At 44.6% G+C, this 48,766-nt stretch carries 37 protein-coding genes; 11 read left to right on the plus strand and 26 right to left on the minus strand.

Annotated elements, in window-relative coordinates; all coding sequences use genetic code 11:
• Positions 1 to 205: 205 nt before the first annotated feature.
• From IX95_RS19235 to IX95_RS19255, 5 genes are all read right to left on the minus strand, one after another.
• Complete coding sequence (locus IX95_RS19235) at positions 206 to 721, minus strand: adenylate kinase (RefSeq protein WP_038163235.1); 516 nt, start codon at positions 719 to 721, stop codon at positions 206 to 208.
• A gap of 256 nt (positions 722 to 977) precedes the next feature.
• A complete protein-coding gene (locus tag IX95_RS26895; RefSeq protein ID WP_235202653.1) occupies positions 978 to 2,906 on the minus strand; it encodes a hypothetical protein in 1,929 nt (642 codons plus the stop codon).
• Between the two features lie 86 nt (positions 2,907 to 2,992).
• Entirely contained in the window at positions 2,993 to 3,280 is a 288-nt protein-coding gene (locus tag IX95_RS19245) for a hypothetical protein (RefSeq protein WP_038163236.1), read from the minus strand.
• Positions 3,281 to 3,469: 189 nt separating this feature from the next.
• Positions 3,470 to 4,687, minus strand: coding sequence for an alanine racemase (alr, locus tag IX95_RS19250; protein ID WP_038163237.1), 1,218 nt, complete (start codon positions 4,685 to 4,687; stop codon positions 3,470 to 3,472).
• A 37-nt stretch (positions 4,688 to 4,724) separates the two neighbouring features.
• On the minus strand, positions 4,725 to 6,356 hold the full coding sequence (locus IX95_RS19255) for a methyl-accepting chemotaxis protein (protein ID WP_006962199.1): 1,632 nt from the start codon (positions 6,354 to 6,356) through the stop codon (positions 4,725 to 4,727).
• A gap of 428 nt (positions 6,357 to 6,784) precedes the next feature.
• Here IX95_RS19255 and IX95_RS19260 point away from each other — a divergent pair, with 428 nt between their 5' ends.
• From IX95_RS19260 to IX95_RS19290, 7 genes are all read left to right on the plus strand, one after another.
• A complete protein-coding gene (locus IX95_RS19260) occupies positions 6,785 to 8,626 on the plus strand; it encodes a carotenoid oxygenase family protein (RefSeq protein WP_038163238.1) in 1,842 nt (613 codons plus the stop codon).
• Between the two features lie 65 nt (positions 8,627 to 8,691).
• Positions 8,692 to 10,302, plus strand: coding sequence for a D-arabinono-1,4-lactone oxidase (locus IX95_RS19265; protein WP_038163239.1), 1,611 nt, complete (start codon positions 8,692 to 8,694; stop codon positions 10,300 to 10,302).
• Positions 10,303 to 10,403: 101 nt separating this feature from the next.
• Positions 10,404 to 11,459, plus strand: a complete 1,056-nt coding sequence (locus tag IX95_RS19270; protein ID WP_038163242.1) for a hypothetical protein — start codon at positions 10,404 to 10,406, stop codon at positions 11,457 to 11,459.
• Positions 11,460 to 12,353: 894 nt separating this feature from the next.
• On the plus strand, positions 12,354 to 12,860 hold the full coding sequence (locus tag IX95_RS19275) for a hypothetical protein (protein WP_006962203.1): 507 nt from the start codon (positions 12,354 to 12,356) through the stop codon (positions 12,858 to 12,860).
• 1 nt (position 12,861) lies between these two features.
• A complete protein-coding gene (locus IX95_RS19280) occupies positions 12,862 to 14,277 on the plus strand; it encodes a leukocidin family pore-forming toxin (RefSeq protein ID WP_038163247.1) in 1,416 nt (471 codons plus the stop codon).
• 197 nt (positions 14,278 to 14,474) lie between these two features.
• A complete protein-coding gene (locus tag IX95_RS19285) occupies positions 14,475 to 14,924 on the plus strand; it encodes a hypothetical protein (RefSeq protein WP_038163250.1) in 450 nt (149 codons plus the stop codon).
• 3 nt (positions 14,925 to 14,927) lie between these two features.
• A complete protein-coding gene (locus IX95_RS19290) occupies positions 14,928 to 16,283 on the plus strand; it encodes a hypothetical protein (protein WP_152562055.1) in 1,356 nt (451 codons plus the stop codon).
• Between the two features lie 92 nt (positions 16,284 to 16,375).
• Here the strand turns inward: IX95_RS19290 and IX95_RS19295 are convergent, their stop codons facing one another.
• The 18 genes from IX95_RS19295 to IX95_RS19380 form a co-directional block, all read right to left on the minus strand.
• Positions 16,376 to 17,614 (minus strand): hypothetical protein, encoded by a 1,239-nt coding sequence (locus tag IX95_RS19295; RefSeq protein ID WP_038163252.1) that lies wholly within the window; start codon positions 17,612 to 17,614, stop codon positions 16,376 to 16,378.
• Positions 17,615 to 17,817: 203 nt separating this feature from the next.
• On the minus strand, positions 17,818 to 18,663 hold the full coding sequence (locus IX95_RS19300; RefSeq protein ID WP_038163254.1) for a hypothetical protein: 846 nt from the start codon (positions 18,661 to 18,663) through the stop codon (positions 17,818 to 17,820).
• Positions 18,647 to 19,102, minus strand: coding sequence for a hypothetical protein (locus IX95_RS19305; protein ID WP_038163256.1), 456 nt, complete (start codon positions 19,100 to 19,102; stop codon positions 18,647 to 18,649). The genes IX95_RS19300 and IX95_RS19305 overlap by 17 nt, the downstream gene beginning before the upstream one ends.
• Positions 19,095 to 19,487 (minus strand): hypothetical protein, encoded by a 393-nt coding sequence (locus IX95_RS19310; RefSeq protein WP_006962210.1) that lies wholly within the window; start codon positions 19,485 to 19,487, stop codon positions 19,095 to 19,097. Before IX95_RS19310 ends, IX95_RS19305 begins: the two co-directional genes overlap by 8 nt.
• 4 nt (positions 19,488 to 19,491) lie before the next feature.
• Positions 19,492 to 20,811: an EscN/YscN/HrcN family type III secretion system ATPase gene (locus IX95_RS19315; RefSeq protein WP_038163259.1), complete on the minus strand. Its 1,320-nt coding sequence runs from the start codon at positions 20,809 to 20,811 to the stop codon at positions 19,492 to 19,494.
• Positions 20,795 to 22,840 carry an EscV/YscV/HrcV family type III secretion system export apparatus protein gene (locus IX95_RS19320; RefSeq protein WP_038163266.1) on the minus strand — a complete coding sequence of 682 codons (2,046 nt, stop codon included), beginning with the start codon at positions 22,838 to 22,840 and terminating at the stop codon, positions 20,795 to 20,797. Before IX95_RS19320 ends, IX95_RS19315 begins: the two co-directional genes overlap by 17 nt.
• 2 nt (positions 22,841 to 22,842) lie before the next feature.
• Positions 22,843 to 23,199: a hypothetical protein gene (locus tag IX95_RS19325; protein WP_038163268.1), complete on the minus strand. Its 357-nt coding sequence runs from the start codon at positions 23,197 to 23,199 to the stop codon at positions 22,843 to 22,845.
• A 108-nt stretch (positions 23,200 to 23,307) separates the two neighbouring features.
• A complete protein-coding gene (locus IX95_RS19330) occupies positions 23,308 to 27,033 on the minus strand; it encodes a type III secretion system effector BopA family protein (protein ID WP_038163270.1) in 3,726 nt (1,241 codons plus the stop codon).
• Complete coding sequence (sicP, locus tag IX95_RS19335) at positions 27,023 to 27,454, minus strand: chaperone SicP (protein ID WP_038163271.1); 432 nt, start codon at positions 27,452 to 27,454, stop codon at positions 27,023 to 27,025. Before sicP ends, IX95_RS19330 begins: the two co-directional genes overlap by 11 nt.
• A gap of 25 nt (positions 27,455 to 27,479) precedes the next feature.
• Positions 27,480 to 28,493: an HrpJ domain-containing protein gene (locus tag IX95_RS19340; RefSeq protein WP_038163273.1), complete on the minus strand. Its 1,014-nt coding sequence runs from the start codon at positions 28,491 to 28,493 to the stop codon at positions 27,480 to 27,482.
• Between the two features lie 16 nt (positions 28,494 to 28,509).
• Positions 28,510 to 29,160: a type III secretion protein gene (locus tag IX95_RS19345; RefSeq protein ID WP_038163277.1), complete on the minus strand. Its 651-nt coding sequence runs from the start codon at positions 29,158 to 29,160 to the stop codon at positions 28,510 to 28,512.
• On the minus strand, positions 29,157 to 29,735 hold the full coding sequence (locus IX95_RS19350; protein WP_038163278.1) for a type III secretion system domain-containing protein: 579 nt from the start codon (positions 29,733 to 29,735) through the stop codon (positions 29,157 to 29,159). The genes IX95_RS19345 and IX95_RS19350 overlap by 4 nt, the downstream gene beginning before the upstream one ends.
• A 2-nt stretch (positions 29,736 to 29,737) precedes the next feature.
• The gene (gene sctJ / locus IX95_RS19355) at positions 29,738 to 30,466 is read right to left on the minus strand and encodes a type III secretion system inner membrane ring lipoprotein SctJ (protein ID WP_038163279.1); all 729 of its coding nucleotides are present in this window, start codon (positions 30,464 to 30,466) and stop codon (positions 29,738 to 29,740) included.
• A complete protein-coding gene (gene sctI, locus IX95_RS19360; protein ID WP_019274657.1) occupies positions 30,463 to 30,768 on the minus strand; it encodes a type III secretion system inner rod subunit SctI in 306 nt (101 codons plus the stop codon). Before sctI ends, sctJ begins: the two co-directional genes overlap by 4 nt.
• Positions 30,746 to 31,063: an EscG/YscG/SsaH family type III secretion system needle protein co-chaperone gene (locus tag IX95_RS19365; protein WP_038163281.1), complete on the minus strand. Its 318-nt coding sequence runs from the start codon at positions 31,061 to 31,063 to the stop codon at positions 30,746 to 30,748. Before IX95_RS19365 ends, sctI begins: the two co-directional genes overlap by 23 nt.
• A complete protein-coding gene (sctF, locus tag IX95_RS19370) occupies positions 31,060 to 31,275 on the minus strand; it encodes a type III secretion system needle filament subunit SctF (RefSeq protein WP_006962223.1) in 216 nt (71 codons plus the stop codon). Before sctF ends, IX95_RS19365 begins: the two co-directional genes overlap by 4 nt.
• A gap of 9 nt (positions 31,276 to 31,284) precedes the next feature.
• Complete coding sequence (locus IX95_RS19375) at positions 31,285 to 31,989, minus strand: helix-turn-helix transcriptional regulator (RefSeq protein ID WP_006962224.1); 705 nt, start codon at positions 31,987 to 31,989, stop codon at positions 31,285 to 31,287.
• A 242-nt stretch (positions 31,990 to 32,231) separates the two neighbouring features.
• Positions 32,232 to 32,642 carry a YybH family protein gene (locus IX95_RS19380; protein ID WP_038163283.1) on the minus strand — a complete coding sequence of 137 codons (411 nt, stop codon included), beginning with the start codon at positions 32,640 to 32,642 and terminating at the stop codon, positions 32,232 to 32,234.
• Positions 32,643 to 32,839: 197 nt separating this feature from the next.
• Here IX95_RS19380 and IX95_RS19385 point away from each other — a divergent pair, with 197 nt between their 5' ends.
• Both IX95_RS19385 and IX95_RS19390 read left to right on the plus strand, forming a co-directional pair.
• Positions 32,840 to 33,187, plus strand: coding sequence for a winged helix-turn-helix transcriptional regulator (locus IX95_RS19385; protein WP_436411209.1), 348 nt, complete (start codon positions 32,840 to 32,842; stop codon positions 33,185 to 33,187).
• Between the two features lie 203 nt (positions 33,188 to 33,390).
• A complete protein-coding gene (locus tag IX95_RS19390) occupies positions 33,391 to 34,434 on the plus strand; it encodes a type III polyketide synthase (RefSeq protein WP_038163285.1) in 1,044 nt (347 codons plus the stop codon).
• Between the two features lie 320 nt (positions 34,435 to 34,754).
• Here IX95_RS19390 and rhlP read toward each other — a convergent pair whose 3' ends face one another.
• The 3 genes from rhlP to IX95_RS19405 form a co-directional block, all read right to left on the minus strand.
• Positions 34,755 to 35,618 carry a rhombotarget lipoprotein gene (gene rhlP / locus IX95_RS19395; RefSeq protein ID WP_038163287.1) on the minus strand — a complete coding sequence of 288 codons (864 nt, stop codon included), beginning with the start codon at positions 35,616 to 35,618 and terminating at the stop codon, positions 34,755 to 34,757.
• A 244-nt stretch (positions 35,619 to 35,862) separates the two neighbouring features.
• Complete coding sequence (locus tag IX95_RS19400) at positions 35,863 to 36,864, minus strand: metal-dependent hydrolase (protein WP_038163289.1); 1,002 nt, start codon at positions 36,862 to 36,864, stop codon at positions 35,863 to 35,865.
• Positions 36,865 to 36,934: 70 nt separating this feature from the next.
• Positions 36,935 to 37,786, minus strand: coding sequence for an MBL fold metallo-hydrolase (locus IX95_RS19405; RefSeq protein WP_038163291.1), 852 nt, complete (start codon positions 37,784 to 37,786; stop codon positions 36,935 to 36,937).
• A gap of 532 nt (positions 37,787 to 38,318) precedes the next feature.
• On the opposite strand from IX95_RS19405, the gene IX95_RS19410 reads away from it, so the two are divergent.
• Together IX95_RS19410 and IX95_RS19415 are read left to right on the plus strand one after the other, a co-directional pair.
• Positions 38,319 to 39,461: a gamma-glutamyl-gamma-aminobutyrate hydrolase family protein gene (locus IX95_RS19410; protein ID WP_038163294.1), complete on the plus strand. Its 1,143-nt coding sequence runs from the start codon at positions 38,319 to 38,321 to the stop codon at positions 39,459 to 39,461.
• 395 nt (positions 39,462 to 39,856) lie between these two features.
• Positions 39,857 to 48,718 carry a VCBS domain-containing protein gene (locus tag IX95_RS19415; protein WP_038163297.1) on the plus strand — a complete coding sequence of 2,954 codons (8,862 nt, stop codon included), beginning with the start codon at positions 39,857 to 39,859 and terminating at the stop codon, positions 48,716 to 48,718.
• Positions 48,719 to 48,766: the final 48 nt, after the last annotated feature.

A 48,766-nucleotide genomic window follows, 5' to 3' on the forward strand; every position in this document is an offset into this window, starting at 1 on the left:
AAATTGCACCTACACCCTTAGTACGCATTATGTATATTATGTAAAATAAGGTATTCATCTACGTGAAATCTGACTCGTTTATTGTCATTACTCCTCTCTTTTTTGAAATCCATTAAACATAATTGTATTTACCATAAAATACCTAATATACAACTTAACCATCTATCGATGATTAAGCTGTATATTACGAGTCTTCTTAAACTCATTACTTGATGCGGTCACGTGAAAAATTGTTTAACTCTGAAATGGATCGGATGACGTGTAGCGATTTGTTTTCTGAAATGGATTCTAATCTTTGTATGAACTTGTCATTCCAAAACTTTGGACTGAGTTTTAAGAATCGATAGCTTTGGATTGTGCCATTCCAGATTGAGCTTCCATCTGGCCAACCTTCAGGTTTAACTATTAACCCTTTTAAAAGCCGCTTGGTGACCAGCCAGTAACTCGTGATGTACGGAAGATCGATGTAAACCAAAGTGTCGGCTTCATCTAATCTCTGATTGAACGACTCTATTGACCCAAGCCCGTCGATTATCCAACTTTCGGTTTCGAGGATATTGTTATGGGCTTCTTTGAACGTTGCTGCATCGACGTGCTCACCATTTTTCTTGTAGACGATCGAATCAAGTTGATGCAATTCAATGCCTGTCTCGCGTGCCAATTGTTTGCTCAGCGTTGATTTACCGCTTCCTGGCTTGCCGAAAACTGCGACTTTCTTCATGTTACCTCCTTATTGTAGGACTGATCCCACGAGGCAGATACAGAAAACCCACCTCGATTCGGTGGGTTTTAAAAATCTAACGCGTATTGACTCCCACCATTCCTATGGAATGATGATAATTCGGTTTGCGTGGCGTTTAAGATCTCTATTCATACTTTCATCCTTATATACACATATCGCGATGTCAATTTATAAATAAGCTTTTACCTGAGCTGTTCTGCTCGGGTAAAGATCTAAGTCATTCTTCAGTATGAAATTATCGAGAATCTGACTCCTCAGTAATATGTTCTAAATCAATGAGATAAGGTGGAATGGTATAAGCTGAGCTGTTAGGAGTATCACCGAGCAACTTCCGATTTGCCACCATGCCACTTGATAGGTCTCCACTCCTAACATAAGTCCTAAGGGTCTCTATACCTTCAACAATATTAGGGTTCTGTGCACTGGTAGCGATAATGCCATTTAGCATACCTGACATCATCATCGCCTGTTCTGCTACCTGCACAACAGAATCACGGTAGCTTTGATCGGAAAGATCCTGCGGTTTACTAGGATGAACAACCTGCAGGTGCTCGTTGATTCTGTCTCTGCTTACAGAAGTGGTTGCCCCCATTAACGGAACAGTGCCTCCTTCATCATTGTGATAGTAACTTTGCTCGAAGTTCATGTTTCCTAAGCCAAAGTCCACATCAAAATGATGGCCGCCTTTTTCTTTTAAGTAAATCAAACGAGAGATGTCGGAAAAATGTTTAATGCCATCCCACTTGTCACTTCCACCTTTTTGCAAATGGTCACACGCTGCTTTAACCATTTTGAGCAATTCAGATTTAGTCAGTACACCGGGTTTAGGCTTAGGCAACGGTTTCTTTCTTAAGCGATCAAAAGTGCTTTGTATTGGGTCCGGCTCAAATAGCTCATCGATATCGCAAGTATCATAGCCGTAATCTTGAAGTACGACCCTTTGTGTCTCGCGCGTATCAATCACTTCCACTTGGATCAGCTCGCGTTTCTTAAGTTCCTCTTCTAGTGAAGATGAATGCCAAATGCAGTGTTTAAACTGGCTTCCCTCAGACTTATCGATGGAATCGGTGAGTACATGTAGCGCTTCCTGGCTCATTGCACCACCAGACCAGAAACGATGAATAGTTTGTGGAATAGATTTACTCTTACTCTTACCAATGCCAACTCCAGCGACCTTAGAAAAGATATCTAAGACAGTCTCTGTTAGCTGTTCCTCTTTCGTGACTGGGAGGATCAAGACTGGAACTTTGTCAGGAATCGAATGACTCTGCATGACATTAACCATGGTTTCACTGAGCTTATGTTGTTTGAATTGTCCCCATATATCGCCAAATGGGTGAACGGCTTTAAACTGCTTTAAAGGGGGCCATACTTCAGCGCCCTGCTCTGCTTCAGGTCGTTTCTCTAATGCTGACGCTCTTGCGGCAACAATGTCGTCCATTTCCAGTTTAAGTGCGCGTTCGTCGAGCCATTGAGTGGTCACCGCATTAAGCTGATCTTGGCTAAGTTTTTCCAAGCGATATAGAAAGTGTTGATCTGGTGCTGGTGCATCTTCTCGTTTATACGGCAGCAAGACACTTGTTAACTGGTTTGGCGATAACAGATCGTCATTCAGTTTCGAGGCTTCAGACAAGGTTGCCTGAAACGTTGAACGCCCTTCTCCCGCTATACGATATTCACGGCTTAGCTTTCCACTATTGAAGTGATAAAAATAGCCCTCTGTCGGAAACGCCAGTTTACTCTCGTTTGCTTTTATCGCTAACTTTACCGGTATAAATTCGGCGTTAATGTGTTTGGTACCTTTGGGTTTAGGTATAACGTCGAAGCAAGTCGTATGATGTTTGGCGAAGAGTTCATGGTGAAGCACCTTTTCTTCATTTTGAAAGCAATGAGCTGTCAGAACACTTTCTTTCTCTGGTGTTTCCTCCTTTCCCCATTGTGACACTGGCGCTTCAAGCTCAGTGCGCCCCAAAGACCATTGTCCAGTCTGGAGAGAGTTTAGCTCCTCGTTCGTGCAATGGATTTTTACGTTGATTTCATATTCTGGTTCAGGATCAGGCGTTTCTTGTACTGGTTGTTGAGGTTGAACGTTGGTGCCATTTTGCTCTTCTTCAATTGGGGCGTACCCTGCTCTCACGACTTTTCTATTATTCTCGTACTGCATGCTAATTAGCCTATGATGTTGTGGTTATTTATTGTTGTAATATTTCTTTTATCAGGCGGTTAACGGCCTTGCTTGATTAAATCGGGTTAAATGCCTGTACTTCTGATTTCTCGTAGTTCGTCTCTTAGCCTTAACTGATTATTGCACTTGGCAAGTTCTTTCAGGTGAGTGATCTTCGCTTGATAAACTGGCATGCGCTCAGCAGTGATCTTAGAGCAGAGTGCCCCAAGTTCTGAATTAGCCAACTTCATGAGTTCAGATCGCATTGGACCTTTGCAGAACTTCTTGATGGTGTTTTTAAGGACAACCAACTCGCCGGTCGCGATTTGTTGAGGTGAGCTTTTAGCAATAATTGCAGCTGCTTCAATTTCCATATTTGTCTCCCTGACAATAGGTTTAAAGAAGCATTATTCTCATATCAAAATGATTGAATATAAAATGAAAAAGTCTAAAAAGAAGTAATGATGTCGCCAACCCTATATATAGCCAGCGTTTATAGCCAATTTGAAGTTTATCTAAATGGCTCACTAACGCTGGCTTTGAACCGCTTTATGTGATCTTGGTTACGGTATGTAAAGCCTTGGATTGGCCGTTCCCCAAACGGTATAAAGCTCTGGGAATATCAATTCAGCATGTTCTTCCATTTCTCCGACACTGATTTGTGCATTCGCTTGTTGGCCAAACAGTGTGACTTCTTGTCCCGTAATTACACCTTTAACATCAGTAACATCTACCATCGTCGTGTTCATCGATGTTTTCCCTACAACCGGAGCACGTTGCCCATTCACTATTACATGGGCTCGGTTACCCATTTTTCTCGGGTAACCATCAGAGTACCCTACGGGTAAATTGGCCAATACACTGTCACGTTTGGTCACGTAGCTACTGTCATAGCCGACGGTAGAATTGGCAGGAACATTGTGTAAAGACGCGACTCGAGTTTTGAAACTAACAATTGAGGGATATTCCGGGTTAGTTGGCAGATCGCCATACAGTACCCCGCCGGGTCTCACCATATCCAGTTGCGCTTCAGGAACGTTCAATGCCGTATAAGAGTTTGATACATGGAGTAAAACATCATCCCTATTCAAGTTAGCGTTTTCGATCAGCCATGCTGAGCTTTGATTAAAATCGGCGAGTTTGCTTCTCACTTCGTCAGCATCATAATTTGGGAAATGCGTCATGATGCCCACGATATCGATGCCTTGGTGCTTCGCAATATCAAGTGCTTCTTGCTTACCTTTTTCGGTACTCATATCAATCCCATTTCTAGACATGCCGCCATCATTCAACGCTAAATGGACTTTGATTGTTTTGTCTGTGCTTAGAGATTTGATCTGATTCGCCTGCTCCAAGCTGCCGATAAGCTCTTCAATATCAAGATCCATGGCTTGTTCAATTTCCTGAATATCGGCAGATCGAACACGAACTAACTGGCCTTCAAACCCACTATCTCGAACAGTCCTCGCCTCAGCATTACTTGCGATTGCGATGCAAGGGACATTGAGCTCAAGAATGGTCGGCATTAAGCCGCGTATTCCATTACCATAGGCATCGGCCTTCATCACCACACAAAGCTTTGTTTGATTGCTGAGATGGGAGCGAAACTGTGCCATGTTTTGTTTGAATTGACCCAGGCTAATCTCAAGCCATGCGTTCGATTGCTGTACTTGATTCATTGCTGGCGGCGTGTCTGGCAACGCTATAGGTGCAGCCATGGAACCCATTGGAAATAGTGCAGATGCGACTGCAAGTGAAACCAGTGTTGCGCGGAAAACCATAAAACCTCCCTATTCCAGACCGTATTCGTCTGACTCACTAATCCAATTTGAATTTACCCATCGCTTGCTGGAGCGAGGCGGACAGGCGGCTGAGCTCCTGACAACCCTGTGCGGTGCTTTCAGAGCCAGCAGAAACAGATTGAGCAGACATGTTAATACTCTCAATATTTGAACTGAGCTCCTCAGCCACACTATCCTGCTGATTACACGCGCTGGCTATTTGCGTTCCCATGTCAGCTATTTCTGAGATGAAGCCACGAATCGCGGTCATAAGTTCTTGAGACTGATTACCTTGCTCGACGCACGTTTCGATTTGCTGACGCGAACGATCGGTTGTTTCTTTTGCCTGGCTGGCAATAGCCTGAAGTTTCTCGATGATTGCGGTGATTTCACTTGTGGAAGCCTGTGTACGCCCGGCGAGTGTACGAACTTCGTCTGCTACAACAGCAAAACCTCGTCCAGATTCACCCGCTCGTGCTGCCTCAATAGCGGCGTTTAGCGCGAGCAGGTTGGTTTGATCGGCAATGTCTCGGATCACATCGACAATGGTATTAACCTGGTTCGATTGTTGTTCAAGCTCGGCAACACTCTCACCCGCTTCCCCCATGATCTGTGCGACATTTTGAATAGAACCGACCATTGCTTTGGTATTACGTGCCCCTTCTTGAACTTTGCCATTCGCGTCATTGGCTTTTTCAGCAGAGACTTCTGTGGTTTGAGCTACATTTGCCACAGAGGATTTCATTTCCCCCATCGCCGTCGCAACATGGGTGACCTGTGATTGCTGATCTTGCATTTCACGCGCTGATTTGTTCGATGTATGCGTCATGTCATCGACTGCGCGCCCGAGCTCGCGAACCACTGTGACGCTCTGGTTGATCAAGTCTCTGAGGTTGCTTTGCATTCGGGTCGAAGCATCAGCCAGCTCACCTAATTCATCGTTACCGATCGCTGAGCGATCCAGTGTTCTAGACAGATCGCCCTCGGCGATTGCATTGGCTTGCTTAACAACGACAACTAAAGGACCGCATATAAGTCGGGTCAGAAACATCGTCATAATCACCATGACTGCGACGATCAAAACATTGATGATCATTGCTGAACGGCTTAAGCCATCGACTGATGATAAAATCGCTTCCCGATTACTGTTCATTGCACCTTTGAGAATGTCGACCAATATATTAATGTCAGCCTCGATGCTCTCAAACTCACCAAGTGAGTTAGCCAATATGGGGTAAGCGGTTTCTTTGTCCATGTTGGACATGGCTTGATTGAATGAGTCCATCGTCGCCAGATAACCTTGCCACTTCTTATCTAGTCGCTTGAAGGTTTGTTCTTCTTCACCAGGCCAAACGGTCTTTCCGTAGGCGCTGAGCCCTTTATTAATTTCCTGACGAATGTTCTCGTTGCTTGAAATGGTGGATTGAACTTTTGCAGGATCACTCATCGCAAAGGCGGCAAACTGAGCTCTTCGCCATAACGACATCTGGTCTCGGATGGAGTCGACTTTCTCGACAGCAGGCAGTGTATCGTCGGTGTAGTTGAGGAGTTCGGCTTTAATGTTCCTTAGTTCACTCAGCATTAAAAAGCCGAAGCCCAAATTCATTACGGCGATAACGACAAACGCTAAGGCAATTTTTTTGCCGATCGAAAGGTTCTTCACATGCATACGTTAGGTACCTTACATCTAAGTTAAGAGTGCCCTGTGTATGACATCCTTCTCTCTTCAAGGACTTTGGGGTACACGCACTCTTTATTCAGCACGAGTACAGCAAGTCACAGCCGAATACTCATACTGTTTTAATACTCAATAAAGATAGGCAAGGATAATGTGAATGGCGAGTAGTAATAGACAATGCTTATGAAAAGATAGTGATTAGAACAAATTTAGTGACGTTGTCACTAATGGTTTTGAGAAATTGAATAATGATAAAAGTAACAGATTTTCAGTATGTTATTGATGCTTCACTGTGTAACCGACTAGAGTCATTGCACCACTTCTCTGCCACAATTCATAATTTCTAACATTCCTCAATACACTTTATAAATCTCATCTACTTTCCAATATATGCATCCAATTACTTATTGATGAGAGCTATGGAAAGACGTACTTTTTTAAAGGGATTAGCGGGTGTTACTCTTGTGCCTGGGCAGCTGTTCGCTTCACCGACTGTGAATCACTCACTTTTCCCAGAGTCGATAATGCAAGCAGACTTCACGCCCTCTTCGGGCAACCTAAATCTGCTTTACGGGCAATTACCCGGTGACATCATGGGCCATGTGTTCTTTGCTGAAGGCATTCCACTCGAGCGGGATCATCTTAGCCCGAGTGGTCGTGGTGCGCTGACCCGCTTGGATTTCTCCCTTGGGCAAGTGTCGTTTATGCGCAAAATGATCGACACCCCCTCTGCTATCATGCAACAGCACATCCACTATTGGCCTGATAGATTCAAATTGCTCGGTGGTATGGCGTATTACAGCCCTTCTATGGGATTTGTGAACTACTGTAATACCGCACCCAACTACCTTGGTGATAACCGGTTCGCTTTAAGTTACGAGGGCGGCGTTCCTTATGAATTTGATGCGACAACATTAGATCTCATTACGCCCATCGGTCATTACGATGAATGGCGTAGCAGTTTACCACCATGGATGGACGCACTGACGCCGGAAAAATGGCTATTTCCTCAGGTACGGACCACTGGGCACCCATACTTTGACCTCGAATCAGACGAGTGTTTTACCATCAACTATGGTGGTAACGTTTCAAATACTGGGACCAAGAATGGATTTATCAGACTCTTGAAGTGGGATAAGAAAAGCGCCCTTCAAGGTTGGGATATCGTCGGACGAGATGGCCGACCAGCATTTATCGCTGCGACTGCGCATTCACTGGGTGTCACCCGCCATCATGTCCTGATATTTGAAACAGCGGCACAAGTTGAGCCGTTAAGAATGATTGGTATCCGTTCAGTCTACGCTCAGCAACATCGCACGCCTGTATGGGTTATACGCAAGAAAGACCTGCTCTCAAATCGTGACATTGTCACCGCCGATTACATTGAGCTTAACTTTGATACCTCGGATGTCATGTGTAATTACGATGATCATGAAAACGAAATTACGCTCTATGGGCAATATCTGGGCGCGATGGATAAATCTGAGCCGCAATATACTCGAGATAGATTGCTCTTCGGCGGAAGAGTCAGTGATTCGCTCGCAGGTTATCCTGCCGCACCGGTGGATGTCGGGGGCCTAGTTCGCGCGCGCATTCAGGTTCAATCTGATTCCGTGCGTGAAATTACGGGTGATTTTCGTTTAATTCGTGATGACCAACTTTTCTGGGATATGAATGATCCCGCTTACCGAGGTCATTTCCAATTCCCTGAACAGTTTGACCATATCTACTGGGCCGCTGTGGGTTACCGAAAAGACCATGTTGTTGAGCGTGTCGCGGATGCGTACGAGCAATACCCTAACCGCCTGTTTACTAATGACTCGTTGCCTCAAGAAGACCAACCTTCCGCGCTCGTCCATATGGACTGCCAAAAGATGGCAGTCACCGATGCTTATCAATTTCCTGCTGACTGTGTAATGCGAACGCCTCAGTTTATGTCGAGACCCGGTAGCTACGCTCAAGATGACGGTTACGTCTTTACTGCGGTAGTTCGTAAAGAGCCAACCAACACCATTGGCAACGGTAAAGAAATCTGGATTTTTGATGCGACAAACCTCTCTCAAGGCCCGCTTGCCATTTTAGGTCATTCCCAACTCAATTTTGCGACAACGAATCATGCGCTTTGGGTTCCAGAGATAGGGCCAAGACCGCTTGATGGATACCAAGCCAATGTTGGCGAGTTCTTCCGAAGTCGGGTTTCTCAACATCGACGTGCCGTTCGGGACGTTATCGAACAACAAATATTGCCACGATTTGGCTGATAGCAAATTTCAATTTCGAGCTGATGAAGCTCAATGTCACGATGCTTTTAAATAAGGAATATTTAATGAGAATAAGAACTCTCGCGCTCGGCGCTACTATAATATCGGCTGCATTAGGAACAGCCTTTGCGCTTCAAACGAGCGAGCCCGAACGCGAAATCTCCAATTATCAAGGGACCTATACCTGTCATCCTGAAGCGGTTTATGACCCACAATCCATTGAAGGCGTTCAGGCCATCGTTAAAGATGCACTGATACGCGACAAGAAAGTGATGACGGGTAATCGTAAGTTTGCCAGCCAGATCGATGCCGCCTGCGCGGGTGATGATCAAGTTCAACTCACGCTCAAGAACATGGATAAGATCGTCCATTTCGACGCCGCGAACAAACGTGTGACGGTTGAAGCGGGTATGAGGTTTAACGATTTAAATGACTTTCTTCGTGAACAAGGTTACGCGATCAACATGGTCACAGAGCTCGCCATCTTCACAGTCGGCGGTATGCTTGGCAGTGGTACACATGGTTCAACATTAGACAAACCTAGCAATATGCTTGCGGACTATGTGACAGAGCTTAAAGTCGTTGATGGTCAGGGAGACGTTCGTGTATTAAACGGCGATTTACTCAACGCTGCTCGCGTCAACTTGGGCGTGCTGGGTGTCGTCGTTGAAGTCACGCTGGCTATCGAGGAAGCGTTCAAAGTCAAAGCAGAAGTGACAGGGTATCGTGACGATTCCGGATTGGAAGATGTTGTTCTGGACATCGCTCGCAGCAACTACTCAGCCAATATCGCTTGGTTCCCGGGTCTTGGCCGCTATACCACCACCTTGTATAACCCTGTTCCATTGGAGACGCAAGGTGAAGCGTATAATGCTCAGGCGGATGTGTCTGATGCAGAAGAGTTCTTCTTCGGATTGCTGTTTAATGCCGCTCACGAATTTCCGGGTACTGGATTGCAATGTCTAGCCGCCGTTGCACGTTATAACGCCAGAGCAAAGTCTTACTTCCGCGATAGTAATACGGGCAAAAAAGTGAGTGAACCTATTGGTTACTCTGATCAAATGCAGTACTTCAAGTGTAAAGATCCCAACAAATGTATTTGGGACAGGCTTCCTATCGCACTTCAGGAAGTGGCCATTGATATTGAGCGCTTGCCTGACTGGATCCGTGACGTACGAGAGATTGTCGCGGCTCACCCAAGAACGTGTTTCCCTCTCAACGGTATTTACTTCCGATTTGGTCAAGCATCAGACAGCTATATTGGTATGAGTGCTGGTCGCGAAACCGCATTTGTCGGTATCGAGTACACATTACGTCAAGAAGGTAAAAAGGAGCCGAAGAATTACTTTGTGAATCTGGAGATAGAGCAGATGTCACTTCGTAAGTATGATGCGCGACCTCACTGGGGCAAAAACTCAGTTGCGATCTTCGAGGACATGCCTTCTCGATTCCCGATGTGGCAAGAATTCTTACAGGCGAAAGCCGAGCTCGACCCTTACAACGTGTTTACTAATCCTTTCTGGGAACGCGTGAGTGGTGATATCCCTATGGATGACTATTTAACACCGGGATGTAACGTCCGTGGGGAATGCTACTGCCAGACAGATGAGCACTGTCAGTCTGGAACACAATGTCAGGCTGGGCTGTATTTCACCGACGCTCGTATTTGTCGCTAGCTATTGTGAATTGGCCACGGGGAGAACTCCTTGTGGCCGATTCAGCATCAATACTTATTTCCCTTTACTCATCCTCTATTGATTTAAAGGAACACAAGACGATGAATCTCAAATCGATTTTGCTTGCCGTCACAGCTTCGTTTTCTCTGCTGAGTCTAACTGTGTTTGCGACTACCTTAGATGATATTCGGCCACATGTACCAAGCTCGGATAAAACTTGGGCAGAACAGTGGTTCTATAATGTTGCGGTACCGGATGTGGGTTATTTCAAAATCAGCCTCCAGAGCTATATAGCGCCTGATTTTGATGAGCCAACGCCCAAAGCGTACGTTCACCTTGCTTTTACCCCACTCAATGGAAAAACCATTAAGTACGATATCTTCCGTGATGAACTCATTATGAAAGGTTTTGATGATGCGACGCTTTTTCACTATGAAATCCCGGGAGTTGTCGTCGCTAATCAAGACTCGGTTGAAGTGACCTACAATGACTTCCACTTCTCAATGCGTTGGGATGGCGAGCATGCTCATTATTGGCGAGGATTAAATCCTGGGCAGACCCCATTTGGTATTATTCCAGAATTGCCCGGTGTCGGAGGGAAATGGTTTCTTTACACTGTAGGAACACCAATTCAATACAGCTTCTCTGATGGTGAAGTGTCTTTGTTTGGAAGCGGTTATGCTCAGGTTGATAAAGGCTGGTATGACAAAGAGTCGAGTGCAGGCATGGTTTATAGTATGGGGCTCTCCGATGATCTCTACTACATGTTCACAGGCGCTAAAATTGGTAACTCCAACATAGAGCTATGGGCTGGACGCTACATTTCAGACAACTACGACCTTATTTTCTACCCCGCCATTGGAAATCTATCAGTCAAACGTGAATATGATTCTTGTGCTGGTTACCTAAAAGTTGAAATGAACAAACTCAGGTACAAAATGGTTATGGAAGCGAAATCTGATTTAGATGATTTCTATCCTCTTGAATTTCCTTCCGTTATCATTTTCGGAGGCGAGCAAAAGTACATGAAGTCTATGAAAGCGGATGTAAAATTCTCTCTGTATGACTTTGGGCAATTGGAGGAGTCGATACACATGCCTCAAGCATTACTAGAGTTTAGTGGCCCTTTCTATTGCGATGAGTTGCCTAACGAATAGACCTTAACGCCTATCTACTTGGTTGGGCTTCGTCCAGCCAAGTTTAACCTCTCTTATCTCCTCGTTCTAGGTGCTCCTCAATATCAGGTATTGACCTGAGTTTATTCAACCCTCTTTCTTGCTAATATTTATATTAAATAAAATCACTAAATTAGAGCCTGTTAATTTAGTCAATTTTAAAGTATTGGTTTTAACTGAACGCCGTATTTAAATAATTATCCTTAAAAATCCATCTGGCTTATTAGAGCAAACGATAAAAACAGAAAAATATTTAAAGTTTCCTATAAGAAACGTTTGTGATCTATGTTTTGGTTTTTAACTAAAAATCAAATTGGTGTTTGAATTTTAATTAGAGCAAATACTTTATTGTTGTCTTTAATATTATCATTTTTGAGACATCTAAATGAGAAAATTGTATTTATGACTATATAAAGACCTATTCGTTATTTTGATAATCGTAATGCAAAACTCTAAAATGCAACTTAAGTTATTGAAAAGTAGTTGTTTGTATTTGTGTTGATGTGAAAATCACACTTTTCAACTCGCTTTTTTAAACTCTTTACTTAAATAATAAAAATCGCATTTAGATCATTAACAGAACAATACCTGTATCATTTGTGAGCAATCACGAGGAGGGTTCATAACACTTTCATACTGAATGGAGATCACATTATGTGTTGGTTGATGAGCATAAGAATTCAGCAAAATCATCTAAAAAATCTCTTTTCGGAAATCTATTTATCATGTTACTAAATAAAACACGGGGATTGATTTGGAATATAGCTTGGTTCCAAGAGGTATTTATTCTCGTTCAAGGATGACAACAAAATATCATGGAAAGTTAACTGACGTTTGAATTGTTATTAAGTAATAACTCTTTACGAGGATCTTTGTATGCACAATAACAAAACTAAAGTGTTAGGGACACTTACCCTACTCTCTTCTTTGTTTGCTGCACATGCATTTGCTGATATTCAGATACTTGGAAGTGAAAGTGAAGTTTCACAATCAATCACTGAGCACTATCAGCAATCAACTCAGTTTTACAACGGAAATTTGGCTAAAACCGATGCGCTCTACATCAATGTAGGAACCGCATCAGATGATGATATTGCGCTGGCAAAATCACATGTTGTTAAAGGTGATACGGTCGTCATCGACCTGAGACAAGTCTCAGGTGAAGATGCCAAGATTGACCTTAGCCAATCGTTAACTGGGCTTGGCAGTGATGCACCTGTTGTGGTTACTGGTATGTATCAAGGCGATAACATCATCAACTCCATTGTTGCGGACGTTCGCGATGAGAATGGTGACCCAGTGAATAACCCAGCGGCTGAGTTAGATAGTATTAACCAGTCTTTGGTTCATGCTCTTGATCGTCTTGGCTTTGGAGGTGAGTAATATGAAAACTTCTACAATTTTCACTCTTTCTTTACTTGCTGCTTCTGTCAGTGCGTTCGCGGACGACTACGTCCCTGTTGTTGAAAAGGTCTACTACATCACCAGCTCAAAGCTAACGTGTAATCTTTATACGAGTAAAGATTTCGATACGAAGCGAGATTGGTGTAACGCGGGCGCGTCGGTTGATATTCGCGTCAACGTATCACAGATGCGCTCGGTTCAGTCTTCTACTTCGCAAGGTTTCACACCAGACGCTAAGATCGTACGTTTTACTGTTGAGGCGGATAAAGCGGGAACAGGCTTCCACCTCGTTGATGATCTGCAACAAGATCACAGCTGGTTCCAAAGCTGGGCGAATCGTCGCACGTACATTGGCCCATTTGCGAGCAGCTATGAGTTATGGGTTAAACCAGTGTCTGGTTACGTACCTAAGAAAGTCAGCGATTTCCCTCATAACGAAAACAAAGACTACCAACACCGTGACACCCACGGCTATTCGATCGGTATTAACGGCTCAGCCGGTGCGGAAGTTGGCAAAGATGGCCCTAAAGTCAGTGCAGAAGTGAGCGGTTCATTCAGCTATAAGAATGAAAAAACACTGGTATTTGACACCAAAGACTACCGCGTAAACAACCGTTCTTCATTAAGCGATTTTGAAATTGCTTTTGAGCGTGAGTTTGATGAGTGTCAAGAGCTACGCCGTGAAGAACTTGGCTGCTACTTTACGTCAGCACACTGGGGAAGCGGATGGGTATTCGATAAATCGAAATTCAATCCAATCTCTTACGCTAACTTCAAGCCTAACTATGACGTCATATACGAAGCTCCTGTCTCGCAGACCGGAACTACGGATTTTGAGATTGGCGCGAAGTTCATTGCTAAAGCACGCTATGGTGATGTTATCCCATCAGCACTGTTCTCTGTGTACGGCCCCGGTGGTTGGGCAACGACAGGATGGTCAATTCCACGTACAGTTCGTATAGACTGGAGTCACCCACTGTTTGAAGCTGAAGCGCATGTGACCTTGCAGTCGTTAAGCAACAACGACTTGTGCCTAGACGTTTATGGTACCAACGGCGACAAAGAAGCCGAGGGTGGCCAAGTAGATGGCTGGAGCTGTCACGGAAGTTGGAACCAGACTTGGGGTCTAGATAGCGATGAGCGCTACCGTAGCCGTGTTGCACCAGATCGTTGTCTGACGGTTTCTGATGATAAGAACCTAACCGTTGAGTCATGTAGCTCTAACCTTGCTCAAAAATGGTTCTGGGAAGACGACAAGCTGATCAGTCGCTACGTCGATGGCACCAACAAGCGTTATGTGCTTAACATTCTGGATGGTCGTAACGTTGGCGTGACACCTGAAGATGAAGCAACACACGCGAGATGGAAACCAACGCTACAGCAAATCAAACTTTAAGTTTGTAATGAAGCAAAAACGGAAGGCATTGCCTTCCGTTTTTTGTTGTAAGTACCGTACAAGACATTGCAGTAATGCTGAGTTTTTAATGGTTTAGGTCAGACCAGCTTTCATAAGAGTCACATGAGTTTAGATATTGAGTTTGTTGGGCACGTTATAACGTGATTAGGTCATATTTCAACACGAGAGATAGCCCTATGCCTCCTCCAATTCAATCGATGAACTCACAACCTGTTCTAAATCAGGAGCTGGATACACTGATCAGTCACTTTTTGGTGAATATAGGATTGTCACCGGAAACACTGCGTGATTTGCACGCCGAAAATACACTGGCGATTCAGATTCAGGGATTGCCTGATGTCATGTTATCGAGGATGAATAGCGGCCTGTGGCTTTGGAGCAAATTACCAGATCTGACCAACTCCAAACTGATGGATTACGCTGCTCCCGTACTCTCTCTAATTATCCCTCCGCTAGAAGGCGTTGAAGGTGGTCAAGTCACTTTGGGTTTAGGTGACGACGGGTACGAGCTCAAAGCTTTGGTCAGTTCACAAACGTTAGTTGAGGAAAATGGTTTAGAGACTGTTTTCCGAGGATTTACTAGCAAGTTAGCGTTACTTCACCATGAACTTCAATTGGGAGGATAAGTTATGCCCGAAATTCAAGCTAATCATAGTATTGCTACCTCCTCTACTGCTTCTACCAGTCAATCATCAGGCGCACAATACGGTGAAGTAACAGGAGTAACCACAAGCAACTTGAGTATGTCTTCCTCTCAACCTCCGCAAGGTGCTTCACCTATAACTGAGAGTATTCCTCAGGTGATAGGGAGCAAACCGCTACAAGCCAGTCAAAGTAAAGAGATCGATCCAATCATCGGTCGCAGCGCTCATCATAAAGCGAAGTTTCAGCAACATAAACACGAGCAGGCAAATGTACAGAATTACGAGCCGAAAGCAGGTCAAAACAACTTTAATGTCGTTGGGGATATGGATGCGAAAATAGATCTCACTTCACAAGGAGATCATCGACGCCAACCTATACTAGACATACTTTCTACAGTAGCGGGTGTAGAGATTGGTACGAATAAGAGCAAACCTATTCCACAAACCATTCATCGTTTTTGGTCCGGTGGCGCGATGAGCCAGGAAGCGATGCATGTCCTGCTCGAGTCTGCAGACAAATCTAAGGGGAGCCAGTTTAAGCACAGCATGTGGTACTCTTCTTCATTAGAAGCTGAACTCATGAAACGTGACGCGCTCATAGAGGAAGAAATCGACAAACGAGATACGCAAAGGACCATACTGCGTGCTAACGGGTACGAGGTTTGTGATATTGATACGATGTTTAAGCCAGACCCAACACAAAGCACGTTCGATCGTTTAAGAAAGAAACCGCTACCAAAACCGGAGCCGGGTGTACTGTCTAAATCTGAACTGAATAATATGGTTAGAAAAGCATGTGACCATTTACAAAAAGGTGGTAGTGATAAGTGGGACGGCATCAAGCATTTTTCGGACATCTCCCGCTTGATTTACTTAAAGGAAAAAGGCGGCCATCATTTTGATGTGGACTTTGGCTTAGGAAACATGAACTTCGAGCAAAGTTACTATCACAATGATGAAAAAGGCACCGTTCCGTTAATGGGAGCAACTACATCTGTAAGTAGAGACAGAATCAACGAGCACTTACAAGTTGTTCATCCTAGTAAGCCGCAGGATCTTTCCGATCAAAGCTACCGTAATTCTGTTGTTCAGGTAGCAGAACAGGCGATGATGATGTCAGGCATGTTAAACGGGATTATTGCAACAAGCGCCCAGAACCCTAATGTTATTGAAGGGATTGAGCTGCTTCGTCCTGATATTGCTAACAAAAGCGGAGAACTTCCATCTGGTATGCTGGCGAACAAAAGTTTGATTGGGGACATACCTAACGGTTCTGCTTATACCATTCCTCCCTATCTCATTGACTTAGAACACATTACTGCAGAGTCTGACTCGCGATAAGCTAATAACTAGAAATAAGTGAAACCTAGTTTTTAAAATTGTTTGAAATAAACTAAAAACGGAAGGCAGCGCCTTCCGTTTTCTTATTTTGGTTAGCTCAGTAAAGTACCAGTTGTAGTCAACAGCGACTCATAATTCAGTGAATGATACATTCCAGCGATATGATCGACTTGTCGATAAATCTCTTGGTTGTTGAGGTCGTATCCTGCTGCGGCTGCAGCGTTAAAAAATTGCTCTCTTGCTATGTCTCCAGCGCGATGAAAATCTGATCGCACGCCGCCACTCTCAGCCTTGTATTGAAAGTTTGGCTCAGCCTGATATTCGCAGTGAGTATTTTGATAATTTTTCAATGATTCTAATAAATGAACAATGAGTCCAATATCACGGTAGCGTTTTTCTCCGCTTTCATCGCGTCCCATATTCCACGCTTCGTCATTTCTTGGTGGTAGAGTCAGTGTTGGCAATAACCTCTCTACCTGAGTTGGTGGTAAAGGTTTTGACTTCAAACCTATCTCTTTTATTGATGTTCGGCTTAGTGACATAGGTTCAACGGGTTCTTGTTGACCTGCAAAGTACTTGTTGACGGAGGCGTGAATTTGATTGAGTGAAGCTAACCCTCGTTGCACCCATTCTCTTGGAGTACCATTCCCCACCCCTTCTAACTGCTCTAGACGAGCGCGTTGATCAGAGAAGTGATTCACACATTTCATTTGCACTGCTACCCATTTTTGAGCAAGTTGGCTGTCTTTTGACATCTGACTTTTTGCCTGTGGGCTGAGGAGTTCCGTCGCTAGTAGATTTTGTTTGGAAGACGTAACACCTTGGTACGTATCGTTCTCGTAGTTAAATGATACGCGAGCCAATGCGTCCTGTAGCCCGTTGCGATTGACGTTATCTTCAAGCAAATATTGTGAGTGATTCGTCAGCTCTCGCCCAAGGATACAATCCGCTTCTTTCGATGTTTCACCATAATTCACACGTGTTTTTTCCAACACATCCGTGATTTCAAACTCAAAACTGTATGTGCCATCATGGTTATCGATAACTTCTCCTTGAAAGCGATTGGTAAAGCCACTACCCGCCAATTGATTCAGCTTGCAGAGCGCTTCCATTTTCTTTGAGGCGGACTCAGAAGTTTCAGTATCAACTTCATGTGTGATTTCATATAGATGTGCAAGCGCTTGAGCTTTATCTGTTCCACAAAACCAATCTTTGATTTTATCCCAAAGCCCCATATAGGTAGCTTCTTCCTTTGTATTCGCTTGCTTTACATGTTCAATGCGAGCATCGCTAATGGTGCGGTCAAAAGTGCCGCTAATATTGAGTGACATAAGAACCTCTCCTCTAGATTGATATACGGAGCCTTGAAACGGGTAACTAAAGGAGTACCTATGCAGTCGCAATAACTATGAAATGGCTTTCAAACATTCAATATCAAAACAGGAAAAATAGACGAGAAATGTGGTTTGACCAGATGTGAGTCATTGGCGTTGAGGCTTATTATGCAAAAAGCCGGTAAGTCAGACCAACCGGCTCAGCCCTGAAGTTTCGCGGCTTTTGTATGAGTATTGTTCGCGTAGAAAACTACTCCATCCTGGCTGACTAAGAGTTCGCCTGAGGTAATGCAATGGCTGCCGGACACGAGTTTACAGGCAGTTTCACACGTCAGTGGTGCTTCGATAGTTTGCCCCTCAACCAATTGCAGCAACGTAGGTAAATCAACCTCGAGTGAGGCTAGCTGGACATAGCTAACCGCTTCAGAAAATGAGTATGGAGCGAATACCTGCTCCACAGACCATGTTTGCTCTCCCTCAAACTGAACGATTGCCAGTGGTTTATCCCACCACAGGATCGCTTTTCCTTCATCTGGGTTCTGTCCTTCTCTCAACCACACTCCACTGCCCTGTGAGATTGGCTCAATCTCCGTTGTGTAGCCTGCGACCAAAGGCACAGTAACTTTGATACTTTCCCCTGAATAATGCGTCCAATGCGTAGTCAGACGCTTTAGCCATGCGGCGCTAAACCCAACCAACACGAACTGATAACCCTGACACTGTACGACCGGATAGATGCCATCAAGCAGGCAGCACTCTGCACCTTGCGTACTGATATCTCTGACAAACGGAATGCTCACTGCGGAAAACATTGCAGCGACGAGTGTTGGGAAAAGATCTTCAGGGATCATGCTTAACGATTCGATAGCAGTTATCTCAGTAACACCCTGATTCCAATCGGAATGGCTGCACCATATGCCGCTCTTTGAATCACTTCGATATGACCAAAACTGACCTTCCCCCGCAACTTTCTGTAACGACATCTGACACTGCTGGTTTTCTAAACCAGTGCCAATCACCTTGCTCATTTCAATTAGATCTGTCATGGCGGTTTACCTCTATTGTCATTTTTAACGCGGATTCATTGAGACGGCTTTTTATTTTCGGCATGATGCGATTCAGTGCGTCTTGCTGTTTTTGGTTCTTGGGTTTCAGAGTTAACGCAACGCCTTGCGCGTCCCATTGAGCAAAGATCACTAAGCCCGACATCGGGCCGTTGAGCAATTTAAACGAAAGACTATTTTCACCTCTGTGTAGCTCTGCATTGCCCCATTTGGTTACATGATTCACTGCGGATAATTCATTTAAAATGGAAGGTGGCACCCGCGCGGAGGTATCTGGTGTATCGGTTTGTGCTTCTACATCTTGTTGTGTATGGAAAAGAGTCGTAAATCGCTGTCTAAGCTCAGGATCGGCTTCATGACGACCAGCAACGCCTTCAACACGCCAAGCAGTACTATTCACATGTTCAATTTTGTTACTCATCCAGCACCTCTTTTAGCTTTTCCTGACCTCTTATCAGCTTTGTTTTCTGGCTCCATAGTTCTGACTTTTCACGTTCCAACTGCTCGATTCGTTTATGCCAGTCCTCGACTGAATCGGCTTTGGAACGCTCTTCAATATACTGACTCCGCTTTTCTCCTAGGAGTTGGTTCAGTTGACTACGATCCATAACATCTTCAGTTTGCAGAGGGTTTGTTAACGCCTCTCGTGAAATAAGCCACTCTTGATACGAGCGTTGTTTTTCATGCTTGCATTTATCTTGCTGTTCGTTGAGCTGATTCCATTGGGCTTGTAGCCGCTCTTCTTTACGTTTACGCACATGAAGCAGTTGTTCGATAAGATCAATTTCCTGACTGGATAGTGCCATTCACTTACCCTCCGTTTAATTGATTTAACTGCTGAAGTGTCTCTTTGAACGGTGAAGGTTCGTTCGCCCCCTGACAGAGAAAGCGTTCGATTGAGCCAAACTTTGCCACTGCCTCGTCTGTGGCAGGATCCTGACCCGGTTGGTATTCGCCAACTCGAATGAGTAACTGCACTTCCTGATAGAGCGCGAGCAAATGCCTTAAGTGCTTGGCGTCATCTTTGTGCTGCGCAGTGACAATCTGATCCATAACGCGGCTTACGCTCGCATTAACATCTATCGCTGGATAATGTCCCGCGCCGGCTAGCTTGCGTGATAACACAATGTGACCATCAAGAATTGAGCGTACTTCATCTGCAACAGGCTCGTTCATATTGTCTCCTTCCACCAGCACGGTGTAGATAGCGGTAATGCTCCCGACAGGCGCCGGACCGGCACGTTCAAGTAAAGAAGCAAGTTGAACAAACACACTCGGCGGAAACCCGTTAGCTACTGGTGGTTCACCTGCGGCAAGGCCAATTTCACGACCCGCTCGCGCAAAACGAGTTAATGAATCAACCATAAGCAGAGCATTCTTACCTTGGTCACGAAAATACTCTGCAATCGTCGTTGCCGTTACTGCTGCTTTCATCCGTTCCAGAGGTGGCTTATCAGACGTCGCAACAACCAATACAGTTTTTTCTTTCGCGGCTGGGGGAAGGCAATATTCGATAAACTCACGGACTTCTCTTCCCCGCTCTCCAACTAAGGCCAACACGATAACATCCGCTTCACAGTGACCCGCTAGCATGCCAAGCAGTGTACTTTTACCGCCACCAGCTGCGGCAAAAATACCCACACGTTGGCCCACGCCTAAAGCGAGCGTTGAATCGATAGCTCTGATCCCAGTCGGCATGACTTTACTGATCAACTTACGCTTTAATGGATCAGGGGCTTCCCCGTGATTTTCTCGCCATTTACCAACCCAATTACTCTCATCCATCGGGTGACCCAATCCGTCTACCACACGCCCGAGTAATTCTTCACCGACCATCACTCTATGACCATGCCCCATGGGCTCTACATTCATGTCAGTCCCGATCCCTGTTGTTGAGCGAAAAGGTGATAGCCACGCCTCTTCACCTTTAATGGCCACCACTTCTGCTTTGAGATCGTTACCAATCATGCACAGCTCGCCTTGTCTTGCTCCGGGTAAGGTGGAACGAATTAACGTCGACGTGACTTCCAGAATCTTTCCAAATCGGCGAAATGTCGGTGCCAGAGGCAGATCAGGAAACAGTTGCTGATTGAGCGCTTCGGCTAAATTCGTTTTATCCGGCAATTGCATTTGGCACCTCCGCTAATGTGTCGACTTGCGCGATCACTTTGATGCTGGCATCGTCGCCTATCTCCTGAAAAGAGAGCACCGGCGTCATTGGCATGGTTGGCTCAACGATCTTTCTCAGATAGCGCCGTACGTCCAATGACGTCAGCAGTACACAAGGCATGTGACCCGGCAATTTGTCTTTAATCAACGTAATGATCTTCTGCTCTTCTTCAGGATCTAACGCGCTATATGCCCCAACCGCTGACTGACGAATAGATTCGCGGATTTGGTTTTCGATACTGTCACCAATCAGCAACATCGGGATCCAGCCCTCTTCAACAGTAAACTTGCGCCGGATATGCCTACGTAAAGCGACACGCACGTACTCCGTCAGCATAATGGTGTCCTTCTCTTTCGACGCCCACTCCACAAGCGTTTCGAAGATGGTACGTAAGTCTCGGATTGATATGTTCTCTTCAACTAGGCGCTGAAGAATCTCAGTCACCTTGCTAACAGGCAATAAACGCTGAAGCTCTTTGACCAGTTCGGCATAACGCATTTCCATGGAATCCATCAGGTAACGTGTTTCCTGCACACCCAAAAACTCTTTGGCGTAATGCTGAGCGGCCATTTCAACAAGGCGAATAGCAATATCGTTACCCTGATAGTAATCCTCCCCTGAAAGTTGGATGGTTTCTAACGCCTCGACTGGATGCCAATGTAAGATTTGCTGATTAAACGCTAGCTTATTCTGCTCACTGTCTAACCCATCGATGCCTTTCAGTGTCAGGATGTTCTGCTTCGCCAAATTCAGCTTGATGATAGGCTCTTGATATAAGAGCAGTTCAAATTCATCTTGACGGCCATTGCGTAGCACTTGCATCTGAATTTCAGGAAGAGGTAAACCCAGTTTTTCAAACATCTTCCATCTAAGCGTTTGAAGCGACTTGTTTAGATTTTCTTCAATCAAGTCTTCACCAATCGCCAACATAAGAGGCACAGCTCCGGGCGTCATTTCTTGCTCACCACTGGCTTCAACATTCTCATTGGCAACAAAGCCCTGATGATCCTCTTTGTTTTTCTCTTTTCGAGTTAACCAAAAAGATGCCCCCAACACTGCTAAACCTAAAGGACCAAATACGAACCAAGGAAAACCTGGAATGATCGCAAACACAAACATCACCGCTGCGGCCATCTGGAGTGATGAAGGCTGACGAGAAACTTGTTGAACCAATTCATTGGCAAGGTTGTTTTTGGTTTCACCCGGAACACGAGTCACGATTAAACCCGCAGTTATTGAGATAAGCAGTGATGGAATTTGAGCAATTAACCCGTCACCAACAGATAAAATAGCGTAAGTATTTAGCGCTTCTGACGCCGACATATTGTGCTGAAGGACCCCAACAGCAATACCGCCGAAGATGTTCGTTAAGATCACGATAACACTCGCAATGGCATCACCTTTTACGAATTTCATCGCTCCATCCATTGCGCCGTAAAGCTGGCTCTCTTTTTGAACCACTGATCGCTGACGTTTGGCCTCTTTCGCATCAATGGTCCCAGCACGCATATCTCCGTCGATACTCATCTGTTTACCGGGCATACCATCAAGCGAGAATCGTGCACTAACTTCTGCAACACGCTCCGAACCTTTAGTAATCACGATGAACTGAACAATTGTGATAATGGCAAAGACGATAATACCAACGGCCAGATTCCCGCCGACCACGAAGTCGCCAAAGGTATACACGATTTCACCGGCGTCATGTTGAAGCAAAATCAGACGACTGGTGCTTATGGTCAGCGCAAGGCGGTATAAGGTGGTGATCAGCAACATGGAAGGAAACGCTGAAAACTCAAGCGGATCACGAATATAAATTGCAATCATAAGCAGGATGATGGACATCCCCAGATTGACGGCGATAAGTACGTCCACCAAGGTTGTCGGCAAAGGTAGAATCATCATAAATACAGCGATCACCAGCATTGCGCTGAGGATGATGTCTTGTCTTCCGGCTACCTTCGCTAACCAACGTGTTGCGATTGACATAGCTACTCTCCTCCACCTAGTTGTGACAGAAACTGACGTTGCTTCTGACACATACGAAACCACTGATGTGCATCAAACTGTTCAGGGCATAGTGCGCTAATAAACAGTTGGTTCTTAATCGGAAAAATACGTTGAGGTAATCCATTGAATCGTTCGGGCTGGTTTCTCTTAAGAGCACTGTCCAAGTCATGACCATTACTCTCCAATAGCCACGAAGTCAGCATGAGTCGAGTGCCCTGCACTTCCAGCCTTATGCCAAAAGGCTTCTGGTGAATCTCTATGATGTCTGAAACCTGAACTTCTGGCAGCCTGAGCAACGCAATAAGCTGTTCAATGTTTCTCGTGATTTGCAGATCCATAATCGTCCCATAAATTACCTATGGTTCTATGATGCGAGGATTATGGTGATGGGGATATCAGGTCTACACCTGAAATAAGCCCCGGATTGTTCCGGGGCGACATGAGTTTTAAGCGGCCTGCTTGACTAACGCTTGTTCAACTTGCTGGTAACAACTGTCCCAATCAATAGCGCCATTCTCATCCTTAAGCAGTGCTTCAGGTACATATGATTTGGCTGTTTCTATCAGTTCGGCTTTATTGCGTGCATTCTGTTCAATCATCTGTTGCTCACGTTCAGAAGCAATACTCGAGATCTGATAACGAAATGATTTTTCTCGTTGGTCCTCAGGTAAATGACTAAGTTGTATCAGTTGACCAGCATCTTTGAGTGAATCACCCAGTAAGTCTCCTAATCGCTGATCATCTTTGGTTTTGTTTGCAAGCCGCCTTAAGGCTTCATCGACACGCTGCTGAGTCATTTTTTCTTTTGCTCTGTTGTGCGCATCATTCATTCCGAGGAAGTTAGTCGAAGCAATTAAGTTCATTGCTGTTCTGGAAAAATAAGCACTAATTGGCGTTGTACCAACACCCGCAATAGCGGCAATGGCAAGTCCCCCTGTTCCAACAATAGCGAAGACAATTAATGCTACAATCGAAGCCCCGCTCAGTGTTACTGCTGCTGTGGTCGCAACGGAAAAAGCTTTCGCTTTCCAATTCATCTCTTGCCAGGTATTTTTAGCGTCCTGCCACATCCGGCTCATTGCACCCGCTTTGCTGGTTTCGAAACAATCTCTGGAAAGCGTACCGACGTCTTGAAGTGCTTGACGTTGCATCGCATAGGACGCAACAGCTTGTGCACGCTCGTTGAAGCTGCCTTGCTTACGAATACCTGCCATCAAAGCATTGACCATCACTTCAGTGGAACGATGTCGGTTAACAACGTTGGCCATTTTGCGCTCTGACCATGTTTGTACCAAACCTCCGAACATGCTAGCCATCGGTTTTACGAGTGTGGAACCTGGAACTAAAGCAGAGACGAGTTGACTAGCTCCATTTGCAACAAGGCCACTTCCGGCAGCTCCCTTCGCTGCACCAGCCATGTATGGCGCACACTGTGCCAAATGAAGTAAAGCAATCATTTCTGCTGTCATTGACATAGATTCGTGGCTAGGCAGAAACTCTCGACGTCCCTGCAGGATGTCTTTAACTTGATTTTCTACGGTGCCCGTTTTCCAGACCGTTGATGCCATAGCAGCAAGATCATTGCCAAACCAACCACTGTTCGAACTGATTATCTGATAGGCATGTGTCAAGTTACCAGCAAGTGCTTGTGACTCTACAGGATGTACCATTGCCCAGTTATGCAGTTGTCCAAGTGTATTCATAACACCCTGATAATTAGAACTAAGTTCACCCGAAGACAATGTGTTATAAAGCTTCTGGTAAGCTTCTGTATAACTATTAATGCCTACCTTTGCCATTTGGCGTTCCAGAATCAAAGTACTTAAATCAGGACGATAATCCCCTGACCAATTGCCTGCTACATTCTGCTTTACCCACGCAGACCAAGATTCTAGGCTGTTCCCGCTTACACCAGGATAACCTTTTTCCTTTGTTACTTGACGGTCAAAATGAGTTAGCTCGAGCATGGACTTCTCATACTCGTCATCCAGCAGCTCGATATCTTTCACGAGAGACGCCATACTCAACTCAAGACTTTTCAATTGAGCTACTTCTTTTTCTGACTCGACTTCAGGCTTACTTCGCCAGTCCTTTCCATATAGATCAACGACATATTTTTCTTGCTTGTCTAACTCGACTTGTAGCTCTTTACGCTCTAACACCAGAGTACGTACCTGATCGTTATTAGCTCTCAAAGGTGATAAGAAAGACAAGAATCCTTGCAGGTTAAGTCGTTTCGTATTGGCGTCGATAGTTTGATCTAACATGGTATCCAGACGCGTCAACTTGTTTCCAAGAAGTACTTTAGTATCTTGCGCTATTTGTACAGTTCTGCATTGCGCTTCAAGTTTTGTGAGACGAGTAAGCTGGTGCTTGGCATCTTCATGCATTACTGTAATTTGATTGGTGACACCGTCACTAATATCAAGGCTCGCTAGTGCTTCCAACGAGGCAACATAGGATTTTGCCGCACTAATCTTCTCATCAAGATAATCGGTATATAAAGGCAAGTTTCGAGTGATGTTATCACCCAACCGCTTGCTTTGAATATCTGCATAGATATCAACACCAGCTCGATTGTTTCGCTCATGAGTGATGCTGTTCTTTCTGTCTAACCAAGAAAGACGATGCTGCGCTTGAATAACATCTTCCGCTAGCTTACGTGTTTTATCGCTGATTTCGACATGAGGAAGCTCATTTCTAACCTGTTCAGTCAGATCTAAGTCATCGTAATCGGTCAAGTCATCGGGCATTAAGCTATCACCCTTTACGACTAACCAGACGTTTCCTGTCAACGCTGCTAAAGTAGCGGCAAATTGGTCTTCCACCGTCGAGTCAGACTCAATAAACTGCTGCATCTCTTTGGCAAATACAGCCGCACCGTGGCGAAGCTGGATAATTTTACTGGGAATATCCAATCGAGCTTCGATGCCCTTTTGTTCTTCCTTAAGTTCAGATCTACTCTGGCTAAGTGCTTGTCTAATCAGATTGATCGCACCAAGTTGTGCCTTTTGTTCCTCTTTAGGAAACGGCGTTAGCACGTCATTGGCTAATGATGGCACCTTCTCCGCCAAAACTTCAGACAATACTCGAAGATTGACGGTCGACATATCTGAGGCATATCGAACAAGTTTATCTGACAGACGGTTGGCTAAAGCCTCACTATCTAAGCTTGGCGAATTAGAAATGAGTTCGTAGCTTAGTTTTGTCAGCTCTGGGGTAAGAGCAGATTTCAACGAAGGTGAACAAGTTGCATAGAATTTCTCAAATGCTTGGTACCCCGTAGATTCCAAGTTCCAAGCTTGGCTGTAACTACTCGCCAATGATTTGATTACGTCAAGTCTATCGTTCTCTTTGAACACCGATCGCTTTAACTGAATTGCGTCATTTTGTTGAGCTTTAGGGAGCCGCTCAATAGCCGATTCTACTTTTGCTAATGCCTCCTTTAGCTCTTGTGCTTTCGCTGAGAAAGTTTCAATACTTGTTGCTACTACTTCTACAGCAAGTGGTTTCTGAAAAATCTGAGCGAGCTTATCTGCTTCATCAGCAAGAGTGGCTTCCTTAATTGCTTGATTATAAGCAGAGACTTCTTTTTGAAGGTTTTGCATCGATGCAGTTTCACTATAGAAGAAACTACTCATGTAAGAGAGAGAGCTTGGAGAAGGTAACGGGGCTGGGCGGATATAACCAGTGATAGACTGTGCTGCTTGCTCCAGGTTAGACATCGGGATAGTTTTAGGTGAAGTTGACGTATCCACTGGTTTATTATCAGTTTCATTCTGTCTATCTGCGCTGTTAACCGACTTAGCGTCTTTCTTTTCAACAGTCACAGAATCCTGCGTCAACTGTTTGATTAAACGAGATGTTAGCGGTGTCTGACCGCTAAAGTCCATCTTGTTGGCTACCTTGCCTGCAAACTCTTCACCATATTCATGCGCTAGCGCGCTTAGGAATACACCTAGTGTTTTAAGGTTTCCCTCAGTTTGCTTTTGGACAAACTCCTGAACTGCATTTAGATCACTTAGTAAAGGAATCTGGGTTAACCATTGCATCACCTTTTCTGCAAAGCTGAACTGAGATGTGACGATAATTGGGTCGCCAGAAACGCTATCAGCCAGTGTTAACTGGCCATTTTCGACACTGGTTGTAAATTGGTTCAGTTCAATCGGCATAATAAACGCCTCCTAGTGATGTAACGTGTTCATTGGACAAATTATTTTGATGAAAGTCGGTGTGTAGTTGTTCATATTGACTAACCACTTCAGTGAGTTGTTCGAAAATCTCGTCACCGTTTTGAGGAGAATGAATACGAACCTGATATAGAAGCGCGCGGGTGCTCTCTTCATAGAAGATATGACCAATACCCAGCTCATTTAACGCATGGTTAAGCTGAAGTGCTCGCTTAAAAGTTTTACCCTCACTTTCAGGTTCTACTGTAGTCAGCATGCATCTCAGCATCCAATCTTGATCATTTGGTGCCATCGATACCATAAGGTGCTCATCCAGTAGCAACATGCATTGGTTTGACTGGTCAAACACCAAAGGCAGCCCTAATTTTTCACCAAGGCGGTTTAGCAGTAGTTCATGATTCATTGTCGTTCTCCCCTTAACGGATTGATCATTCGTTCCATTGGTCTAGAAGTTCGAGCATGGCTTCCTGAACGTGCTCTTTTTGTTCTGGATCTCGATAACAGGCTTCAGCCATTACCGCCATTAAGTCTTTCCAGCGTCGCAGGAACACCACTTTACGTTCATCAACCAGCGCTAACCGATTGATAATCAGTGATAGTGCGTCTGGATATATCCAGGACTGCTCAAGCAACTCTATCGTGGCAGACATAACAGAATGAGGCTCCAACACCATCGCCTTAGCCAGAGAGATGCAATGGTCTTCAAATGTAAGAAACAGCAATAACCGTTTTAAGTCTTCAACTGTGGCCGCAACTTTGGTCATATCGTCACGTCTTTGGCCTTCATCAAGCGGTTCAGCCATGGAGCGAATAAGGATGCGAATATACTGTCGTCTATCTTCATGCTGCTCTAATAGCTCAAACCAATGCGCTAGGCCTTTTTCACCTCGTTTGGCATGTTGATAGAGCTGGCGAACTGCACGTAAGCCATTCTTATCAACATTCATCCCTTGCGCGGCAGCTAAGATTTCTAGCTCGATTTCTTCTTCCGCGAGCAGTTCAGCAAGGCGTTTCTTGAGCTGTTTCTTCATCGCTGGGTCTAAACCCTTAAAACCAAGAAGAGACGTCAAAACCAAGGCGATCTTTCCCTTGTCTAAGCCTGATTTTTCTAGCGCAGAAAACACCTGAGAAGCGTCTTTCATTTGAGAAAGCTGCTCAGAGATTCGATTGATTGACTGGCGTGCCATCTCGTCCATTTGCTGGAGAAGTTTTTCCATGCCATTCATCATCGGATCCTGCGCTTTAGCGGCTAGGTTCAAACGCTTCATCATGCTACTCAACCCAAGGCTTAACCCCTCCATGGTTTCTTCCATCGCTTCGGCTCTTACTTCAGCAAGGGCTGCACTCGCTAGCGAGGCGGTTGACTCATTGGCTGGCGCGGTGTTGGGCGTATTTTGAGGAAATGCATGAAACTCTGCACTGACGTTTCCATCAACTCTCATTTTCTAAACCCCTCTCTTAAGCTGTCGACTGCTGACTAGGATGGGAGAACGAATCGAGTAGTGTTCGCAAATGCTGATCGAGATCGATTCTGACAACTAAACTATTTGATGACAGCTCTGCTTGAGCTCGATTCAACTCAGTTTTGATCTGCACATTTAAATCCTCCCCAAACTCTTGCTCCATCGTCGAGTAATGCTCTTGAGGAACGAAAAGCGTCAGGCTCTGTTTGGTTGTTTGAGTAGCGATTTGATCGCTTATTCGCTTGACCAAAAATTGGCTGATGTCCTGCTCTGTGGACCATTGCTCAATAACATTGCGTACTTGCTGACGAATCCGGCCTTTCAAGTTTTCGATTAGGCTACGTTCAAGCTCCCCTTGTTCGACAAGCCACCGAACCGACTCCTTTATTGCTTGTTGCTGGGCTTGTTCTCGCCATGTCGATTCCAATTTCTCCGCGTTTTGGTGTGCTGCTTGAAGGATACGTTCGGCTTGGTGATGGGCTTCGTCCCTTTTCAGACGTGCTTGACGAATGATTGCAGCTATTCGTTGACGGGCATTCGTTTCACAATGTGTTCTGCGGATGGCTGATTCAATTTGTTGTTTGGAAACCGTGTCACCAGATTTGTCTAAGTCACAATGCGTTACTGATATAACAAATGGCTTCATAAAAAACGCTCCAATCTGAATATCCAGCTTTCGACACGCTCTATGTCGTCTTGAGCAAGTGCAATCGGTGTATCGAATACCGGTAAGCTCAGGCGAAACAGCGACCAAAAAGGTTGATCGCTCCAAAGGTGGTAGATGGCGCTGGCACTAAAAAGCTCAGCTTGTTCCAGAACATTGTTTGCTGACCATGCTGGAGGTTCGCTACCCGCTGGCCATAGAGCTATCAACTGTTCAATTTGAGGTTGAGTAAATTTCTGTCGTAAGACGCTTCGATAGCTGCTATCCCACAAGTAATCTGGGCAGTTTTGCGACAACAACCCAGCGGCTGTCGCAAGTAGAGAGATTCTTGGCAAAACAGACAGCCACTTATTCATTTCCTCTGAGCACTCACTTAGCCATACTGACTGACACCCTGAGCGGCTTAGAATAACGTTATCAAGTCTCTTGCTCACCAATTGATTGTGTTCTCGGGCAGACTGCAGAGTCTCCAAACCCAGCTTTGACCACCATTGAGGATGCAATCTTGAGCTGACTTCCCTCAGCATTTTGTTCTGCGATATCGTATCAACAATCATCTTCAGCCCTCTTTTCTCCGGCTTAACCCCAGCCCAGCTACACCGGCAATAAGCACACTACCTAAACCAACGGTTACCGGAGTTTTGTTTGCGACGAGCCAGTTCTGGACATCGTCCCAATCGGAGTTAGGTTGAACGACTGGCTGATAACGGAAGTCTGCGGGTTGTAAGAACAAACTGATGTTTTCGTATTGCAAATCAGGAACCGCATTTTTAATCAGATTCCGTATCTGGGACTCTGAGTTGCCTAAGTTCGCCTCCGGAGAGTACTTGATGTACACAGCAGCCGATTTTTCACTGGGTGCTGCACGTCCTGTATTGGTGCTCTTATCGCTTTGAGCAATTGATACTCGTGCGCTGATAACACCATCCATGCTAGATAGTGTTCTTTCCAATTGTTGCTCTTTTAAATAGCTCATCTTAGCGTCTTCCTGAGCTGGGGAAGAGACAAGCTGACCGGAAGGAAATAGCTGCTCGATACCAACGTATTCGGCCTTCGGATAACCATTTTGTCTTAACAATTCAACCGCATTAATGAATTGATCTTTTTCGATCTTCAGTGTTACCTTGCCCGTTTTTGCGTCAGTTTCTGAGCTTGCATCAATATGATTGAGCATAAGCAACGCCACCATTTGGTTGGCTTCAGACTGCGGCAGGTTTTGGTAGAGTTCGACTTTACAACCTGTCAACAGCAAAGCCATTACTAAGGCTAGCCATTTGAACTTTTTCATTGCATTGTCACCAGTTTGTTGATCGATTGAGAAAGGCTACCAGCCGTTTTTGCTGCAAGATCGACTTCCACTAAAGCTCTTGTCACCATAGTTTGGCTCTGAATAGCCTGATCGGGTGAAATCCCCATAGGAGCGTTCGAGTTAGGCATTGGGCCGACAATGTCATTGAGCTTGGCTGTTTCCTGTGTTCCCTGTTGCATTAGTTGGCTGAACTTATCCACCATGGCTTTATCTGGGTTGACTGTTTCAGCCTGCTTATCCAGAGCCGAATAGGTTGCTTTAGCAATTGCACTCAGTTCCATGTTGACCTCCGGTAATCAGTGAACAAATTTTCTGTGTGTCTGCACTTTCAGCGGTCGATACGTACAAATAACGCAAACCTTCAGCTTGAGGCGTATGTAACCCGTTCAAAGAGCGAATTGCCTGAGCTCTTTTGTCGAGAGCAAAATAGATCAAGCTGGCACATACGCGTCTGTCTTCTTCATCTTCAATCAACAAAGGGAACGCATTGACGATGCTAAGTGCATGTTTTTCAAGCCTGTGATTTGCCGCAGCCAATGCTGCTTCAACAAGCAGTTGTTTGTCTGAACTGTTCATATCTTCGCTATGATCCCCTGCACCATGTCTTTGACTGCTTTGATTAAGGCACTCTCATACCCTAGAAAGTTGGAATACTGCTGCACTGAAAATTGAGCTTGCAGCATTTGATCTGGGTTGTTGGGGTCCGCTTGTGCCATTTTGGTTTTAATGTCCTGTGCTGATTGGGCAGACATCTGGGACAATTGGTTGATAATCGCATTAAGATCCATATCGACCTCCTATCTTTTGCTACCCGCACGAAACTCGGATGGGCTGCATTGGTAGCGCTTTTTGAAAGCACCAATAAAGTGGGAGTGGCTACTAAAACCGGCATCAAAAGCGACGTCTGCGATCTTACGATCCGTTTCTAAAATCACTTGTTTTGCGTAGTTTAGGCGTTGCTCGGTCAACCAGGTTTTAGTTGATTGGCCGTAGTATTTGTAAAAAGCCGTGTTGAGCTTAGTCACTTCCATTCCGAGCTTTTCGGCGTAGCGAGATACTGTCCATTGCTCGTATAGATGCTTGTTTACAAAATCAAAAACTTTATCGTTAGAATTCGCGTATAGGTTAAGAAGATTGGAGAAGTAAGGCTTGTCCATCTCAAGGCAATAGGTAAAGACGAACCGCAACATCACGGCTTTGTTTACTTTGTGAAGCTGCTGAATGACATTCACCAGTTCATCAAACACAGGAACCGCGTTCACTTCGCCAACTGCAGGTTGAGTAGCTGTATCGCTGGATTTAATAAGGTCCGTTAGTAATGGATAAACTAAACAAATTTCACCCGGATAAAAGAATACGCTCATCCAGTCATTGCGATTTGCCGCATGTATTTCGGCCTCTTCCCCGACCATAACGAGCTGGTTTGCTGCCACCTCTGTTCGCTTTCCTTGATAATCGATATGACCAGGCTTATAAAACAACACCACTTGTAATGCTTTCATATCAACGACCTTCTGTTTTTGTTGTTGTGTTTAGTTTGCCTAGGTCAAGCTAAGGTCGGTATCAGGTGAACACCTGAGTTCTGCTTTAGGGGTGTGGAAAGTGTTTATTTATAAGGAGTTGAACAACTTTGCGCCGTATCCTTACAACATAATCTCGCCTTGAATATCTGCTGACATTCAAGGCGAGTTGTGGGTATTAATAGATAGTTCTGGTTTATCGTGCTTGCTTTGACTTTAGTAAATTAAAACCCATTGGGGTTGTCGATAATGTATAACCAACCACCGTCGACATATAGCATCGTCTCAAGCGCCGTTCCTTTTGTGACATTAGGAATCTCCCAATCAGAACGAATCATGGCTATATCACCATTTATATGGACTGAAACACTGCGTGTGATGATTTCTACATCACCTTGCATGAAACTTTTAAGTGCAAGCTTTATCTCTTTATGGCCTTTAGCTTGGTTGCCCTTCTCATCCAAGATCATAACGGCATTTTCATGAAAGAGCGTGCCTAAACCTTCCAAGTCTTGTTGCGCAAAATATTGTCCAAACAGAGAGTGCAGCTCTGAAGGTGATTGTGGTTTTATGTAGTCAGCATTTGCTTGGAAGCTAAACGAACAAAGAGAGACTAAAAGTAAGATCAAACGCATGGGTGCTCCTTAAACTGAAATCGTGAATATGGGCCAAGTACGTTGACTTAACCCCTGACAAATTACATTAAGGAAATTGTTCACTTTCTAAAATTAGGGTCTGAAAAGTAACTAGTTACCCATTAGTAACTAGTGGGCTGAAGTGAAATTGGCAGTTACACTCATATAGATATAAAAAGCGCTTGGAATAACGAACCGTGAAAACTTTGCAGTCAGAAACAAAGCACCAACTCCAACCTGATGACTATTGCAGTGTAGATAAATACTTAACTCTTATTTCAACTAAATGGACTGCACATATTGTCTGGCTGTTGAGTGAGCATGAACAAATGCGTTTTGGTCAGATTCGTAAACAGTTGGCTTTGGTATCCACCAAAGTTCTTACTGAGCGTTTGAAACTATTGCAACATCATGGGTTTGTATGGAGAAAACAAGAAGAAACTATCCCTGTTACGGTTAGCTACGGCCTTACCTCTAAAGGAAAAGAACTAGCACATGTTGTCGATATCATTGTGCAAAAAGCCGATGACTGGTATGCCATGTAATCAGTCTTCTTGAAACTAATAAAAATGTTACTTCACTGTTCTTAAGAAGCAAAAAGAGTCTGATAACATCAATCATATCAATACCCCTAATCAATAACGTGAACGATCGTTCAATTTTGGATATACTAGAAAAATATATGAAATTAATTTAGTAAAGCATCCCTCCTCGTTTACTGGTAACTACAATCAAACGAGGTATTTCAATGAGCATTTTAACCAAACCTTCAGTTATATATCCCGAATACACCCTCACATCGGATGACATTGTCCATTTTATAGAGAGTTGTCACCCTGACTCCAAATACCGCTCAATCGCTATCGAAATGATAAAGCACACCATGATTCAAGAACGTCAAACCTGTATACCTTTTGATGCTATTTTAGACTTGAAAGGTTTTGAAAGAAGGCAAAACATTTACGAACAGTTTGCCCGAGACTATTCACAGATAGTCGCAGAGCAAGCAATCATAAACTCTGGGTTAACCGCTAAAGACATAACCATGGTCATAGCTGTCTCATGTACTGGGTTTATGATGCCGTCTTTAACGGCCCATTTGATCAATGCATTAGATCTTAACCAGAGTACAATCCAACTTCCCGTGGCACAAATGGGCTGTGTCGCTGGTGCTTATGCCATGCATAGGGCTTATGAACATTGCCAACTGTCGAAGAGCAATAATGCTCTCATTGTGGCTCTAGAAACTTCCTCTCTATGCTTTGATCCCGAAGCAAATCAGCTTCAAGACTTTGTTTCTGATGCTATTTTTGGAGATGGTGCTGCTGGTGTTGTGATGAGAGGAGATGGCTTTGGTGAGGGTTTACAAATACAAAACTCAGAGAGCATTTTCTTAAAGGATACTGAAAATTACATTCAATATCAGATGACCGACAAAGGTTTCCAATTTTCATTGGATAAAAAAGTCATGTATTCAATAGAAAAGGTAGCTCCTTACTTACATCACTTTTCTACGACTTCAATAGGTAATAGTACAGACTTAGACTTCATCATCGCTCATACGGGGGGAAGACGAATATTGGATGAACTGCAAAAGCACTTAGGATTATCGCCAGATAAGCTGCAACATTCGCGAGAATCTTTAAGGGAACATGGAAATACATCAAGCGTATCAGTCATTGATGTACTATATCGCCACTACCTGACCTCCCAAAATGGTGAAAAAGGTATCGTTGTAGCATTTGGCCCAGGTTTCACATCAGAAGTACTATATGGTCAATGGCAAAGTTAAGCGAATGCTATAGATATCTATGAATAATAAGTGTGTCATTTACTACGACATCATACATAACTCAGGTAATGAGATTGCGGCATGGCACGCTTACTTTTCAAAATAGACTACTCTGCTCACTGTTGTTGTAACCCTTTGCGGAGCATGTATCTTCTGAATTAATTCAATACTGTGAGGATTAGTTGTGGGCTGGTTGTATTACGTTGTGATGGATAGCGCCAAATGAAAACCGTCATAATCTTGAAGAGTACGACGGCTTATAGGTTTCTATACGTAAGTCACTGTATAGTGGGCGTGGAAGTAACGATAACGGGTAAATGTCAGACGTTAGCACCCTTATTAAGAGCTTTGCTATAGACACTTCTCTTATACAAAAGCGAAGGTTTCCTTAATAAAGCGCACAATGTGAGAAATATTAGAATAGACCAATGAAAACTACCGCCACTATATTCATCACTGTAACTAACATTCGCAACCTTCTCCTCTTTCACTCTAGTTTTAAACATATCGAGTTCCGAGTTCAGATTGGACACCATATCTATAACGGCCAAATCAAAACCTTCGTTAGAGTTTTCATGGAACGTTTCCTCTAAGCCGACAGCTGTTGACAAAGATTCCACATCACTCGTGCCTGGAGCCCTAAATAACAACTTACTACTATTAATGTCGAATACTGCAGTGTCGACAAACGTTTGAGTCGTATTCTGATCACCAGGAATTAAATACAAACCAGCGATAGTCCAATAAAGTAGAGCGGCGTTATTCTGGCTACTGCGTGCAACTTGATCATAGGAGACTAAAGCCATCACCTGCACATCATACAATCTCGAAATTTGCTTTAGATTTTCAAAACCGCCACCCTTTTTTAAATAAGAATCAGAAATGATCTCAATTCTACTTACGTAATCAAGCCCCATAAATTCGCTTCTTACTTTTGACAAGATTTCGTGCTTACGCTTCGCCGACAAGTTCAATCTACTGTAGTTTGAACTGGGAACAAAGGCGATGCCAACGTTGATGGGCAAAACTAAGTGAGGCATTGTCGGCTGATGTTCCTGATAATCTTTAGTATTGGGATACAGGAAATCGACTAAGCTACTTGATGCGGTTTCTTCGCTTTGCCCAAGTCCGCTGCACCCTGTTAATAAAAACAAGAAAGCAAAAATAAACGAAACTATTTTCATACTATTGTCCCTTTAAAATAGTAATTTCCCTATAAGAACTAATTACATACACGTTTATCTATCAAAACACATGCACTGTAACATTTATTCATGTCGTTTACTTCATCGGCTTTAATAGATAAAAAATCTATTATCTTCACAAATAATCTCGGGGAGGCAATCATCAATTCAAGCCTTGCTTGAGTAATGGAGATCGAATAATCATTGCGGTTATTTATTAACGCTCTAATGTTGTATTAAGCCCTCAAAAATCAACCAACATATCCCAAAAGCGTTGCCTAGTCGCGGGAGAATTGTCTCGGTGTGTGATGTACTGCGCGTGTGATTCCGAAGTCGCTGCAGGGGAAAGTTTGATACTCCACATGGGATCAATCTGGTTTGGTAGCATGGAATAACGGACATCAATAACGCTCAGTTTGTCATTTGGGTGGATAGCTAGATAACCGTTTGAAAAGTGGCGAAAGCGCTCAAGATCTTTAGCCTGTTGTGAATTCTTCTCTAGCCATGGAATATCTCTATTGATGTCAAACTTGGCAATTGATTCGCCGCTATAAACTTTGGTAGAGCTGCCTACCCTAATGGCGTCTACGTGATAGTGTTCGTCTGTTTCATAAATCACTTTCCACACCAGTATATTAGCAAAGCTCGGTTTCACCTCCATTCGGTTTGGAGAATGATTTCGCTCTTGGGCCAAATGCCAGCCCTCATTGAAAGCTCTCTCTTTTTGTATGATTCCAAGCGATAGATAGGTTAACCCCCATAGCAAAGCGATCCTTGCTCCCCATGGCGTTCGCTTTCGGAACGTAACGGCAAGGCAAATCAAAATCGGTAAAGTAAAAATGGGGTCGACTACGGACACCATGTTCCATGCATACCGCTCTTGAGAAAAAGGCCAAAGCAACTGAGTGCCATAGGACGTACAGGCATCAAGCAACGCATGGGTACTAAAGCCAAGTGCGCAATGTAACCAACTTTGACCAAACTTGAGCCCACACCTTCTAGCGAAGAGGCAATGCAAGACCAAAGCACAAAGCAAGCTACCGAAAGGGATAAATAGAAGAGAATGAGTAAACTGTCGATGGTATTCCAGAAACAATAAAGGATCGTTAGAAGAGCGAATGAGGACGTCCAAATCTGGTGACATCCCTGCAAGCATGCCCAAACCACCGGCAACAAGTAAGTGCTTTTTATTGCATACTGACTGAGGCAAAGCAGCCCCAATTAATCCCTGCGTTAACGGATCCATGTTTCTCCAAACCTGTACTCTTTTAAGAATCGAATCATCGGAAATTGTCCGAGTTTCAATTGGATAATGCTTAGTTAACTTGCGGTTTGCTCGCTTTCTGTTGTTCCTTTGTCGCTAAGTCTACTTGTTGGTCAACAAAGTTGAAAAAGTTATCTTTGCTAATAAAAGGGTTATTGGAACTTGCCTCTTTCACTCTATCTCGGTTGGAGAACAGGTTGTTTTTATGAGGGTGATTAGACAAGTTAACCGTTACAACTGGGCTACTCTCGGCGATTTTTTTGATTCTTTTCATGCTCGCGAAGTATTGCTTAGCGAGAGCAGGATTTTGGAAATTGACTCCATGCCCACCGACGACAAAAGCGCGATATTCGCTTCCGCTATCTTTAACTAAGAAATCAATCGACAAGTCACCTTCGGTATGCCCTGGCGTGATGTAAAACGTAAACTTTGTGTCGCCTAACAAAACTTCAGATTTATCTTCAGCAAATTTAAAGACTTTCGGTGGCATGAATTTATTTTCACCTTTACTCTTTTCTGATTGCTTTTTAGTTAGTTCTAAGCCCTTTTCTGTCATGATCACTTTTGAATTGTAGATGGATTGGAGAAACTCTGCCCCACCCACATGATCGGAATGTCCATGCGTTACAATAATATAGCTCACTGCTTTATCACCTAACCCTAACTTCTGTAAGTTTTGGGGAATCCATTTACTGTACGGAAAATCAAGGGTATCAATAATCACTAAGCCAGATGACGTATCTATCGCATAGGAAGAAACCCATTTGTCGCCAATATAATAAACGTTGTCGAACATCTTAAACGGCTCAATATAGCCGTTTTCAGCACTCATCTTAGGTATACCCGTTTGAGAAAGTGTTGATGCTGACATAAACACTGTCATCAAACATAGAACTAAGCGCATTCCTTTCTCCCTAATGCCAATCAATAGCCAAAGTTCCACCGCCTTTACCGTTTTAGAATTAAACTTTGGTGTGTAGTTTTGCAAGCCTACCATACTGGATGTACAGACAGCATGTTATTATATGCATTTAGCTTAATATTCAATTGCTTGGTATGTCGCTTAACTACCACACCCTGCTCATACACCAAATGAAAATTATCGACTCAAGGAATAATGACAAAATGTCATAGAAAGACAGAATTTATAAAAACGTCTAAGAATCATTCACAAGCGATTCTAGCTGAGGTATACCTTACATCAATTCCAATTAAGCAGCTCTACATCTATCCATATTACTGACTGATCACCCTAATAGTTATCTACACCTCATTAAAGTTGATCACAGTTCTAAAAGTTATTGGAATACTGCGATATAGCCGCAGCTAAAGTAAGAAAAATCACACATTTTTCAAGGTACTGATACTGCTATATTACTTTGCTGAAGGTAATTGAGATATCGATACGTCAAAGGCAATTAAACAGGTATGTTCTCATGAAAGTAAAAATCGGGGTTACATTCAGGACTGACAACAGAGGTAAAGCGCATTCTGACTATGATTGTGTCGCTATCAACAGTATCAACTTGTTAAAAAATGACAAGGGAGCCCCCCTTTTTCCTTTTACGGTGGAAGCTGTTACTTTGCCAAAAGGCGTTTCTGGCTCTGAGACTCCAATCCATGATGCTTCATGGACGGATCTCGATGGTATCGATATGCTTTATATTCCAGGCGGGCCTTTTGCAAACGACACCCAAGTGGCCACATCCGAAGAATCATCTACTGACCATTTAAAAGAAAAAGACTTTAATCGAGTGAATCCAAGCCCGACTAAAGCATCTGATATTCGCAAGCACAAAGAACACCAATTCCGCACTCAGTTTGAGCTCAAGATGATTGGTTACGCCAGACAGCGTGGTATTCCTATTCTTGCTGTTTGTGCTGGTTCTTGGCGCTTATTAGAAGCATACGGTGGCAAAGTCAGAACGATGGAACTCAATGAGAGAGCGGTTCACCACAACCCCAAAAACCCTTGGAGTATCTCTCATGCCGTTAAGTTACTTGGCGGCAAAATGCTAACTCAACTCATGCACAAAAAAGGAGTCAGCCCTTCAGATTTAGCGAAAGTAAACTCCACTCATTGGGCTGTAGCCGTAACAAGAGATCACCTATTAGAAAGTCGTGACTCAAGCACAACTGAAGCCAGTCGGCATTTAGAAATCAGCGCTGTATGTCAGGATACGAAAACGGTCGAAGCCTTTGAATCTTTATATGGCACGCCTGCTTTAGGAATCCAGTGGCATCCAGAATCTTATTTACCCACTATGCCCGGTTTACCCGATACGCCAACTGATGAGGCATATCAGACAGCCTTGAAAAGTCAGGCAATATTCTCTTTCATGGTTTGGGCAGCCTATGTCAGGCAAAAAGGCGTTCAGTCAGTCGCCGACGAGGTAAGAAAAGAACATGCCGCCTACCAACACCTAAAAACGGCCAAAGGTCTGTACACGAATAAAGATTTCGATAATGGACGTACGGTGATAAAGCAGGCTGAAATGACACTTAGCCCAGATACGTGGACACCTAGGATGAAAAGGCTTCGCCAAGAGCTGTTAAAACTGGAAGAGTCACCAAACTAAGGTCGAACGCACACCTCTATATAGACTGTGCCAATTGATGATTGGCAACAAGCCCGGGATTTTACTTCGTCTAAAATGTGACTTTATAGAGCGCTTACACTCGGCATTAATAAAGCTAAATTCCAGACAGAAGACCTGTTCCACTCTTTGATTTAAGATGCGGCGACTGCCCCATGCTTTTAATCCAATCTATACGCCCACAAACTGATCGGTTAAATAGTGATTCGAAGCGTCCACTGAATAGTTACTAGTAATTTATTTGGATACACTGGCGCATACGTAAGGAGAACACCCCTAACTCTAATTTTTTCTTTAAAAATTATTTGATTAGCTAGCGAAAGCCCTATCTGTGTATTTTACTTAACAGAGAGCAATCAAGATTCACGGATGAGAAGATGGCTAAAAACAACAACGTCAATACAGATAAAAAAAATACAAAAATAGAGATTGAAAAAAGCAGCGAACTAAAGCCAAAAGAAAGAACAAAAAAGAAGAAGCTCAGGCTGCATTCACACCTGAGGGTTAACATCCCACTCTTCCAGTCTCTCATGATGATCTTACCATCATTAGCTAAGCACGCAGAAGCTACCGAGGGGTCAGGTGATTCTACCCATGACAAAGATGTAACAACGACAAACAGTGTTGCAGATGAAACCATCGTCGATAAACAAGAAAATGCAGCACCCTTAGAAGCCACTCATCAAAGCACTCAAACAAATGAGCGCCAAGAAAACCCCAATACCACTGGAAGTGAGGGCCCTCATGGAGCAAGCACGCATTTAGTTCCTTCCCACCACCTATCGACGCTTTCACACCCGCAAGTTCATTACATCCCTTCGACCTCCATGCCAACCATTTCTGCAGGAGGTAACGGTCAGCCAACTCATTCAAACACGCCCCCTACACCAACTTTACCAGTCACTTTTATTCCAGAGGTGATCAAGGGGACGTACGGAGAGCTTCATGTTGATGTAAACGGCCAATACACGTTCGTATTAAACCCAAACTCACCTCAATACATCTTGCTGAATCAACACCAACAAGGTACTGATCACTTTGCGTTGCATCTTTCTAATGGCGCGAGCATCGTTGTTCAGATACCGGTAACTGGTAAGCAAGACTTACCAAGTATTTCTGGCGATTTAACAGGGGTCGTTACCGAAGATCACAATATCGATTCACAAGGCTTGCTGCATGCGAATGGTAAAATTGACGTCATTGACCCTGACCAAAATGAAAGTTCAGTCACTCCAGAAGTTATTTCAGGTAAATATGGCTCATTAAACATAGAGGCCGATGGACACTGGCAGTATCAAGTAGACAACTCGCTTTCTAACGTTCAAGCATTAACCGGGGCGACTTCACTGCATGAAAGTTTCACGATCCACACTAAAGATGGCACGCCGCAAACCATTGATATGACCATTGGGGGCAACGATGACAATGCGGTTATCACCGGTGTGGACGCGGGCTCGGTCTTAGAGGATCTAACTACTCAAGTACAAGGACAACTTTCAGTAACAGACCCAGACCTTGGAGAAGACCATTTTCAAGCCTCTCAAGTTAATGGCCATCTAGGTACGTTAACCATCGGCAAAGATGGAGCATGGACTTACGACCTCGATAACACCAATCCAACCCTGCAAGCCTTGGGTAAAGGCTCGACGGCGACTGATACGATTACCGTTCATTCGGTAGATGGTACGCCACATCAAATCACAGTCACCATTAACGGCACCAATGACCGCCCTACTATCTCCGGCACCTCAAGTGGCGCAGTGATCGAACAAGGTTTGAATACGGCAGGAAAACCCGATGCGGCAGGGAGTTTAAGCGCAACTGATTTAGACAAGTCTGACACCATTACGTGGGCAATTAACCAACCCCAAGGCCAATGGGGAATGTTGTCGATTGATCAGAATGGACATTGGCACTATCAGCTAGACAATTCGACCGGTGGTGCCGCGGATAAGCTCGCGGCTGGTGAGCATCAGTCTGAATCATTCTGGATCACCGCTACCGATTCAGCTGGAGCAACAGTCCCTCATAAAATCGTTATCGATGTACAAGGTAGCAACGACAAACCGATTGTCAGTGCGTGGACTCAGCTTCCTGCGGGCAAAGAAGATCAACCTGTAACCATAAAAGCTTCTGATTTGCTAACGCATGCAAGCGATGTTGATAGTAGCGATGTTTTGCATGTGACGAATCTGCAAGCCACTCACGGACATCTGGTCGACAACAAAGACGGCACTTATACCTTCACGCCAGACAAAGATTTCAATGGTGAGATTCGACTCACCTATGATGTCGTTGACGGCCATGGTGGTAGCGTCAGCACTCAAGCTAAGTTTGACCTTACCGCAACTCCAGATAACGCGATTATTACAGACGCACAAACCAATGCAGACTTAAGGGGAGTGACTGAAGATCGTAGTTACATAGATACCCACTACCAACTGCATTACGACGGCAAACTAAACATCCAAGACCCTGATGCGGGAGAGGCTCAGTTTGATCCGAATATTGGTCCACAAACCTATCAAGGTATTGGCTACGACACCAAGCTCGGTGGGCACATACTGCTCATGCGCGACGGTCACTACACCTATACGCTCGACAACCGCAACATACAGAACTTAGCGCAAGGTGAAGTGAAACACGACTCAGCTGTTATACGCTCAGCAGATGGTACAACGCATACGATAGAGCTGACGGTTCATGGTACCAACGATGCTCCAACCATCTATGCACAGTCGCACTCTGTGACTGAAGGTGGAAGCGTGCTAAATGGACAAATGGTTGGCCAAGATATTGATACAGGCGCAACCTTGACTTACAGCGCACCTCAGATTGATGGTTTAGTGGTTAATCCGGACGGCAGTTATAGCTTCAACCCCGCTCATTCTAGCTATCAATCGTTAGCATCAGGTGTCACGAAAACGCTTACTGTTCCCGTAACAGTCACAGACGAACATAATGCGAGCAGCACTCAAAACCTCTCAATAACGATTACAGGCGTTAATAACTCTGCCGTTATTGGCGGTGTCGACACGGGTGACGTAACCGAAGGTAATGCTGGACAGAACATGTCCCCAGATTATGCTCAACCGGGCATGGCTCACTTAGTAAGAAGTACCATTAGAGCCAGTGGCAAGCTTTCTATTTCAGACACAGATACAGGAGAGGCAGAGTTTGATACACACGGACTTGGCTTTAATTATTCTGGTCAATATGGCGACCTACTTCTACGAAAAGATGGAACTTGGTTTTATCACGCTGATACGGGGCAGATTCGTAGCACTGGTGGTCTCGCAAGCACCCGAGGAACAACCATAGATCAGCTTGGTGAAAATCAAACTCTAACTGACACGATTACCGTTTTTTCTAAAGATGGTACATCGCACGATATTGTCATTACGATTCACGGTAGCAACGACAGACCTTACTGTGCTTCCGAAGTACAGCTCAATTCGGGTAAAGAAGACCTAGCTCAAACCATTACAGCAACCGAGTTATTGGCAAATACCGTTGACGTAGACGCCAATGATGCAGGCAAGCTCACTATTGCTAATTTGCATGCTGATCATGGTTCAATTCAAGACAACCACGATGGTACCTACACTTTCACGCCAACCAAAGACTATAACGGCCAAGTTCATTTCACTTATGATGTGCAAGACGCACATGGAGGTACTACCCACACTGGCGCAAGTACCACCCTCGTAGCGACCCCAGATAAAGCCATTATCTCTGAAGTGACCACCGGAAGGGTTATTGAGGATGGACCACATGCAATGCACAACAACGGCACAACAACTGAACTAGCCAACGGCCAACTTCAAGTCATCGACCCAGACAATGGCGAAGATAAGTTCCAATACAGTCAATTTGGTGAGACTCAAATTCACGACCCGTTTGGTGGCATGCTTCGAATTGATAGTGCGGGTAATTGGGGATATAGCGTCGACAACGCGGCGCTTCAACATCTAGCGCAAGGGCAAGTTGAAACGGTTACCTATCGAGTACACAGCTTCGATGGTACTGCCTACGACTTAAATATTGATATCGTCGGAACTAACGACGCACCGACAGTCACAAAGGTAGTTCTCAGCAACGGCACGGAAGATATAAACTATCAAATGCAGGCGAGTCAGTTCGGATTCACCGACGTCGATACAGGCGATACGCTGCATTCCATCGCGATCACTGACCTGCCACCAGCGGCTCAAGGTAAGTTTGTACTCGATGGACACGATATCACCGCAGGTCAGCGTATTGCCGCGTCCGATATTGCTAAGCTTCAGTTTGTCCCTTCCCCAAACTTTAACGGTGATGTTCAATTCAAATTCACGGTTAATGATGGACATGTCGATTCACAAGAAGCAACCAACACTCTGCATATTGACGCGGTTAGCGATGCAGCACAGTTCAATGGCCGCGACACTGGAGATGTTCATGAAGGACATACCTATACAGCGCCAGACGGTTCTATGTCTGGCGGCTACGTCGATGATCGTTCACCAGATCACATGCATGGAAACATCGGTAAAATATGGAACGATGAAATACACACTGATGGTCACTTGAACATCATTGATCCAGACTCCGGTGAAAGCCATGCTCAAACAGGTACTTACCAAGGTACATGCGGGCATGTGATACTCCAGAGTAACGGAGATTGGAGCTATTACGCTTCGATCGGCCAAGATGCAACGGGTAGAAAAATTGATCATCTCGGTCAAGGTGAGTCAATAACGGATACCGTCACCGTCAAATCGGCTGATGGTACCACTCACGACATTCATATCACCATTCATGGCGACAATGACCGCCCGTACTGCTCTTCAGAAGCTCAGCTCAACAGCGGAAAAGAAGATCTCGCGCAAACCATAACTACAACCGAACTATTAGCCAATACTGTAGACGTTGATGCCAACGATGCAGGTAAGCTCACTATCGCTAATTTGCATGCGGATCACGGTACTATCGTCGACAACCAAGACGGCACATATAACTTCACACCAAATAAGAACTACAACGGCCAAGTTCACTTCACCTATGACGTCAAAGATGCTCATGGTGGGGTTACTCATACTGGCGCGTCTATCACGCTGTTACCGAGTAATGATGCCGCCACATTGCAATCAACACTCGCCTCCAACTTTGTAACTGAAGAGCACCTAAAATCAGGGACGAGCACCAATGAATTATGGTCAGGTTGGAAAAACCTTGATATTCAGGATATTGACTCGCCATCCGAAGCGAAAGTTACTCAAATAGAGGTCAATGGTGTTAAGCACACGGTACCAGCAAACTTCGCGATGAACCTTGCAGGTGTCCACGGTACTTTCAACTTCACTCATTCAACCGATGGCCACGATAAATGGAGCTACAGTGCGGACAATAGTCATACTGAAGTTCAATCACTGAGTCATGGCGAATCATTGACTGATACGATCACTCTAATCACCGCGGATGGAACACGAATCCCGCTGACAGCCAAAATCTTAGGCACCGATGATCATGTAATTATTGATACACCTGACGCACTAACGGCCGCATTGGGAACGGCTGTAGAGGACAAGGTTACCTCTATTTCAGGCACCCTACTCGCGCACGATTCCGACAGTAAAGATTCCGTCACCTTTACTGCAGGTAACTCTGTTGGTTCTTACGGCACTCTTCATGTGGATAGTGATGGACAATGGCATTATGACTTAGACCACTCAAAGGCCAATGTTCTGCAGCAAGGTGAAACCAAAGCAGAGGGCTTTGATATCACAGCAACATCTACTGACGGCTCAACTACCACCAAACATATTGAAGTGTTAGTGCAAGGCAGCAGTGATACGGCAACAATATCTGTTATGTCGAATCCCGATGTACATGAGGACAGCTCTTCAACGCCTGTCGAAATGATATCAGGTAAGCTAAGTGCCCTCGATCCTGACCACGACCAATCAGCATTCTCAACGGATGTGGGTAAACGTCATGATCCATTTAACAGTGGCGTTCACGGTGGTCTTCATATATCCAAAGATGGCTCTTGGACGTATACCGTTAACAACAGCCAAATTCAGCAATTAGCTGCAGGGCAAGAGGAGCATGTCCAATACAACGTGCATACTGTTGGTGGTGATTATCATATTATTGATATTAAGATCATAGGAACTAACGATATACCAACCGTATCGGCAACTACTCTTGCCCATGGCACGGAAGATACACACTATCAGATGCAGGCGAGTCAGTTCGGTTTCAATGATGTAGACACTGGCGATACGCTTCATTCAATCGCAATCACCGACCTGCCACCAGCGGCTCAAGGTAAGTTTGTTCTCGATGGACACGATATCACTGCTGGTCAAAGTATCGCGACTGCCGATATCGCGAAGCTTCAGTTCCTCCCTGCCACCGACTTTAGCGGCGATGTTCAGTTTAAATTTACCGTGAGTGACGGACATGCTAGCTCTGCAGAAGCAACGAACACATTACATATCGAAGCGATTGGAGATGCTGCTACTATCACTGGTATTGACTCTGGTTCTGTAACAGAAGATTCGCACTTAAAAACATCTGGAAGCCTCACAGTTACAGACCCAGATAGTGGAGAAACTCATTTTACAGCGACATCAGGTTCAACCCAACTTGGCACCTATACCATAGATGCGTCTGGCCATTGGACGTATTCGCTTGATCCTCGTATTCAATCTCTACATCAAGGAGAAACCACACCCGATGTGTTTACTGTGCATAGTGCTGACGGTACAGCGCATGTGATAAAAGTGACGATCACTGGAACCCAGGATGTCCCAGTAATTACTGGGCAAAGTACAGGCACTGTTTACGAAGACTCTCAAACGACTGTTTCTGGAACTCTTAATGCTGATGATAAAGACTATGGACAGAGTGGTTTTTGGGCACAAAGTCATATCGCGAGTGCACATAATTTTGGCGATCTCTCAATTGACCAAAATGGCTACTGGACATTCCACCTTGATTCTACAAATCCAGCAGTAAATGCACTAGGAGAGCATGATACGCTTCAAGAGACGGTGACAGTAAACACTATTGATGGTACGTCAAAAGTAATTCAGATAACCATTCACGGCACCAACGACGCACCGATTCTCGGCGTTAGCCAAACCTCATCGACTACGGGCACATTAACAGAAACAGATGTTGACGTGAGCGATACTCATACATTCTCTGTTGTCCATGCAACGGGGCAATTCGGTTCGCTATCGGTCGACCCAGATTCGGGCGCGTATGTATACACAACCAATGGTTCGGTAGCTGGAATGAGTTATAACACGGCGACACACACATACCACGGCAGCGACGTGTTTGAAGTAAAAGTGAGTGACGGCCATACTGAAGATTCGAAATTCATCACTTTTGATGCCAACGGTCATGTTTCAGTTGTGCCAGGACAATCACCGACCATTTCAACCTCTGTGCCTTCCAATCCACTGGTAACGACCACACAACCAAGTTTACCAACTGGGACAAACACTCCGCCAAATAATGCAGTCACCGTCGATTTAGCAGCGTCTAGTGATACTGGTACTTCCGATACCGATAACCTCACGCAAGACAGTACACCAACCATCACCGGACACACAGATATTCCCTTCTCGAAAGTCACGATTTACGATGGTTCAACACCTGTTGGACACGCGGTGTCTGATGCGTCTGGCCAATATAGTGTTTCGACAAGCAGTTTATCAGACGGCGATCATAACCTATCTGCCAAAGCACTAGCCCCTTCCTCAGTGTTACCGGTTACATCTTCGCTTCTTTCTGTTCATATAGATACACAAGTACACATCGGTATTCACACAGACGCAATCACTACCGATAATGTAATTAATGCTCAAGAATCAAACGGATCTATTGATATCACGGGATCAGTGTCAGGCGATTTTCATGCCGGCGACATCGTTGCATTAAATGTAAATGGGGTGAAGCATACTGGCGCAGTAGATACTAAAGGACATTATTCCATTGCCATACCTGGCAGTGAACTCACTGCCGATGCAGACCAAAAAATTGAAGCATCAATAACGGTAACAGATACCGCTGGGAATAGCGCTCAAGCCACTACGGACGTAGTTTACCACGTCGATACACTGGTGAACCTACCGACAATTACCTTTGAAACCCCTGGACCTGATGGACTCTATAGTAAGGCAGAAATTGCCCAAGGGCACCCAAATACAGTCACAGCAACGATTGCACCTCCTAGTGATGCCAAAATCGGTGAGCACATGGTTGTCAATGGACAAGACCACGTGCTCGATGCTCACATATTACAACACGGATTACAAATCGAAGTACTTCCAGGTGAACATGTACAAGCAACCATGACTGACGAACACGGCAATACGGCTGGTAGCCAAGGTGTGGCAGCGAGCGCTATACCAGAGCCAATCATTGTCAGACCGCCGTCAGGAAGCCACCACGTATCCGGTACACTTGGTGTACCGCCACTATTGCCTTCTTTGACTCCGGTACCAACAACACAGAACGGTTGGCGAATCCATTTACCTAACGGGCAGTATGTAACAAGCCATCATGGGCAATATGGAACATTAACCATTGACCCTCAAACTGGTGACTTACACTACCAAGAACAAGCTCAAGTGCACACAGGCCCTCATGGCAGCGCTTCAGGTATCGGTCAGCATGAAGATCGATTTGAAATAGCCCTGCAAGGGACAAATCAAGATGAAGTCGTCGCCCATGTTAACATTCAGATACTCAGCCATGGCCCGGGAAATAGCGGCAAACTTACGGTTGGGACAGAGGTTGTTGATATGACGATATCTCCTATTGTCCATGCATCTCACCCGGCTCCGCCTCCACCACCGCCAGTTCAGCATGACGAGCCAGAGATCGCCTCTCACGAGGACTTCACGTTTACTGTAAGTGAAGACACTTCTCTAGATTTATCTCAGCATGCTAATCAGGAGCCAGACCAGAAAACTGATCACCATGGTGCTGCGGCTTATTTGGATGCCCTAGGTATTCAGCCAAATGCATCGCCCAGCACCACGCACGATCAGCCTGCTGACATGGACATAGTGCTTGCACAAGTTGACCAACAACATGCTGCAGATTACGATCAAACGCATTTAGATATGTCGGATGCACTTGAACACCATGATGCCGCCAATAACCACAACCAAGATGATGAGCACCATCATCACAACGACGTAGATGGACTACCAGACATAGATCCAAATAACTAATGGTTGGTGACTAATCATTAATAAAGTAAGTAAAAATCCACCTGCATA

This window comes from Vibrio sp. B183 (assembly GCF_000740665.1).
Lineage (GTDB): Bacteria > Pseudomonadota > Gammaproteobacteria > Enterobacterales > Vibrionaceae > Vibrio > Vibrio coralliilyticus.

What these genes read in the sequence shown, in the direction of transcription:
- IX95_RS19235 (WP_038163235.1), bottom strand. Translation starts at nt 721, where the DNA reads ATGAAGAAAGTCGCAGTTTTCGGCAAGCCAGGAAGCGGTAAATCAACG.
- IX95_RS26895 (WP_235202653.1), bottom strand. Translation starts at nt 2,906, where the DNA reads ATGCAGTACGAGAATAATAGAAAAGTCGTGAGAGCAGGGTACGCCCCA.
- IX95_RS19245 (WP_038163236.1), bottom strand. Translation starts at nt 3,280, where the DNA reads ATGGAAATTGAAGCAGCTGCAATTATTGCTAAAAGCTCACCTCAACAA.
- alr (WP_038163237.1), bottom strand. Translation starts at nt 4,687, where the DNA reads ATGGTTTTCCGCGCAACACTGGTTTCACTTGCAGTCGCATCTGCACTA.
- IX95_RS19255 (WP_006962199.1), bottom strand. Translation starts at nt 6,356, where the DNA reads ATGCATGTGAAGAACCTTTCGATCGGCAAAAAAATTGCCTTAGCGTTT.
- IX95_RS19260 (WP_038163238.1), top strand. Translation starts at nt 6,785, where the DNA reads ATGGAAAGACGTACTTTTTTAAAGGGATTAGCGGGTGTTACTCTTGTG.
- IX95_RS19265 (WP_038163239.1), top strand. Translation starts at nt 8,692, where the DNA reads ATGAGAATAAGAACTCTCGCGCTCGGCGCTACTATAATATCGGCTGCA.
- IX95_RS19270 (WP_038163242.1), top strand. Translation starts at nt 10,404, where the DNA reads ATGAATCTCAAATCGATTTTGCTTGCCGTCACAGCTTCGTTTTCTCTG.
- IX95_RS19275 (WP_006962203.1), top strand. Translation starts at nt 12,354, where the DNA reads ATGCACAATAACAAAACTAAAGTGTTAGGGACACTTACCCTACTCTCT.
- IX95_RS19280 (WP_038163247.1), top strand. Translation starts at nt 12,862, where the DNA reads ATGAAAACTTCTACAATTTTCACTCTTTCTTTACTTGCTGCTTCTGTC.
- IX95_RS19285 (WP_038163250.1), top strand. Translation starts at nt 14,475, where the DNA reads ATGCCTCCTCCAATTCAATCGATGAACTCACAACCTGTTCTAAATCAG.
- IX95_RS19290 (WP_152562055.1), top strand. Translation starts at nt 14,928, where the DNA reads ATGCCCGAAATTCAAGCTAATCATAGTATTGCTACCTCCTCTACTGCT.
- IX95_RS19295 (WP_038163252.1), bottom strand. Translation starts at nt 17,614, where the DNA reads ATGTCACTCAATATTAGCGGCACTTTTGACCGCACCATTAGCGATGCT.
- IX95_RS19300 (WP_038163254.1), bottom strand. Translation starts at nt 18,663, where the DNA reads ATGACAGATCTAATTGAAATGAGCAAGGTGATTGGCACTGGTTTAGAA.
- IX95_RS19305 (WP_038163256.1), bottom strand. Translation starts at nt 19,102, where the DNA reads ATGAGTAACAAAATTGAACATGTGAATAGTACTGCTTGGCGTGTTGAA.
- IX95_RS19310 (WP_006962210.1), bottom strand. Translation starts at nt 19,487, where the DNA reads ATGGCACTATCCAGTCAGGAAATTGATCTTATCGAACAACTGCTTCAT.
- IX95_RS19315 (WP_038163259.1), bottom strand. Translation starts at nt 20,811, where the DNA reads ATGCAATTGCCGGATAAAACGAATTTAGCCGAAGCGCTCAATCAGCAA.
- IX95_RS19320 (WP_038163266.1), bottom strand. Translation starts at nt 22,840, where the DNA reads ATGTCAATCGCAACACGTTGGTTAGCGAAGGTAGCCGGAAGACAAGAC.
- IX95_RS19325 (WP_038163268.1), bottom strand. Translation starts at nt 23,199, where the DNA reads ATGGATCTGCAAATCACGAGAAACATTGAACAGCTTATTGCGTTGCTC.
- IX95_RS19330 (WP_038163270.1), bottom strand. Translation starts at nt 27,033, where the DNA reads ATGCCGATTGAACTGAACCAATTTACAACCAGTGTCGAAAATGGCCAG.
- sicP (WP_038163271.1), bottom strand. Translation starts at nt 27,454, where the DNA reads ATGAATCATGAACTACTGCTAAACCGCCTTGGTGAAAAATTAGGGCTG.
- IX95_RS19340 (WP_038163273.1), bottom strand. Translation starts at nt 28,493, where the DNA reads ATGAGAGTTGATGGAAACGTCAGTGCAGAGTTTCATGCATTTCCTCAA.
- IX95_RS19345 (WP_038163277.1), bottom strand. Translation starts at nt 29,160, where the DNA reads ATGAAGCCATTTGTTATATCAGTAACGCATTGTGACTTAGACAAATCT.
- IX95_RS19350 (WP_038163278.1), bottom strand. Translation starts at nt 29,735, where the DNA reads ATGATTGTTGATACGATATCGCAGAACAAAATGCTGAGGGAAGTCAGC.
- sctJ (WP_038163279.1), bottom strand. Translation starts at nt 30,466, where the DNA reads ATGAAAAAGTTCAAATGGCTAGCCTTAGTAATGGCTTTGCTGTTGACA.
- sctI (WP_019274657.1), bottom strand. Translation starts at nt 30,768, where the DNA reads ATGGAACTGAGTGCAATTGCTAAAGCAACCTATTCGGCTCTGGATAAG.
- IX95_RS19365 (WP_038163281.1), bottom strand. Translation starts at nt 31,063, where the DNA reads ATGAACAGTTCAGACAAACAACTGCTTGTTGAAGCAGCATTGGCTGCG.
- sctF (WP_006962223.1), bottom strand. Translation starts at nt 31,275, where the DNA reads ATGGATCTTAATGCGATTATCAACCAATTGTCCCAGATGTCTGCCCAA.
- IX95_RS19375 (WP_006962224.1), bottom strand. Translation starts at nt 31,989, where the DNA reads ATGAAAGCATTACAAGTGGTGTTGTTTTATAAGCCTGGTCATATCGAT.
- IX95_RS19380 (WP_038163283.1), bottom strand. Translation starts at nt 32,642, where the DNA reads ATGCGTTTGATCTTACTTTTAGTCTCTCTTTGTTCGTTTAGCTTCCAA.
- IX95_RS19390 (WP_038163285.1), top strand. Translation starts at nt 33,391, where the DNA reads ATGAGCATTTTAACCAAACCTTCAGTTATATATCCCGAATACACCCTC.
- rhlP (WP_038163287.1), bottom strand. Translation starts at nt 35,618, where the DNA reads ATGAAAATAGTTTCGTTTATTTTTGCTTTCTTGTTTTTATTAACAGGG.
- IX95_RS19400 (WP_038163289.1), bottom strand. Translation starts at nt 36,864, where the DNA reads ATGGATCCGTTAACGCAGGGATTAATTGGGGCTGCTTTGCCTCAGTCA.
- IX95_RS19405 (WP_038163291.1), bottom strand. Translation starts at nt 37,786, where the DNA reads ATGCGCTTAGTTCTATGTTTGATGACAGTGTTTATGTCAGCATCAACA.
- IX95_RS19410 (WP_038163294.1), top strand. Translation starts at nt 38,319, where the DNA reads ATGAAAGTAAAAATCGGGGTTACATTCAGGACTGACAACAGAGGTAAA.
- IX95_RS19415 (WP_038163297.1), top strand. Translation starts at nt 39,857, where the DNA reads ATGGCTAAAAACAACAACGTCAATACAGATAAAAAAAATACAAAAATA.